This window comes from Lacicoccus kunmingensis DSM 17847, from assembly GCF_059568765.1.
The window spans coordinates 230,071-284,199 of the sequence record NZ_JCANUC010000002.1; the positions used below are offsets into that span (position 1 = coordinate 230,071).

Here is a 54,129-nt window from a genome sequence, read left to right on the forward strand (position 1 = left end):
GATATAGTAAATAATATACAGCCAGCTGAAAAGACCGTGGATGATCGCCCACAATATTGACTGATGAAGGCTCCAGGAGATTGTTATTGCTAAAACTGTACCGAATCCAACGCCTGTTTTAACGACTGATTTTCCACTTTCCATGAACTTTCACTCCTTTATATTTAAATTGTGTAAATTTATAAAATTAAATTGTGTTTTTATATTGAATTTTTCAAACCTAATTGGTACAATGATTAATGTTCGGTTGAAAAACAATAATGATATTCCACAGTAGCTCAGTGGTAGAGCTATCGGCTGTTAACCGATCGGTCGTAGGTTCGAATCCTACCTGTGGAGCCATATGGAGATGTACTCAAGTGGCTGAAGAGGTGCCCCTGCTAAGGGCATAGATCGCATTGTGCGGTGCGAGAGTTCGAATCTCTCCATCTCCGTTCTGAAAACTGCAACCTTAGGGTTGCAGTTTTTTTATTTTAATCTAAATATGATGAACAATAATCCATACGGAAACCATTTTTCTCATTGCAACAGACCGATTAAAATAATCAGCATCAATATTGATAATACAAATGGAAGTATTAAAAAGAACCAGCAGCCAAGCCCAGTCGTGGTCGAATCATCCACACTCCTTTTGAATGGCTCTCTTTTTCTTTTCTGAATTTCAGACCTACTCTTCTTATTTGTACGTCTCGTTAACCTATCAATAATATATTCCTGCTCATCAGTACTTTTTTTATTCGACATCATACGCATCCCCTTTACGTATACTTGCCCTACTTTTGTTACTTCATTTTACCATCTAATGCCTTCCGCATATAGTTTTTAAGATGGTAAAACCCCCAATAACCATTGTCATTGGGGGTTCTGAAATAATCATATTTACTTCATATCTTTTCCTGAATAAAAATCTTCAGATTTCATTTCTTCAAAAATGACACGTACTGTGTCTTTTGATGCGAAATCGGTGTTGTCCATCGTGTTGATAATTTCTTTCGCCAGTGCTTCTTTCTGTTCCGCACTGCGCCCTTCTTTTAACTGTATTCTTACAAACGGCATACCCATCACTCCTCTTGTTGTATTTCCCCTATTATAATTAAATTATGTAATCTAAGCCAAATCATTCATCTTGCCGCCGCTTATATACTGTAAATAGGCTTTGTAGGATACATCACTGACTTTATCATTTACACTCGTGATATCCGTCATATAAGTGCTTGACGGCGCACTGGTCTTATACTTGGCCATTTCACTGTACTCAAATTTTTCTTTTTCCAGGTTGAATTTGTAATGAAGTTTCAAAGCGTTTAAATATTGATTGTTAAAGGATGTAAATGAAATATCCACTTCAATCTCTTCATTATTATTGAAGCGCACTCTTGTATTCCCATTATAATTTCTGTAGGAATGGATATGTTTTATATTGAACCAATTATTTTCCATCACTCTGTCGGAATGCGTGCAAAAGAATATGATCGACCCGAATAAATCGATGATTACCGGTAGTTTTGCTGACAAGCCGGTCAATTTTTTCGTTAACTCTTTTCTTGCCGAATAACTCTGTGAATATTGCCTGCAGTTTCTTTCGAGAATTTTATTCGGTGATGTCAGGCAATGAAATCCGTTGCCGTACACTTCCCCCACCCTGCATTCAGTCAATCCCTTGTTTTCTACAGACAACATGTACATCGTATCATCGTTAATATTAAAATGCTGACGTTTCATAAATCTGCCCCTTTATGTTTGATAAATATAATATAACACATGTTAACTTTTCTGTTAACTATTATTAATATATATGTAATTTATAATAAACGGAGTATTTTTACATCTTTAAATTGTCAAATAATTCAAAACATATTTGACAATGTATTTACGAGCATTTATAATTTTATACAAGATAAATTAAGGGGGCCGAATATTATGAGTAAACAAGTCTATCCTGTTAACCAGTTAAGAGTATTCATTAATACGATTAACGATCTTTCTGCTGATATCTTGCTTCAAGAAGCTCTTGATGATTTTAATGCCAAACTTTACGAGCAAAAGATTGAAGAATCACTGGTAGAAAAAGATGAAGAAAAATTCAACACCTACACTACTTTGTTAAGAGAGATTACTGACGATGCGAAATAAAAACAACCTTATATACAAAAAGAGCTGACTCTACTTAGTAAATATATACATAGTAAAGTCAGCTTATTTTATTTATACTGCGAGATTTAAAAACTCTTCTCTTGTGATTCTGCCAAGGTAGTGGCTGATATCCACATCTTTCAGTGCATTATCAATCGCTTCGTAGCTGTGCTCGACACCTTCGAGCTTTTCTTCTATATCCACGACTTCCCCGACTCCGAAGAAATCTCCGAATATTTTCGCCTGTTCAATTCTGCCTTTACTCACTTCGAACCTGAGATCAAGCAGGCCTGCAGAAAATTTATGCGAAACGTTGAAGTTGTACTTCGGGTTTCTGCCGTAGTTCCACTCCCATGTCTGATACTTCTCTTCTGAAAGCTTGTCAATCTCTTTCCAGTCATCGTCTGTGAGTTTGTATTCTTCTATCTCTTCCAATGAACCGAAGATTTTGATCAGTATACGGCGTTTGAATTCCTCGATATCAATCTTTTCATCCAGGAAGTCATTGATGTTTCCGACTCTTGCACTGACCGATTTGATACCTTTCGATTCAATCTTTTTAGGATTTACCTTCAATGCATTCTGTACTTCACCGATATCACTGTCCAGCATCACTGTACCATGGGAGAACATTCTGCCTCTTTGGGTGAACATCGCATTGCCTGATACTTTTTTGCCATCCACTTCGATATCGTTTCTGCCTGACAGAGCTGCATTGACACCCATTTCCTGAAGTGCATCGACAATCGGCTGGGTGAAACGTTTAAAATTGTGGAAGCTGTCTCCGTCATCTTCTGTGATAAAGCTGAAATTCAGGTTGCCTTCATCATGGTAGACAGCACCGCCGCCGGATACGCGGCGTACAACTTTAATACCGTGTTCGCGAATATACGGTTCATTTATCTCTTCAATCGTATTCTGGTTTTTACCTATGATAATAGATGGCTGATTCACGTAAAATAAAAAGTATGAATCATCTGGAGGAATCTCTCTTAACACATATTCCTCCATCGCTAAATTTACCATGGGATCTGTAATGTTGTTGTTGGATATGAACTTCACGGTGTGACCTCCTATAAAATATGATTTGTTTCCATTATATATTAATCAACTATAATTACTATTGATTCTGAAGAATTTTATTTGCGGCTTCTTTCGCACCTTTAACACAGTCCGGCAGTCCGACTGCATAGTGGGATGCGCCGATCAGATGCACACCCGGATAAGTTTCTTCCATATAATTTTGAATACCGTCAATCATCTCTTTATGCCCCACATTATAGTTAGGCATGGAGTTTTTAAGTTTGGTCACAATCTGGAGTTCAGGGTCACCTTTGATATCCATGATTTTATTCAGATCTTTCAGAGCAAGTCTTACGATATCCTCTTCTGACTTCTCTTCGACGACAAAGTCTCCCGGACGGCCGACATATGCTCTTAACAGCACTTTGCCTTCCGGTGTGGAATGCTTCCACTTTTTATTCGTCCATGTACATGCTGTAATTGCTGTATCCATATTACGGCTGACAACAAAACCTGTACCATCGATATCATTGATCACCTGGCTCTTGTCAAAGCCCATGACGACAGTGGCAACACTTGTTGCAGGCATATGCTTAAAATACTCCAGTTCCTTATCATCGAACCAGCGTTTATATTGAAAGTGCGGTGTGGTGATAATGACTTCATCATAAGTCTTTTCAATACCGTCCACAGTCACTTTGTAGCCCGCTTCCATTTTTTCAATATTTTCTACATCGCTGTTGAATTTCAAGTTTACATTCTGACTCTCAACCTGTTCCTGCAGTTTCTCGATAAATGAAATCAGTCCATTTTTAAACTGGAAGAACTGTCCGATTTTTTTCGTGTTTTTTTTAGGCGGCTTCGATTTGATCATGCCTCTGATGAGGCTGCCGTATTTCTCTTCCTGATGTTTGAAATTTGGATATGTCGACATCAGGCTCAGACTGTCTATCGGCGTGCTGTAAACCCCGGATAACAGAGGTTCGATCAGGTTCTCCAATACTTCATCACCAAGGCGGCTTCTAAAGAAATAGCCTGCTGAAATATCAGTGTAAAGCGGCATCTTACTCTTTGTAAGATCAAGCAATGCACGTAACTTACCCATAGGTGAAATCAGACTCGTCGTTAAAAACGGTCTGATTTCTGTCGGTACACCAAGCATGGTGCCCGGCGGCACCGGATGCAGCTTATGATTTGCATAAATATATGCCTGCCCGGTCTCATTCCTGACCAGATCCTGCTCCATTCCGATGTCTTTCGCCAAATCCGTCAAAGCTTCCTTACGGCTTAAATACGATTCCGGTCCAAGCTCTATCACATAGCCGTCTTCACGGTATGTTTTGATCTTGCCGCCCGCATGTTCAGCCTTTTCAAATAAATCCACTTCTACATTTTGATTATCTTCAGTTAAATAATAACTCGCAGAAAGGCCTGTAATACCAGCGCCGATTATTGCAACTTTTGTCATTTTTAACCCTTCTTTACTAAAGTAACTCAAGCTGATTGATCATCGCCTGGATAAATCTCTCGTCCGTGTTCGGCATAGTCGGTCTGTGGTATGAAGCACCCACCTCGTCGCAGACCACTTTGCATTCGTAGTCGTTATCATAAAGCACTTCCAGATGTTCACACACAAATCCGAGCGGCAGATAAATAAAATGCTTGAACCCGTGTTCGTTGAACAGATCACGCGTCTGATCCTGTACATCCGGTCCAAGCCATGGCTCCGGTGTGTTTCCTTCTGACTGCCAGCCGACAAATACATTTTGCAGATTGGCCTGTTCCTTCAACAGCTGTGCTGTTTCTTCCAGCTGTTCCGGATACGGGTCATTGTGCTCTTTTATTTTCTCAGGAAGACTGTGGGCACTGACGATGATTGCCGTATCTTTATGCTCGTCTTCACTGATTTCACTCAATGATGATTTGACCGCTTCTGTCCAGAAATCTAAAAACGGCTGCTCTTTATAAAATGATTCCACTGAATTTATCGAAATACCATACTTATCACATTCTTCTTTGGCACGCTGGTTGTAAGTGCCGACTGAGAAATCTGAATAATGTGGTGTAAGTACAACAGTTTCCACTTCTTTGATGCCGTCTTCTGACATTTGCTTCACTGCATCTTCTATAAATGGATCGATATGCTTTAAACCGATATACAGTTGATATTCGTCTTCAGATGCAGAATTATATTGTTTTAATAGTGCCTCTGCCTGCCTTTTAGTTGTGTCAGCAAGCGGTGAAATGCCACCAATGGCTTCATAGCGGTCCTTCAGGTCCTGAAGTGCTTCTTCCGCTGGCGGTCTGCCGTGTCTGATATGAGTGTAATACGGCTCAATATCTTCCTCTTTATATGGCGTTCCGTAAGCCATTACCAATAATCCTTTTTTCTGTACCATTTAAAATCACAATCCTTTACTATAGTTATGAACAAATTCTGTTAGTCTTTTTAGTGTGTCCGGGTTCACTTCAGGGAACACACCGTGGCCCAGGTTGAATATATGGCCCGTTCGGTTGCCCTGTGTGACGATTTCCTTCGCTTTTGCCTCAATGATTTCCCAATCCGTAAGCAGTAAAGCAGGCTCAAGGTTACCCTGTAATGCTTTTGTCACACCGCTTTGTCTCGCTTCATCGATTGACATTCTCCAGTCCAGACCGATGACGTCCACATCAAGAGTATTCCATTCCGGCACAAGATGTGATGCACCGATTCCGAAGATGATGACAGGCACCCCTTTGGATTTAACATGGTTTACAATTCTGTTGATGTAAGGAGATATGTTCTCATGGTATACGCCTTTACTTAAAGCGCCGCCCCATGAATCGAATATTTGGATCATCCCTGCGCCTGAATCAATTTGAGCATTCAAGTAAGTGATGCTCATTTCAGTCAGTTTATCCATAAGCTTATGCCATGTTGCCGGTTCGTTATACATCATATGTTTCGTTTTGTGATAGTTTTTGGATGGGCCGCCTTCTATCATGTAGCTTGCCACTGTGAACGGCGCGCCGCAGAATCCGATTAACGGCACATTAAGCTTTTCTTTTGTTAAAATTTCTATTGTTTTATATATATAGCCCAAATCATTATAAGGGTCCAATTCTCCGAGCTTTTCAACATCTTGCATGCTTCTGATCGGATTATGGATGACCGGACCTACTCCGGCCTTTATTTCAACATCAATACCGATTGGTGCAAGCGGTGTAATGATGTCTTTGAATAAAACAGCTGCATCCACATTATAGTTTTCTACAGGTGTAGCGGTCAGATATGCAGTCAACTCAGGCTGTTTTGTAATTTCTATTAAAGAATATTTTTCTTTAATTTTGCGGTATTCAGGCTGGCTCCGTCCTACTTGGCGCATAAACCATACTGGTGTATGCTCCGTCTTTTCACCTTTTGCCGCTCGAATTATAGTATCATTAAACAATTCAGAACCCTCCGTCTCATAATTTCCCATACCATTTTATCATACCTTACTTACATGGACATAACGAAAGAAATAATGACAAAAATTCGATATATTTATAGCTGTAAGTTTATCGATATGAACAAACAGGTATAGAGTAAGAAGACATTATAAGAGGTGAACATAATGATTTTATACACAACGACTGGAACAATCAGATATTTAACAGATTTGCAGGACAGACATCCGGATTTGATGTTGAGCGCGATCGGTCAGGATGCATTGTTATACCGGGAAGGTGAAAAAGGGAATCCCGTCTTCGAATCCTCTTCCGAGTATGAAATTTCATACCAATATGGAGAGCTGAGTCAGGATAATGCGGTTTCCGTTTATTACATCCCGGTTTCCGGCAGTGGCGAAGCATCAATTCTCGGTCATTTTGCGGATTTGAACCAAAAGCTGCAAAATGTAAAAGGTTTGACTGCCTATCGTATCGGCCGTGCACTGCATAAAGATTCCTATATCGTCTTTACACAATGGGCAAACAGCTCAACCATTTCAGATTTTAAAGATACTGATATCTATAAGGAATATCTCGCGCCTGATGCTCTGAAGAAATTCAGGGATATCGGATCTGTATTCCAGAGTTCCGTATCCTCGAAAACTTATTTGCCGGTAGAAGAAAATGAAGAAAAATACAAAGATATACCTGAAGAAGAAAAAGAAGACTACTGAGTGGACTAATCGCTCAGCAGTCTTTCTTTTTTGTATACACTCTTACTGAAATAGCTGTTTAAAAGATATCCCCACAACGGGAAGATTACAGCGATATAAAAGTAGACAGGGTGTAATAATATAAATAATACAGCCAGTGCCATAGAGATAATAAATATGACTTTATGAGAGAACCTGATATAGCTTTCCTGAATATACTCTCTCTTGACCGGCCATACTTTCGGCCAGAGCAGGTATGCCTGGGCCGAGTACAGCTGTGACATCTGCAGCACAATGATGTAAAGTGCAAACAGAATGATGATCACGGACAGCATGAGCTGATCCACCCACACCATTGCCACTGCAAATATCAATAGCAGTCTCAATATGATCATCGGCAGGTCATTATCTCTCAGAAATGTTCTTTTAAATAAATACTCATACATATAACCTTTATTGAATTTGGCCGGTTTCGGCTGCTTAAGAAATGAATCAAAATATTTTCTTCTTTTATACTGTTTGGATATATGGTGCACGTTGGTAAACATCGAAACATACTGGTAATATTTCTGCATCAATGTCGCCTCGTAATTGACGAGCGTTGTCCAATCCAGATTTTTATACTGCTTTTTATTAATCCAGGCATACAAACCGAAAATCAATCCGAGCCCTGCAGCGGCGAGGAATAGATTTTGCAATAACAGCATCAGGGATACGAAATGGATGACAATCAACATGCCGATGACTGTGTTCTGGGTAATCGGTGAATTGATTGCATTTCTTCTGATTGTAAATGCCATAATATACAAGATGACGGACATAACAGCGAATGTCACTATCTCCAGCATCGAATGGCCAACACTCAGAAGCAGTACAGCAATCACGAGACCGACAATCGGCAATCCGATATTCAGCCAGAATGAGTACTGGCTCGTATAGGAGAAATATTTCTTCATATTCTTTTCATATGGTGGTAAAAACAGCACATCCGCTTCTTTCAGTAATGAGCGGTACTTTGGTAATAGCAATACACTCATTATTAATGCCGCAATGAGATCCAGATATATCGTCGGCTCCATTGTTGATAGAATGCCTAACAATGAGTAAAGGAATACACCTGCTGCAATCGTTAAAAAGATTAGAAAATGGCTGTTGAATATATACTTCCCATAGTAACTTCTTATTTTGATATCATCTTCAATTCTGCTTTTATACAGAGGAGCTTTCATTTGAGCCTGCGCCTCCAGTCAGGGATAAATAAAGATCATCCAATGATGCATCGGGCATATCCATTTTTTGACGCAGTTCTTCAATCGTGCCGGACACGAGCACTCTGCCGTTATCCAGGATGACATAACGGTTACAATAGCGTTCTGCTGTGGATAATATATGCGTACTCATCAAAATGGAACGGTTTTTATCTCTTTCTTCAACCATCAGATCAATCAATGACTCTATGCCGAGCGGGTCAAGACCGAGAAACGGTTCATCTATAATATATAAATCCGGTTCGACTATGAAAGCACAAATCAGCATCACTTTCTGCTTCATACCTTTGGAGAAATGTGTTGGGAACATGTTGACTTTATCATCCAGTCTGAATACTTTAAGCAATTTTTCTGCGCGTTCCCAAGCCACCTGTTCATCCAGACCGTATGCCATTGCGGTCATATTGATATGCTCTTTCAATGTCAGTTCTTCATACAAAATTGGAGATTCGGGAATATACGCCAAATCCCTTCTGTACTTTTCCGTCTCTTCATCTATTTGGATGCCGTTGACCTCAATGCTGCCTTTATGCGGATTCAATAATCCTAAAATATGTTTGATTGTCGTACTCTTTCCCGACCCGTTCAAACCGATCAGACCGACAATCTCGCCGTTTTTGATATCAAAGTTGATGTCATGTATAACTGCAGTCTTTGAATAGCCGCCAGTTAAGTTATCTATATTCAGAACCATATTCGACTTCCTTTAATTTAAATAAAATTATTTGTATACTAATACTAAGTTACAATATATCATAATAAAACTATGGAGGTACAATGAATGACTAAAACAATTTTCGAGAAGATTATTGATCGTGAAATACCTGCAAACATCGTTTATGAAGATAATGAGGTACTGGCTTTTATGGACGCCTTTCCTCTTTCAAAAGGCCATACTCTCGTAATTCCAAAAAGACCGATTGAAAACATTTATGAATTGGATGACGAAACGGGTGCCAAAGTGATGGCTGCCGTGACCAAAGTATCAAAAGCACTGCGCGATGCATTTAATCCAAAGGGATTGAACGTTGTACAAAACAACGGTTCTTTTGCATCACAGTCCGTCTTTCATTTACACTTCCACCTCATTCCGAGATATGACGATGAGTATGACGGTTTCAATTACAAATGGAATCCGGTGTCGGAACCCGGCTCTGATGATGAGCGTTTAGAAATAGAAAACCATATTAAATCGAAACTCGATGAGTAATGTACATCTTTAATGGGTAATGGTTTATATATACTTGCTAAAAGGACGTGTCGTAAATGAAGTTTAAAAATATAATGGTAGGATTTGCAGTTGGTGTTACAGGCGGCATGCTCGTTTCAATATTAAATGCCCCAAAATCAGGATCTGAACTGCAGCAATCCTTGAAAAATGAATCCGGGAACTTTAAATCACAGATGGATCAGCTGAAAGTCGAAGCTGATGAAGTAAAATCATCGTTTTTAAAAACCAAGCATGAATCACAGGAAGTATTCAGCAGCCTGGGCGATGAAATCAAAACGATGATCAATAACTTCCAGGCGGATATCAATCCGAATATCGAAAATATACAGGGCCACATTGAAAATGTTTCCAATCGTGGTGAAGAAATCAGCAAAGAAGTAGATAACATGATAAACAGAAAGAAAAAGTAATATTGTTATATTCAATCAGCGGGACACTTTACTATTTGTGTTCCGCTATTTTATTGTGATATATTAGCTCTTGTATGATGACTAAAGGAGAAGTGTTTATGAAGAAAAAAGTGATGCCTGTAGTAATCGGACTTAGTCTTCTCGGACTCGCAGGATGCGGTAATGGTGAAGAAGGAAGTTCAGACGGCGGAAATGGCTCTGGTGAAACAGAGTTTGGTGAAGTTTTAGCAACCAGTGACGCAGGAGACGTGACTGTTGATGATGTGTTAAATAATCTTGGAACCACTCAGGTGGCCAACCAGACTTTCCAATTAACTTTGGATCAGATATTACAGGATAAATACAGCGATGAAGTCGATCCTGCTGAAATTGAAGAAGAAGTAGATGCTGAGATTGAACAATATGGCGGTGAAGAGCAATTTGAAATGATAATGGCTCAACAACAGCCGGGTATGACTGCAGATAGTTATAAACAACAGCGTCTCTCAAGTACATATCATAATCTTTTCTTTACAGAAAAGTTCGATATTTCAGATGAAGAGGCTTTGGAAGGCACTGTTGAAGGTGCACATATTCTAATTGCAGTAGACGAAGAAGCCGAAGATGGTTTATCTGAAGAAGAAGCTTTGGAAAAAGCTGAAGAACTCACTGCAGAAATTGAAGACGGCGCAGACTTTGCAGAAGTCGCAGCTGAAGAATCAGATGACGGCAGTGCTGCAGATGGCGGCTCATTAGGCCTTGTAACTGAAGGACAGATGGTTGAGGAATTTGAAACTGCACTATTTGATCTGGAACAAGGTGAAATGACAAGCGAACCGGTAAAATCCGAGTTCGGTTATCACATCATCAAAAGAGGCGATGAAGAAGATGTAGATGAAGAATTAGAAACTGTTAAAAGTCAGTTGATCAACCAGAAAGTCCAGGAAAACCCTGAGCAGGTATTAACGTTCTATCAGGATTTACTTGAAGAATATAATGTTTCATTTGAAAATGAAGAAATTCAATCTTACATCGATGAAGCTTATCTCTCATCCGGATCTGAGGAAGAATCAGGTGAAGGCGAAGAATCCTCAGAAGAAGAAAATACTAAAGATGAAGCCGGCGACGAAGCGTCCTCAGAAGAAAATACCGAAGAAGAATCAACTGATGAAGAAACATCTGAAGAGAACACAGATTCAGAAGAATGATTTAATCAATATCTTTAATGACCTGTACAATTGTACAGGTCATTTTTTATTTTAAACTCCTGTATGGAGATGTGCTGCAGATCATCCTAAGCCTTGACTCTTGCCCCCTATGCCTTATCAATCACACCTGTAATCTGGATACTCATCCTCCGGCAGCGAACAACTCTCATATCTCTTTTTTTCTAAATATAGACCATTTATCAAAATTTATTTTTCAATTTTCAGTCTTTTGCTGTTATAATGAGAATTATAAAGTATTAGGTGCCCTGCTCTGACTTTGACCATTGTTTCTCAAGTTAATTTTGTAAGCGTTTCCATATATAAAGATAAGGGGGAATTTATTATGAAAGTAGGAAATCGTTTAACGATTTACATTGTCATTGGTTTAGTCGCAGGTATTATCATCGGTTCGATTTTCAGTCCTATGGCTGATCAGGCATGGGTACAATGGATTGACCAGTTCATCTTCAACGTTGTCGGTCAAATATTCCTTAACCTGATTTTCATGGTTGTTGTACCTGTCGTATTCATCTCTATCGTACTCGGTGTTGTGGGTGTCGGGGATCCTAAAACTTTGGGGAGTCTGGGAATAAAAACAATCGCATTTTACTTAACGACGACAGCGATAGCAATCACTGTGGCCATTATCATTGCCCTGGTACTGCAGCCCGGTGAGGGCCAGGCTGAACTGTTAAATTCTTCAGAAGTTGAAGAATACCGTGAGACAGAACTCGGCGGTGATACAGGGGAAGCAATCGATCAGTCAGTCGATGAAACGATTATCAATCTGATACCGTCGAACGTCATCGAAGCGATGGGTACTGCAAATATGCTGCAGATTATCGCATTCGCCATTTTCATTGGTATCGCACTGATTGCAGTGCAGGATAAAGCAAAAAATGTCATAAGACTATTCGAGGAAGCGAATGACGTCATTATGTGGATTGTGCTTGCAATCATGAAATATTTTGCACCGATCGGTGCATTCGGACTTGTTGCGACGGCCTTTACACAGGCTGGTTTCGGAGCGATCCAGCAGCTCGGCATGTACTTCGTCTGTGTGCTCCTCGGTTTATTCATCCATCTTCTTTTCGTATACGGGTCGGTCATCAAATTCATTGCCAGGAAACCGTTCATATGGTTTATCAAAGGCTTTGCGCCGGCGATGGGTGTCGCATTCAGTACATCTTCATCCAGTGCCACACTGCCGGTTTCAATGGAAACTGCACAAAATAATTTGAACGTTAAAAAGAGTGTATCCAGTTTCGTTCAGCCGCTTGGTGCGACGGTCAACATGGACGGGACAGCCATTATGCAAGGTGTAGCCACGGTCTTTATTGCTCAACTGACCGGTGTCGATTTAACCATCATGCAAATGGTAACCGTCGTAGTTATTGCAACGGTTGCGAGTATCGGCACGGCCGGAGTGCCCGGTGTCGGTCTTGTAATGCTTGCCATGGTGTTGACCGCAGTCGGTCTGGACCCTGCAGCAATCGGTATTATCCTGGGTATTGACCGTTTACTGGATATGACCCGTACCGCCGTCAATATTACCGGGGACGCCACCATTGCAGTTGTGCTCAATGAACAGCAGATCAGAAAAGAGGAAAAGGAGAAGAAAGCCGCACAGTCATAAAGGCCAATATTAAATAATTTACAAAATAAAAACGCCCGATCCTTAAAGTTTTGAGGACCGGGCGTTTGATTTCATTATTTAAAAGCTTTCTGGTTTATACAGATTTCTGTTTTCCAGAGGGAATATTCTGTCTGTAAACATTCCTTTATCCGTATTGTCCAGATGTTTATCCATCATCATCATTCTCGCATCGATATTATCGATGAAGTGCAAAATCTCCGCTTCTTTCAGCATCGGCACTTTTGGAGAACCATATTCAAGTTTACCATGATGTGAGAGGATCAGATGTTTAAGCAGCAAGACTTCTTCACCTTCGATTTCAAGCTCTGCTGCAACCATTGAAATCTCCTCTACTGCGATGACAATGTGACCGATCAAATTACCTTCAGTCGTGTAAGTCGTCCCGATCGGACCGGAAAGTTCTTTGACTTTACCAATGTCATGCAGGATGATCCCGCTGTACAATAAACTTCTGTTTAGAGATGGGTAAATATCACATAGTGCTTCAGCAGTTCTCAGCATATAATGCACATGATAAGCGAGGCCTGAAACAAAGTCGTGATGGTTCGTCATCGCAGCCGGATAAGTCAGAAATTCCGTCTTATACTTGGCAAGCATTTTACGTACGATGCGCTGCATCGCCCCATTCTCAATTTTAAGGGTGTAATCCATAATGCTTTCAAAAAGAGTGTCTTCATCAATCGGCGCTTTTTCAACAAAGTCTTTTGGATTCAGACCATCCTGCTCTGTGGCCAGACGGTACATAGCGATTTTCATCTGTTTTTTATTGCGGTAATCGATCACGTCGCCTTTAACTTTTATCAGTGCTTCCGGCAGGAGTACTTTCATATCTTCTTTTGAAACAGTCCAGAGTTTTGCTTCAATCTCGCCTGAACGGTCCTGCAGATACAGTGTCATATATGGTTTCCCCTGCTGTGTAACACCCTGCTGGCTTCTTTTAATCAAGTAAAAAGTTTCTACACTGTCTCCAGCTTTAAGATTTGCAATATTCGACACTAATTTCACCTCTATTTAACTTTCTCTTTTAATCTGATTGTCTGATTGGATGGTATAGAAGTATCCAGATTACATGTGAAATAAAGGACCTGGTCTTTTACTTCGCTTCTTAAATAATCCATGATTATCTTCTTACGTTCCTTATCGAAGTGAACAAATGCATCATCAATGATGAGCGGCAGTTTATAATAGCCCTGCAGTGCTTTGATCAGACTTAATCTCAAGCTGATATAGAGCATCTCTTTAGTCGATTGTGACAGCTCCAGCGGATGGAATATCTGGCCATTTGAATGTTTGACCGTGATGCCGTCATCATCATAGATGACATTGATATATCTGCCTTTGGTCACAAACTGGAATATACTTCTCGCCTCTTCGATAACGATTGGCAGACGCTCATCCTTGATCGCCTTAATATGAGTTTCTATAAGCAGACGGATATAATTGAGTGACAGATAATCTTCAGATAGGCCTTGGATCAGGCTCTTTTTCATCTCATATTGGTGATTGAGTTCACTCAGTTTACCGTCACTTTCCAGTATGTTGATTTCCTGGTTGATTTCAGCCAGCACTTTTTGTTCATCCTGGACCATTTCATTGAAATGGTCAACCTGCTTGTTGATGCCGTCTTCCTCTTCTTTCAAATCGGCAAGCATCAATGAAGCCAGATCATTTCTCAAATCATAATCAAACAATTCTTCATCGAGTTTGTCACTCAGATTTTTAAACTGCTCTAAATTATTCTGATACTCTTCAAATTTACGGGCATGGTAATAATATTCTTCTTCATCATCCGCATCGACATAATCGAAAAGCTCGTCGATTTCTTTACTGGCTGTACTTACGCGCTCTTCCATTACACTGATTTCATTTTCCAATAATTTAATCTGTTCATCGAGCTGCTTGCAGTTGGCAATGTTTTCATTGTATTCCGTGAGCTTTTGATTCACTTCATAGAAAATTGAAGCATCGTAATAAGTGATGCCGAGCTTTCTGACATCATCTTTCACTTCACGTTTAAAGTCCTGCAGACTTTTAATGACATTATCCTTTTCAACATTATGTCTGCTGATTTGATTACGTTTCTGTTTAATGTCGCGAATGGTATGAATCGCATCGACAATATATTTATTTTCAATATCGGGATTTATCTTCAATTTACGCTTCACATCGAACAGATCCGTATTCAATCGATCATGGTTCGTTTCTTTGATTGCTAAAGTTTCCTTCAGTTCCTCAATCTTAACATTGAATGAAATGCGTTTCGATTTTTGTGTACGTAAATCCATTTTTAAATCTCTCGCATCATTCAAATCAAAATTGACATCATTTTCATTTTTAAGTGTTTCTATTTCATCTTTCAGCTCTGCAACTTCATGTTCATAGTCACTCTTCAGGTTTTCCTCTTCTTCCCTGTTTGTCAGCAGCAGGAATATAGATGCGACCAGAGCTATGCCTACAAAGACTGAGCCGAGAGTGAATTCAGAATTGACCAGATAAAGTACACCGATGATCATCGTAATAATACTGATGCCTAAAATTAAAAAGGTCTGATTGCGTTTCGTACGATTACGATCTCTTTTTTCACGCTCATATTCCTTTTCAATCAGCTGGTACATCTTCCCTTTTTCTTTAAGCTCGACTTCCTTATCCAGCACTTCTTTTTTTACTCTGATTCTTGAATCACTGATTTGTGAATCTTCAAGATCTGCGATTTCCTGATCAAGTTGTCTGATATCAGACTTTATATGATCAATCTCCCGAACAAGATATTGTTCTTCCAGGGTGACTTCATCAAGTTTGGCAAGAAGCGTCTGTACGGATTCACGGATGATATTCGAATCATCCACTTCCATATGCTCCTCCTGCCAGCCGATATCCTTTTGAAGCAGTTCAATCTCATCTTCGAGGTTTTCAATCGAATGTTTCAAACGGTCAACTTCGAGATTCTTCTGCTTAATTTCCGGCTCCCTTGTTTTAAGGCCTTCCAAATATTCAATGTTTTTTTCGTCAGGCAGTTCAATCTGCCCTATCTCATGTTTCAGCACTTTCAATTTTTCCAGCCTGAGATCAATATCTTTTTTAGCCTGGTCATAACTGTTTTTTAAACTCTCATACCTCTCTATCCCCTTTTCGGGAAATACTAAAGGCTCGACGTTCAAAACGCCTTCAAGAGCTTTCCAGTCTTTTATATCTTTATGATACATAATTTCTTTTATTTTCTGTTTGCGTACGGTGTCCAGCTGGTTGAGCGCATCTCTTTTTGCATTGATGCTCTCTTCATACTTCAGCTGTTCTGTCGTCAGGTGATTGTAATTTGCCTCTTCCGCTTCGAGCTTCCGTATCTTTTCATTGATTTCCTGGAGTTCAACAAGTTCCTGGTTGATTTCCGGGTTAATCCCGTTCTTTTTATACAGATCTTTCAGTTCCTGGTCGATCGCGGACAACATTTCATCGTATTCATGAGAGCCAAGCGCCCCTGCTCTCAGCAAATATTCCTGGAGTTTATTTTCAGTCATGTTTTTATGAATATCCTGCAGGCCGAGAACATCGAAGGAAAATATCGATCGGTATGTCCGTTTGTCAATATAGTTCAGTTTCCTTACGAGCCAGTCCGCACTGCGTGAAGTCCCGTCATTCATATAGATCTTCACATCACCCTGGACTTTGTTCCCTTTGACTCTTTCTATTTCTACCGGGCCCTCACCATCTTCGAAATCGACGACCAGCTTCCCGCCGTACATATTGTGCATTCTCGGTTCACGCCTCGGTTCCTGCTCCTTGCGCGTAGGAAAACCGAAAAGAACGGAATGGATGAATGACTGCATCGTTGACTTGCCCGCTTCATTTTCACCAAAAATCTGAACAAAAGGCGTAGAAGTTTTTAACTCGGTTTCAGCAATCTTTCCGTAACCATATATATTCAATGATAAAATTTTCATCTTTTCACTACTTCCTCATTAACATTTTCAAGCGTTCTTCCCCGAGACTCAGATAATCTTCTTTTTTAAGGTCCTGCATCGGCGGCAGGTGACGGTTGATTTTTGGATCCATATACATGGTATTCAACGCCTCTTTGAAGATTTCCTCGTTATCAGAGTAACTTGCCTTAATATCGTTTAAAATCGCTGTCTGATTTTGATTCAAGTAGTTGATGGACAGATGATCAATCCAAATGAAATGCCTTACGTCCTGCTCATCTTCATGCAGCAGTTCCAGCAGCTCCTTATAATCCACTTCGGAAAGTTCGTCGTCTCCTTCATGGTTGATGGTCAGCTGGATGATTTTCTTGCCCGCTTCCCGCAGACGTTCTTTAAATTCAACAATACTTTGATAAATGTCTTGTTTGTTCAGGGTCTTCATGTCCAGTTCATATTCTGCAAAGGTAATTTCATGAGCCTTTATGAATGATGTACTCAAATAAACATCATCGCCCTCTACAAGCAGAAACCCTTTATCGCCGTATTCATTTTTATGTCTGCCCTGAATATTTCCGGGATAGTGAATCGGCGGCAGATCGGACAGCTGTTCTCTGACATGTATATGCCCGAGTGCCCAGTAGTGGTATAGCTTACTGTTCAGTGTCTCCATATTAAATTCTGTATAACGTGTCTGATTATACTGGGATTTGGAATATGTCCCATGTAATATACCGATATGGATGCCTTCATTCATATGATTGACCGGATAGTCATCCAGTTTGTTTTCATAAGAATCATCCATGAAATAGCTGAATCCATGCAAAAAGACGCGTTCACCCTTTTGGCTCACACTCTCAAAAGTCTCTACGTTCTCTTTAAATACACTGACGTTATCCGGCCATTTGGATTTGACGTTTTCACTCAGAGGGTCATGGTTCCCGTGAATCATGTACACAAAAATCCCATTATCTTTCAAGCGTTCAAAACCTTTCTTCAAAAAGGTCTCGGCTTTCAAAGTACGGTTTTCTCTGTCAAAAACGTCCCCTGCTATGATGATAAAGTCCACTTGTTCTTCTATGGCTTTATCAAACATTCTTGTCACACTTTTATATGTACTTGATGTCAGTTCTTCAAATATATTGGGCGGCATTTTCGTTCGGGATTTGAACGGACTGTCCAGATGTAAATCCGCACTATGTATAAATTTGACCACAAATCTCACCTACTTTATATAATCATATATATATACAATCATTATAACAAAAATAAAAACAAAAGAGGTCTAATAATAGACCTCTTCAAAGATTAATTTTCGTTGTTGATACCGTATAACTCTTCAATTGGTTTCATGATGACACGGTTTAAGTCCTGAATCAGCTGGCTCATGTTTTGTTCAGCTTCCATCAGTGCTTTAATATTTTCATCATCTTCGATTTCAGCTGCAGAACTTTGTGCTTTTTGAACATCTTCTTCCAAGATTTCTTCACCCTGCATCTGCTTTTGCTGAAGCTCCATCTGAACCTGTCTGAACTCTTCAAAAAGCGCCTTTGATTCAGCGTTGCTGTTCACTTTAGCATAAAGATCTTTCATGCTGTTGAATTCATCTGATTCTCTTAACGCACTTTCCAGTGCATTGGCTTGATCGTATACATTTACTGACATCATAAAACTCCTTATTTTGTGATGTTTCTACTGTACCATACAATAATAAGTTATAACAACACTACAACTATACCTTGGAAAAGACCGATTATCGCACCTAAGATGAATCCGAGAAGTGTGATCATCTTGAACTCTTTGTTCGCAACATCCATCACAAGATTTTCAATATGATCCAGCTGGAAACTGTCAATCTGTTTTTTAATCACTTCGGCAAGCTGGAGCTTGTCCATGATTCTTCCCATGTTGTAAGCAAGATAATTGATCGTGTTGTCTTTCAGTCTGAATTTACCGCGTTCCTTGAATGAATTGAACAGTGCTTCATTGAATTCTACGATGGGTTTATTCAACAGTCCGCGTATATTGATCCGTTCCTGCATCACATCGCCGATACTCTCGATAAGATCATTTTTGTCACTTTCTGATAAAAATTCATTTAAGGATTTGTCCTTTAATTTATCGTACTCCTCAATGATAAAGCTTTCCACGATGCCAAGCATTTTGGGATGATTCAATAACTTGACCACTTCTCTTTGAATATTCAGTGCGATATTCTCTTTTGTCATGAAGTATTTGATCGACCTTGCCATCCTGCCTCTTTTTTCAATAAATTCATCTGTCATCGTGTAGAGATCATCGAAGCCTTTATCCGACATGATATAGCTTTCGACTTTCTGAATGATCTGGGGTTGTACCTGCAGAACTTTCATATCAATTGTATGCATCGCATCGGTCGGTACCAGACTCTCAATTTTGGAAACATACAGTTTATCGCCTTCTTCAGCGATCTTTTTACTCACTTCATTATTGAAGCCTGTGATGACTTTTTCAGAAAGACCTTCATGAAGACGTTCAAGAAAATACCCGATGCTCAATTTTTCGCTCTCAACAGTATCTATCTGTTTATCAATAAAGTTCATGATGAAGCGCTCTGTTTCTGGACTTTTCACTTTATCGATGAAGACGTCAGGCGTCAGCAGATGCCCTGTAATGATCTTACCGAGCTTGGTCGATGCCTCACTGCGTCTCGAAGGTATCACACCCGGTGTAAACGGGAGTTTTATTCCAAATATATACTTTGCTTTATATGGTCTGAACAGCATTTTTATCGCCAGCATATTGGTAAAACCTGCTATCAGAGACCCTGTCACTATCATAAATATAATCAGACCAACGGCATTCATTCGGTCCCCCCTCACTCTTCAAAGCTTTTCGCACTTCTAAATAATACCATAAAACGACTGTTCTATAGAAAAAAAGAGCAAAGCATCTGATCGCTTTGCTCTTTATATGAAATTTATACAGGCTGAAGTTCCACTTGTTTGTTGAAGAATGTTCTGATTTCACGCTCGATATAAGAGGCATGGACCGGCTGATTCTGATCGTTCATCACTCTGTATATTTTGTTGCCTTTATTAAACTGAAGTGCGTATCCACTTCTTGTTTCAAGCGTTTCCCAGTAAACTTTCTCACTGTCATAAAGTGGATATACACAATGACCTCTTGAGATTACTTGAGCCAGCTCCATGGGATCACCGGAAAAAGTATTTGTCAATACTTCGCTGTTTCTGAATAATGCACATAAAGAAATACAAGTCGTCCAGTTCGGGAGGATTCTCTCCTTTTCGATCTGAACTAAAGTTTTCTTTGATAATCCTATAGTATGGCTCATCGAATCCTGAGTGTACCCGGCTTCGGTACGTACCATCTTGAATTTAGACTGTAGAGTCTCTATAAAAGCCTGTTTATCCATTAAATAACACCCTTTCAATAATACAACTACCAATAACTATTTATAGTAACGTTAAATTATACACTTAAAACATGATAATATAAAATTACCAAAAATAAAAGAGTATACAAGATAAGTTCAATAAGTGTTCACTTATTGAATTCCCATATACCCCTACATTATATAGCTTTTTGCATCAAAAGTGTAAAATTCAGCTTACACCCCTGTTTTTGCTTTTTGTTCCTTCCTGTTCTGCTGTTCATTCAGCACGGAAGCAATCGCGGCATCACCTGTAATATTGACGGCGGTACGGGTCATATCCAGCAAGCGGTCGATACCGATGATAATTCCGATTGCGGCAGGATCAAGCCCCACTGCAGTCAGCACCATAGCCAGCATTACAAGACCGACACCAGGCACCCCGGCTGTACCGATACTCGCAACCGTTGCAAGAACTACGACGGTTACCATTTGCATGATGGTTAAATCGACACCGGTCAGTTGAGCAATAAAGACCGTCGCCACACCTTGCATAATGGCTGTCCCGTCCATGTTGATCGTCGCACCGAGCGGCTGGACAAAACTCGATATGCTCTTTCTGACCTTTAGGTTCTTTTGCGCTGTTTCCATTGAAATCGGCAGCACAGCACTGGATGAGGATGTACTGAATGCAACACCCATCGCCGGTGCAAATCCTTTAATAAACCAGATGAACGGTTTTTTCGCAAGAAACTTGATGACTGACCCGTATATGAATACTAAATGGATCAGCAGTGCAAGGAGTACACAGACAAAGTACATACCGAGCTGTTGAATCGCTCCGAAACCGGCCTGCGTGAATGCTGTCGCTACAAGACCGAATGCGCCAATTGCTGCAAAGTATTTCATGATTGCAAGCACTATCCACATTACGACTTCGTTCGCTTCTTCAAAGAGTTTGAGCAGTCCTGGAATTTTATCCTTCACTGCAATCATCGCAATACCGATGAAAATGGCAAATGCGATAATTTGAAGCATGTTCGCCGTACTCATCGCTTCAACGACGTTTGTCGGGATAATATTAATCAGCGTCTGGTCAAACGTCTGATTGATTGCTTCTCCCGTCTCTCCGCCGAGTTCGGTTTCACGGTAATCCTCAACTTCTGTTGAGTCCAACAGTTCAGACTGGCCGACGCCCGGCTTCAGTACAAGTGCAACAATCATCGCAATCGAGATCGCGATTGCTGTCGTCATTAAGTAAAATAATAAAGTTTTGACGCCTAAACTCCCTAAGGTTTTAGGATCACCGACACCCACAACACCGAGTACGATTGAAATGAATACGACAGGTACAACCATCATGAATATCATGCTCAAGAATAATTGACCGACTACATTGAATATATATTGGTCAATCCATTGCACCCACGCCTGGTCGGCCATTGGGCTGAAAATCGAGCCAATAGTAATACCGGCAATCAAGCCGATTATAATATATATAGTTAAACGGTTACTTACTTTCACACTATTCCTCCTGACAATGAAATGAAAACACTTTCAGATTATACATCTATATTCATATTTAAACAACAATTATTTTATTTGATGTGTCATATAAAATGTTTCTGGAAAATTCCACATGAGTGATATATATAATCAGTAGGTTTCAGGAAAATTCATGCACATAAAAAACGTCTCATCAAAATTGATGAAACGTTATTTTAAGCCAACTGTCTTATCAAAGTTTGACCAGGTTATATTTGATTGCGTATATGACAGCCTGAGTGCGGTCGGACACTTCAAGCTTATTTAAAATATGGCTCACATGTGTTTTAACAGTCTTTTCACTGACATATAACGCTTCGCCAATCTCTTTATTGGACTTACCTTTGACAATTTCTTTCAATACATCTATTTCTCTTGCGGACAAGGCGTTCCTTTCATGCGGCAGGTCTCCTGTATTGTCCATGATTTTCAAAATGTTTGGATGGATGACCTTTTCACCCTGAATGACATCTTTGATCGATGTTACCAGTTCTTCCGCTTCCATTTCCTTGATGATATAACCGTCTGCCCTTGCCTGGAAGACCGGACGGATATATTCTTCGCTCGTATAGCTCGACAGCACCAGTACTTTCACTTTCGGATACTCGGTCTTTATTATACGGGTCAGTTCGATGCCGTCCATCTGCGGCATCACCAGATCGAGCAATATTAAATCCACTTCTTTATGGTGTGCTTCCAAATAATCCAGAGTTTCCCTGCCGCTGCCGAAGTCATCCACTACATTGATATTATCTGTCGTGGATAATAGAAACTTCATACCTTCTCTGACGATGTGATGGTCATCTGTAATTATGACATTATACATTCTCTCACTCCTCTATCGGAACTATAATTTTCACAGTTGTGCCTTTGCCGATCTGTGTATCTATATCCAGCTCTCCGCCAAGTGTTCTGATTCGTTCACGCATGTTGCTGAATCCGTAACTGGTTTCAGTGTCACTTTCCAGACCAAATCCGGTGCCTTTATCAGAAACCGTCGTTTCAAGTTTCTTATCACGCACGGTCATATTGACCTGGGCTCCCCTCACGCCTGAATGTTTCATCACGTTGTTCAGACTTTCCTGAATGATCCGGTACAGTTCTATTTCAACCGCATCACTCACATTATAGAAGCCGTCCAGTTCTATATTAACATCGACACCGATGAGACTGCTGTAGGATTCTATCGCGTGCACGATACCATTTTCCAGACCGATCGGTTTCAGCTGCCATATCAGGGCTTTCATTTCCTTCATGGCATGTTTAGAAGTATTCTCGATTGATACAAGTGCTTCATCGATCTTTTTGCCGTCTGAGAGGGCTTTAGCGGCATGGGAAGTGATGCCGATGGAAAACAACATCTGGTTGACCGAATCATGCAGGTCACGAGCCAGTCTCTGGCGTTCTTTGATGACGACACTCTCCTTCTCTTTTGCCGTCAGCTCGATACGCTTCAGTGTCGAACCAATCTGAAAAGCGACAGATTCAAGCAGTGCCAGTTCATCACGGTCGAATTCTACACGGCCGGGGCTCGCGACATTCAAAAGACCGAAAGACTCCTGTCCGGAAATGAGCGGCATGGTGGCGTGATGTGTAATACCGTTATTTTCGCCGGGGAATTCCAGTTGCGCTTTTTCCAGTCTCGAACAGACGAATATATTCGTCGCCGTCTGCAGCTGCTGTTTATGGTAGGCTCTGACACACCAGCAGCTCCCGTCCTTCAAATAATGACAGCCCCGCTTTTTCATTGAAGGCGGTAGCTGATAATCTGCAGCAAGCTCATGCTCCCCTTCTTTATTGATGAAGAACACCCAGCCGGTTTCAAACTCCGTATGGTTGACCAGTTCACGCAGTGCACCGTTCAACATCGTATGCAGATCGGTCTCTTCATTTAAAAACTCTGCGATATCTTTTAATAATTGTAATTTGCTCTTCATGTAAACACCCTAATTTATATCTGATGTAAGTAATTTATAATCACTTCAGTGACAAATGCTTTTAGACTATGCTTCTAATATTATAATCCAATTTTAGAGTATCATATAACTCAATAGGCTTATAATTAGTATTTTAAACCGATTTAATGATGGATGAGTCAAGTTTCTGCCATAGCTTAAAAATTCAGGCCACCTTTCTCCATTTCAATTTGGAGTACAGATGGCCTGACACTGGTGTTCTATTTAATCCGCTGCTCCCGGCATATCTGCGTCGAATACTTTATTCAGCCTTCCTTTAGAGAAGTTATACATCGACCGGGCAGATGGGAACATCGACTTCGCTTCATTTAAGCTGATATCTTCTTTTTCAAGATGTGTATCATCATCAAAAACGATGATGAGCTGATCCATCGTCGTGTTTTCATTATGCAGCTGAAATATTTCAACTTTGAATACTTCATCATAAATACTGTCTGTATCGGTTTCATCTTTTTCAATCGATAACGATTTGGATGACAAGGAAACTACCAGATTGCCGCTCACCGCTTCAAATTCCCCTGCAGGTCTGGCCGTTCTGCCTTCTTTGACCATTTGTGCCAATTCCAATATATTCAGCCGCTCAGTCTTTTTACTAAACATTTTAACAACTCCCAAATAATTCTTGATGGTGGATTTCATATTTGATTCAGAGACCTATAATACAAAACCAACATGTGAATATCATGTTATATTGAAGTGGATACCAACAAGCAATAAAAATGAAATCACATAAGACAACCTCATGATACCATTAATTTATCAAAGTATAACAACTGACCAAAGATGAACCCGGTCAGATGGGTTATTTAAAGCGGAGAAATCACCTTGAAATTATCTCACACAAAGTTCACAAAAAAGCCTGCCCGGACCATTCGGATGAAAGTAATTTATGATAAAGTTGAAAATATCGAATGGTATGAACACAGCTAAAGAAAGTAAGAGGATGGTTCGTTCTATGAAAAATAACAAATTATTTATGCAGTTAATCTTTTTAATATCATTGGTTGCAACGCTCGGTTCATTGTATTTCAGTGAAATAAGATTATATGTGCCTTGTGAGATGTGCTGGTATCAGCGGATAATCATGTACCCTCTTGTCATCATTTCACTGATCGGTCTTATTAAAGAAGATATAAATTCAAGAATTTATGTCAGAGTGTTCAGCGGTATCGGTATATTGGTTGCAATTTATCATTACAGCATGCAAAAGTTGACTTTTGTTGCTGACAGTCTGCCAGCTTGTACAGGCGTGGACTGTACTGTACAATATATTAATTGGTTCGGTTTTATTACCATCCCACTGCTGTCACTGATCGCATTTACACTTATTTTCACGCTTTCATTATTCATTAAAAAGTAAAAGGAGATTTTTCAATATGGGAAATAAAATATTTTACGCTATCATCGCTGTAATCGTTATTGCCTTTGTGGCAGTATTTTTAGTTTTAAATAACAGTTCATCAGATCCGGATCAGCTGAGTGATTCAGGTTACTATCCTTACACGGATAAGGAGCCGGAAGAATTAACAGGACCGACCATCGATGCACTGGACAACGAGGACTATCAGTTCAACAAGACACCTGATGAAGTCGCAAGCGCAATCGATGAAAACGACAGCCAGTATGTCTACTACTGGTCACCGACATGTTCACACTGTCAGGAAGCAACACCGCTTCTGGTCGATGCATTTGACCAGTCAGGCGAAGATCTGATTCAATTGAATATTCTTGAATACGAAGCGCCTTGGGCTGAATATGAAATAGAAGCAACACCGACTTTGATCTACTTTGAAGACGGCGAAGAAGTTGAGAGAATGACAGGGAATCCTGGAGATGTTGCATCTTATGAGTCATTTATCGCTGCAACTTCCGGAGAATAATATATGAAATTTACAGTACATGAAAATTTTAATGATATGTCACTTGAAAACATTTTAAAGACCCTTCATCTTCCGAAAAAGGAACTTCATCTTCTAAGAATGTCAAAAGACATAAAAATCAATGAAGATAACAAACCTTTGAATACTGTCGTTCAAACAGGAGATACAGTCATACTGCCTGATGATGGTGAGACAAGCCAGTACAAGCCGAGCTACAGAACATGTGAAGTACTATATGAAGATCGTTACCTTGCTCTGCTGTTCAAGCCGCGCGGCGTTAAGACTCACCCGAATCAGATGCATGAAACCAACACACTTTTAAACCATGCGCTGTACACATTGGATGTCGATTATCTGGAGCCTGTACACAGACTGGATCAGGAAACGAAAGGCGTCATACTCGTCGCCAAACATCCTTACGTAAAAAAGATGCTTGACCATATGCTGAGTGAACGTGAAATCCAGCGGGTTTACATCGCGAGAGTCGATACTAAAAAACGTGTTGAACCTCAAAGAATTTCAGCACCGATCGCTAAAAACCCTAAAGAGAGAAATAAATACCATGTTTCTCAAAAAGGTAAAGAAGCCGTCACAAATATCATCCACTCAAAAGTGACCAATGCATACTGTGAAATTGAACTCGAACTTGAAACAGGCAGAACCCACCAGATCAGAGTCCACCTTCTGCATATCGGCATGCCGATTATCGGAGACACTCTATACGGCGGTGCCACGCTTAGGGACCTGCAGCTGTTCAGTTACAAGATGAGCTTTATTCACCCGATACTTCAAAAAGAAGTGACAGTCGCACTGGATAAAGACACATTATAAAAAAGAGTCCCCCTGAAAACCTCAATTGACGAGATTTCAGGGGGATTTTTATTGAGATATGAGATGTCATCCGATCTGATGACTGTTTAATCACAGCTATGATCGGATTTAGACTGTGATTCCGATTTGAACATGGCTGATCCGAACCAGTAATCGAATTTCAATCCGATATCCGATTTGACACCGACTCAATCACAATTATAATCGTAATTCAGCACCGATTCCGATTTGAACATGGCTGAAAAATACTTGGAATCGGATACGGCGCCACATCTATCACTTTTTAAATCTGTTTTTGATTTTGGTCAGCAGGAAGTTCTCTTTCTCTTCTATCTGCTCTCTGTTCACTTTCAATGCCCGTCTCATCAATTCTTCCTGGGCACTGATCAGTTCATGGTCATTTCTCACATAAGCATAAGAGCCGTCCGGCTTCTGATAACGCGCTTTTTTATTATCAATCAAATAAAGTTCATTGATGGATTTCAATTCTTCTATAATTTTCGATTCATTCACCGGGAAGAGGATTTCCACACGCTTGATCATGTTTCTCGTCATCATATCCGCAGAGGATAAGAACATTTTATCTTCTCCGTTGTGGCGGAAGTAATAGATTCTTGTATGCTCCAGAAATCTGCCGACAACGCTGATTACACGAATGTTCTCACTGACGCCCGGAATACCTGCTTTCACACAGCAGATGCCGCGGATGACAAGATCGATTTTAACCCCTTCCTGAGAAGCGATTAATAATTTATCAATGATTTTCTTATCTGTCAGAGAATTCATCTTAGCAAAGATATAACCATTGCCGTGTTCTTTATGGTATTCAATCTCTTTATCGATATGATCATCAAAAAGATCACGGATTTCGAACGGTGCGACATGCAGTGAATTATATACAGGTTTCAATGAGTATCCGCTTAAATAGTTGAAAAAGTTTATCGCATCATCACCTATTTCAGGGTCGGTCGTTATGATTCCCATATCGGTATACTGCTTGGCTGTCGAATCGTTATAGTTACCGGTGCCCAGATGGACGAACCGCACGAGCTTGTTTTTCACACGTTTGATGACCAGGGTGATTTTACTGTGCGTCTTCAAGTAGTTCATACCGTAGATGACGTGGCACCCAGCGTCCTCCAGTTCCTTCGCCCAGTGAACGTTGTTCTCTTCATCAAATCTCGCTTTCAATTCAACAAGTACAGAAACCTGTTTGCCATTTTCCGACGCTTCTTTCAAAGCTGCGATGATCGGCGAGTCGCTCGATACACGGTAAAGGGTCTGCTTGATTGCAAGTACATCCGGATCTTCTGCCGCTTCTTTGACGAAATCCACAATCGGTTTGAAAGATTCGAACGGATGATGGAAGAATACGTCTTCTTTCAAAGAACGTTCATACACATCATCAGTACCGAGAAACTTCGGTGTCTGTGGTTCAAACGGTTTATAGATCAGCTTCGGATACTTCCTTTTCAGATTGGAAACAAACTCGAACAGGAACGTTAAATCCAATGGGCCGTCGAATTTATATACATCTTCTTCCCCAAGGCTCAGCTCTTCTCTCAAAAATGAACCGTTGATTGTCGGATTAGTGCTGATATCGATTTCCAGACGAACAGCAGCGCCTCTTGTACGCTCTTTTAAAAATCTTTCAATCTCGATTAAAAGATCCTGCGCACCTTCCTCATGAATCGTCAAATCCGCGTTCCTTGTAATTCTGAATGCGAATGTGCGGTCGATATTATAACCTTTGAATAACTTCTCAACATTTTTAACGATAATATCCTCGGACAGAACAACATAAGTATTCGGACCGTCATGGAATGTATAGAATCGTTTAATGATTGTCGGCAGCTGCACGATGGCCGTCTGCTCTCCGAGTTCATTGGACAGATTTACGAATATATTGACCTTTTTATTCATCAGTTTAGGGAATGGACGGTAGGCATCAATCCCCAAAGGTGTCAGTGACGGGAAAATTTCAGTGTCAAAAATTCTTTCAGTTTCATCCATGAGCTTTTCCGGCAGATCTTCAGCTCTTCTGAAATAAATGCCGTAATTTTCAAGTTCATCTTTCAAATCATGATAAATTCTATATTGAGCATCACAATTTTCCCTGTTCAGCCCGCTGATACTTTCGAGCTGTTCACCGGGTGTCATCTTAGTCTTGTTTTCCGGTTCATGGTAATTCATCTTGACCTGGTCTTTCAGACCGCCGACTCTGACCATGAAAAACTCATCCAGGTTGGAACTGGTGATTGCGAGGAATTTGAAGCGCTCGAGCAATGGATTATGTCCATCTATCGCTTCTTCTAACACTCTGTAATTAAACCTTAACCAACTGAGTTCCCGGTTATCATAGTATTCTTTATTATCGAGTTTGTATTCCATGGTATCCCTCCAATCACCTATTATAAATGACAAATATTAAACTTCTGTAAAGATTATCGATAAATCTTTGTTTAATATTTTCTCAATATGTTTTTTCTGGCGTATCGACTGATATTTTTCAGCAATCGAATCACCTTTGTATTCCACAGTCAGTACAAATTCATCCTCATGTTCTTCCAGGTACATATCCTGCACAATGTTTGTGTGGGATATGTTCAGGGCATTCGAGAACTTCAATATGCTGCCGAGTGAAAGCAGAAGGTTGATATCGTCATCGTCAAACCAGCCGACATCCTCTGCATAAAACTTCAGCAGCGTTTTATTTTTGAAACTGGCCATCAAGGCAAGTCTGACACGGTCCCGGTGGACTATGCCATTGATGTTGCTGTTGGCAATCAGATAGAACGTATGCTGACTTGTCGCATCCCGGTCGATGAATTCACCAAGATAAAATATTTTAGCCGCATTTTTCATCAAATATTTATCGTGTTTCGAGATATTGATGATATCATGCCGGTTTAATTCATGATACAGCCTCTCAGTAATCTCTATGCGTTTATCATACACTATTTTTTGAAGCTTGAAATCATTTGCCAGTTCATTCAGGGCATCTTCATAAATTCTGTACTTATTGAAGGCATACGGTTTGTCCTTTGAGATCAGGTGCATCGCGAGCCCTTCACGCAGACCTTTACGGCTGAATTTGAATTCTCTGGCGTCAACAATTTCATAAAGTTTTTGGAAGACGAGCAGACTCGGCAGGATGATATCACTGCGGTCTTTACTGAGTCCGTCAATATCATCAAGATTGTCTTCATCTGTTTTCGTCAATATCTTCATTACATCATCCAGGTCATTTTTCTCCATCGAATAACCATGGACACCCGCAATCGGATAATTGACCATCGACTGGTGTATGCGCGCAATGTTTCTGGCACTGCCGCCAATTGCTAAAATGTGCACCCGGCGTTTGGCCAGCCATCTGACATCGCTCAATTGTTTTTCAATAAACGCCATCGCTTCTTTGATGGCCTCTTTGTCATTATGCTCCCGGTCTTCAAAAAACATCTCCTGTAAAGTGACCACACCGAAAGGCAGGCTGGTTGAATAGATCAACTCTTTATCTTCAAAGAAAGTAAGTTCTGTACTCCCCCCGCCGATATCAATTGTGATCGCATCCTGGGTACTGATTGTATGCGTCACGGCATGGTAGCCGAAAAAAGCTTCTTCCTTGCCGGTAATCACTTTTATATCCAGGTCAATTTCCTCTTTAACCCTTTTGACAATATCATCTGAGTTGACCGAGTTTCTGATTGCCGCCGTTGCGACGGGATTTAAATCTGATACCTCATACTGGCCGGCTATTTCCTTGAAGCTTGTGAGTATATCGATCAGATTGTCTATCCCCTCTTCTTCCATGACATTGTCGTCATTCAAAAAGCTCGCAAGACGTGCAGGTGTTTTTATATTTTGAATCTCTTTCAATCCGGTTTCCTCTGTATATTCAAACAATACGAGACGTATGGTGTTTGAACCTATATCAATTAAACCGATTCTTTTCATAATACAATCACCTATTCTTTGGATTCAGTCATATCTTCAGGTTTGATCCACTCGTCAAACTGTTCTGCAGTCAAGTGACCGGACTCAACCGCCGACTCTTTCAAAGTGATTCCTTTTTCATGTGCATTTTTAGCAATCTGCGCCGCTTTTTCGTAACCGATATGCGGGTTGAGTGCAGTAACAAGCATCAATGAAGTATTCAGGAATCTGTCGATATTTTCTTCAATCGGCTTGATGCCCACCGCACATTTATCATTGAACGTTACCATACCGTCTGCAAGCAGGTAGATGGACTGCAGTGTATTATACAAAATAACCGGCTTGAATACGTTCAGTTCAAAGTTACCCTGTGATGCAGCGAAACCGACTGCAGCATCGTTACCGAACACCTGAGTTGAAACCATCGTCAGCATTTCTGACTGTGTCGGGTTGACTTTGCCCGGCATGATTGATGAACCCGGCTCGTTTGCAGGAATTTCAATCTCGGCAATGCCGGCACGCGGTCCGGAAGCAAGCCATCTGACGTCATTCGCAATCTTCATCAGGTCGGCTGCAAGTGCTTTAAGTGCACCGTGCAAATAAACGACTTCGTCATGTGCAGTGAGCGCATGGAATTTATTTGGACTGGAAATGAATTTGTAACCCGTCTGGACGGACAGTTCACTCGCAACACGTGAACCGAATTCAGGGTGTGCGTTTATTCCTGTACCGACTGCTGTACCGCCGATCGCAAGATTTCTTAACTGTCTTTTCGACTCTTCAATCAGCTCTTCACATTTTTCAAGCATGTATCTCCAGCCGCTGATTTCCTGGCCGAGTGTGAGCGGCGTTGCATCCTGAAGGTGTGTACGACCGATCTTAATGATGGATTTGAATTCTTCTTCCTGTGCTTCGAAAGTATTTTTCAATTTCATCAGTCCAGGCAGCAGCTGCTCTTCGACTGATACGAGCAATGCCACATGCATGGCAGTCGGATAAGTATCGTTTGAGCTCTGGGACATGTTCACGTCATCATTCGGGTGAACGGTCTCTTCAATGTCTTTTTCTTTCAAGTACTCGTTTGCGACGTAGCTGACCACTTCGTTGACGTTCATGTTGCTCTGTGTACCGCTTCCAGTCTGCCATACGACAAGCGGGAAGTGTTCATCGAGCTCCCGGTTGATCACGCGGTCACAAGCGTAGCTGATTGCTTCCTTCTTATTGTCAGAAAGCTTGCCCAGGCTGTTGTTCGCAACTGATGCCGCTTTTTTAAGTTCTGCAAAAGCAACAATCACTTCAATCGGCATTTTTTCCTTACCGACCGGGAAGTTTTGACGACTGCGCTCCGTCTGTGCCGCCCAGTATTTATCACTTGGTACTTTGATTTCTCCGATAGTATCTTTTTCAATTCTGTAAGACAATGAAAAAAACCTCCTGTAAATTAGTATTTATCAACATTTTATACTAATTTACTAGAGGATTCATCTGTTATTCATTATTTTCTTTTTGTTCTTCATGAGATTCGTCATTTGAAGTGTCAATCGGATAGTCCTCGTTCTGGGAAAGCTGCTCCATCTCCCTGCCGAGTTCACGCACATCCTCCATGTCATGGGTCATGGTGTTATCATCAGGCGCCACCATGTCTTTATAATCTTCATTTTCGGCATTTTCATAATAATCTTCTTTATATTCTTTCTTCTTCATCACATGCCACCTCTTCAAAGTTTACGCAAATTTGTAGCTGTAGTAATCCACTATGTCAGGATCCAGACTTGATGCCGCATCGCGGTCAAGTACAACCGTCACCATACGGTGAGATTTTAACTGGCTGAATGCATCCTTGTTATTCTCCTTGGCATTGTAAAGCTCTTTAACCGCTTCTGCCTTATCTGCACCTGTTGCAACGACAAATAATTCTCTCGCATCATATAATGATTCATTTTTGTCTTCATTATTGAAACCGACATTGCCTTTTGCATCGAGATATAAAAGTCCAAGACTGACCTGCTTTTTATCTTTTAAAATGTTTTCGAGGGATTCGCTTGAGCCATCTGTATGCAGCTGGTTTTCAGGAATCTGCAGTTTGTTCAGTATATCCGTCTGAGGCTTGCCGACAGTCGAAATGTGAACCTGTGAGAAATCTGCAGGATGCTGCTTCGTCTCACCGATGAACTTTTCATAAGCCCAGTCCAGATCTTCATTCATTTCAACAGCAAGTACGCTTGTAGGTTTATTGTGGACCTGTTTCCTTAAAATATCCGCAATATATACACTGAATGTTTCTTTGTTATCAAAAATTTTTAAATTCATAGCCATAATCGTTTCCTCCATAAATTGTGTTTTAACATATCATAGTTAGTTTACCCATTATTTTAACAAAAATAACACCGAACGCACTTAAAACCTTCTTTTAATAAAAATTCATCATTTTAATCGACGGCACTTCACGGGCTGACGGTCTTTATTTTCAATAAAAACATTTCACACTTAATATTTTAAATTATTTTAAATCCCTCTTTTTAATTATGTTATAATAATATATAATGTTAAATATATAAGTGAGTACGCTAGGAGGCAGACTGATGGATGCATTTTTAATCTTAATGGTATGTATTGCGTTTTTAACTGCAATTTTAACTGCTTGCCGTGAATCTGAGTGGGGTTACAAAGACGACGGCGAAGAAAGAATCAAATAATTTTTTCTGAAATTAAAACAACCAGTCCGTTTGGACTGGTTGTTTTTTGGTTTACTGGCCGAGATAGCCCTGCTTCTTGACGACTTCGTCTACATCAAGGCGCTGCTTTTTATTAAGCATGCCGATGACCTGGTCACTCCAAGTATCTTCTCTCTTGCCGCCTGTACGCTGTTTGTAGTATTCACTGATACGTTCGTCGTACTTCTCGATATCCTCTTTCGTTTCATCCAGATTCTGATATGTGTTTTCATGATAGACCGCTTCAAACGGCAGACGCTCTTTAATGCTGCCCTCATGTGCAGGCACACCTGCCACCATGCCGAATAACGGGATGGTGCCTTCCGGCAGTTCAAGAATCTCAATCACTTTTGCCATATCATTTCTGAGCGAACCGATAAAGCAGATGCCGAGCCCGATGCTCTCTGCTGCCACCGCAAGGTTCTGCGCTGCAAGTGTTGCATCGACTGTACCGACGATGAACTGCTCTGTCAGATGGAAGTTGATCGGTGCATCTTTCTCAATCGATAAATCTCTGTGCCTTCTGTAGTCGGCCACAAAGACGAAAAGATGTCCGTTGTTTTCAACATAAGGCTGCGTGCTGATTTCTTTCAGCGCCTGTTTCTTTTTTGGATCTGTTACTCCGATGATCGTATACGCCTGTACGTAACTGGATGTGCTCGCACTCTGTGCCGCTTCCACCAGCATCTTAATCGTTTCATCTGATAGTTTTTCTTCTGTAAATTTACGGATTGAACGGTGGTTCTTAAGTAAGTCTATAACTGCATACTGATCCATGTTGTAAAGTTCCTCCTAAATAAGTTCTGGATAATCCTGCTGTCTCAACGCTTCATATACCAATAACATTGCGGTGTTTGCCAGATTCAGCGATCTGACGTCCGATGTCATGGGCACCCTTAACAATGATTCATTATACTTATCTTTCACCCAGTCAGGCAAGCCGCTTGTTTCACGGCCGAAAACGAAGTAATGATCTTCGTCGGTCTTCGAATAGTCCATTTCGGAATGAAACTTCTTTCCGAATTTGGACAGCATATAATAATTCCCCGGGTTCTGATCGAAGAATTCTTCTATGGAATCATAATAATGAATGTCTACAAATTCCCAGTAATCAAGACCTGCGCGTCTGACCATCTTCTCTTCGACACTGAAACCGAGCGGTTTGATCAGATGCAGTGTTGTATCTGTTGCTGCACATGTGCGTGCAATATTCCCCGTATTCTGCGGGATTTCCGGTTGAAATAATACGATGTGATTTGGCATGACTGTTTCCTCTCTAACGACTGACTTCCTGAATGCCTTTCAGCATTTCCTCTTTTACTTCTGAATCCTGCTCCTCCGGATATCTCTCATTGATGTATCCGACGGCTTCGCTGCCTTGTATCTGACCGATTGCCCAGTAGGCTGTCCCTTTGATCATCGGTCTCGGGTCATTTTCTGCAACTCGTTTCAATGTATCCACTGATGATTCTTCCTTGAAATGTGCCAGGGCAATTATAGCATTTCTCTGAATCGGCTTCTTCCCTCTCCAGACACCTGCAAGGTGGCCGTACTTATCCTTGAAATCCCTGTTGGATATTTCAAGCAGCGGTTCCAGTTCCGGCTTTAATATTTCCGGCTCCAGCATAATGTCTTCATGATGGTCCGTGTTGATGCCTTTATTTCTCGGACAGACCTGCTGGCAAGTATCACAGCCGTACAGACGGTTGCCGATTTTGGAACGGTACTCGTCCGGCATCGAGCCTTTGATCTGAGTTAAAAATGAAATACATTTGTTCGAGTCGAGCTGTCCGTTGCCGACCAGCGCCCCTGTCGGGCATCTGTCGACGCATATATTGCAGTCTCCGCATGAGTCGATCAGCTCCTCATCCGGCGGAAACGGATAGCTGACAATCATCTCCCCCAAATATGAATACGTGCCGACATTCGGATTGATGACGAAACCATTTTTTCCGATAAATCCGAGTCCGCTTCTTCTCGCCACTTCCCGGTCACTGAGCACTCCTGTATCCACCATCGACTTCGTCTCAATGTCGGGGTTCAGTGACTTGATGTATGCTTCAAGCTTATTGAGCCTTTTATTTAACAAAGTATGGTAGTCCATGCCCCACGACGCCCGGGCGAATATACCGCGGCGGCTGCCCTTCCTACCCTTCGGTGCATCCGGCAGCTTATTCGGATAACCGACCGCAATCGCAATGATACTCTCGGCATTCGGCAGACTGGCCTTAGGGTTGGTGCGCTCTTCCACACTGCCCTTTTCAAAGCCGGATGCGAACCCTTTATCCAGGTAATCGATGAGCTTGGCCTTATATTCCACGAAAGGCTCAGCGTGTGTAAAGCCGATTTCATCTATGCCGATACTGTGTGCATAATCGATTACTTTCTGTTTGAATTCATGACGGTCCATGAAAATCCTCCTTTCATTGTAATTTATGTCGATAAAGTGTAATATTAAATTAATCATATTCGAAGGAGTGATCGAGGCCGATGGAGTAAATTATCCTTTTCAACTGACATATCCATGCTTATTTTTTGATGCAGAAAATGTCGGATCAGGATAATTCCATGCCTAACTCCACTCAACAATATGGATAATATTGTGCTTTATAATGCATATTATTATAACATATATAGGCTTGTTATCCCTGATTCGATTTATAAAATCGGGGGTTTTTTTATGCTTAAAATTCAAAATCTGACTATAGAAATCACTGGAGAAACACTGCTTGAGGCAGATGATCTGAACGTACAGGAACATAAGACCATCGGGCTGATCGGCATAAACGGCAGCGGCAAGACCACACTGTTCAACCATATTCTTTCCGAGCCTGAACGCTACACCGATGACACCATCCAGCTCATCCCGCAGATCAAAGACAGTGATATTGAAAAAAGCGGCGGCGAAACGACGAGGCTCTATCTGGACCGGACGTTAAACCGCGACGCCGGCATCCTGCTGCTCGATGAGCCGACGACCCATCTCGATGAACAGAATGTGGAGTCACTCATCAGCAAATTGAAGCACATCAATAATATTAAAATTATCGCTTCCCATGACCGCGGGTTCTTAAACCGCATCGTGGATGAAATCTGGTCGATTGAAGATCAGACAGTCAAAGTATATCCCGGCAACTACGATAAATATAAAGAGATGAGAGACCATCAGTTCGAGCGCGCTCAGGAAGAACATAAGCAGTACGAGAATAAAAAAGCACAGCTTGAAAACGCGGTGGAAAATAAAAAGAAGCAGGCTTATCAGGCAAATCGCGTAGACGGAAAGAAAATGGAGACACCCTACTACAACAAGCAGCAGAAAAGACTGCACCAAGTCGCTAAAGGCATGCAGTCGCGGCTTGATCAGCTGGAAAAGAAAGAGAAACCGCGCGTGAAGAAAGAAGTGAAGTTCCATACCCAGAATATGGATTCACTCGGACAGAAGACGATTATCAGAATCGAACACGAAAATATTAAACGCGATAATAGACATATCATTGAAGATGGGTCTTTATTCATAAAAGCCGGTGAAAAAATCGCAATTACGGGGTTGAACGGCAGCGGCAAAACCACACTGCTCAATCACATCCATGAAAAATATAAAGACTCGACATTGAAAATCGGATACTTCTATCAGCAGTTGGAATCGCTGGACAATAAAAAGACGATTATGGAAAACGTCTCTAAGACCAGTCTGTATGATGAAACGACGGTAAGGACGGTGCTCGCAAGGCTCGGCATCAAACGCGAAGCCGTCCATAAAAAAGTCCATGTCATCAGCGGCGGTGAACGTGTGAAAGTCCAGCTCGTCAAAATACTGCTGTCGGATATCCAGGTGCTGATGCTGGATGAACCGACGAATTTCCTCGATATTCATACACTTGAAGCTCTGGAGGAAATGCTTGAAAGCCATCCTGCCACCATCATCCTGGTCTCCCATGACAAAGTGCTGAGAGATAGTGTCACCGACATCGAATATGCAGTCAAAGACGGCAGACTGATCAGTGACCAGAAGGCATCGCCCATCGATGACACGGAGGAAGAATTGATGATTCTCGATAATAAAATCGCTGAAATCCTTGGAAAGTTATCCATCGAACCGAGTGAAGCGCTGGACCGGGAATTCCATCATTTAATTCAGGAAAAACGGGTATTGAAAGATAAGGCTAATGAAAGGAGACAGCAATAATGCTTAAAATTAAAAGAGTATATGATGATATTTCACAGCAGGACGGTAAACGTGTTCTCGTTGACGGCGTGTGGCCGAGAGGCATCAAGAAAGAAGATCTTGAACACGATGAATGGATGAAAGATATTGCACCGTCGACAGATCTCAGGAAGTGGTTCGATCACGATGCCGACAAATGGGATGAATTTAAGAAGAAATATAAAAAAGAACTGAAAGACCATAAAGAAGATCTGAAGCAGTTGAAAAAAGACTCTGACGGTCATAATGTGACACTGCTCTTTGCAGCAAAAGACGAGGAACACAATCAGGCAGTCGTAATCAAGGAATACGTTGAAAATATGTAAATGCAAAACACCCGATTTCAAAATGAAATCGGGTGTTTTTATGTTAGTTATTCAACGAGAAAACTGCCATCACCTGACTCACGGTTTTTTCTAAATTAAAGCTCGTCGTACTGCTTTTCATCGCTTCTTCTAAAGATACCGGGGAGTGCTGGATAGAAAAGATTGCGTTCAGATCATGGTTCACCAGTTCGTAGGCATCATTTGTCACACTGCCGCCAAAAGCAATGATGGGCACCCCATATTTTTCAGCTGACTTTGCAAGTCCCGCAGGCACTTTGCCCATCGAAGTCTGCACATCAAGCTTACCTTCGCCGGTTATAATCATATCCGCACGCTTCATTTCTTCCTCCATATCCAAAAGGTCGATAACAAGTCCGATACCTGACTCAAGACCCGCGTTCAAGTAACCGTAAAATGCTGCACCGAGTCCGCCGGCTGCACCGCCGCCCTCAACTTTTGATATATCGGCATTCATCTGTTTCTCAGTCACTTCAGCAAAGTTTTTAAGTCCGTCATCCAACTGTGACAGCATCTTATCCGTCACCCCTTTTTGAGGACCGAATACATAAGTCGCGCCTTCAGGGCCGTATAACAGATTATTAACATCGCACGCCACCCTGAAATGGCAGTCATCATATTTAGAGGCTTCCGAGGTTTTTATTATTTTATCGATTTTGGACAACGAACCGCCGCCCCGCTCAATCTCTTTACCCTCCGAGTCTATAAATTGATATCCAAGTGCCTGAAGCATCCCCGCGCCGCCGTCATTGGTCGCACTGCCGCCAAGCCCGATGATGAACTGTCTCGCACCCGCTTCATAGGCGTGTTCAATCATCTCACCGACACCATACGTCGTCGCTCTGTATGGATCCAGTTCGTCTTCTGCCAATAACGGAAGTCCGCATGCTTCAGCGACTTCAATGACGGCCAGATTTTCATCTTCGACGCATCCGTATTCAACCTCAATCATATTACCGAGCGGCCCGGTAACAGACACTTTCCTTATCTCCCCTTTCAGACCATCGATCAATGCCTCTGTCGTTCCTTCTCCGCCGTCCGCCATGACGTATGTCTTTATATCTGCATCTTCAAACACTGTTTTTATCCCTTTTGAAACCGCATGATTCGCATGCTGTGAAGAAAGACTCCCCTTAAAAGAATCCATGCCTACAATGATTTTCATAACCTTCTCCCCTATCTGACTTGAAACATTTAATTATGCCTTATCAGTAACAGGCGCAAGATTTTCAATAATTGCGTTTGTTACATCTTCAGTGTCATAATTCCCGCCAAGATCTCTAGTTAAGATTCCTTTTTTAGTAGTTGAACGAATTGCTTTGTGAAGTTCTGCCGCTTCATCTTCCAATCCGAAATGATCTAACATAAGTGAAGCACTTTCTATTGTGCCTATAGGGTTCGAGATACCCTGCCCTGCAATATCCGGTGCTGAGCCATGTACGGATTCAAACATACTCGGCGTACGGCGTTCCGGGTTGAGGTTCGCACTTGATGCAATTCCCAAACTTCCTGACATCGCACTGCCCAAATCTGAAAGAATATCTGCAAAAAGGTTGGAAGCGACAACAACTTCTAGATCTTCAGGATGCATGATAAATCTTGCAGCCATTGCATCTACCAGATACTGGTCCGTTTCAACATCAGGATATTCTTTGCTTACACGTTCAAATACTTCGTCCCATAAAACCATACCATATTGCTGCGCGTTGCTTTTAGTTACGCTTGTCACTTTCTTACGTTTTCTTGTACGTGCAAGATCAAATGCAAAACGGATGATTCTCTCAGTTCCCTTTTCAGTGAATAAAGAACTTTGAACTGCAACTTCCTGCCCGCCTTCACGTCCATCGAAGTTACGGCCGCCAATTCCTGAATATTCACCTTCAGAATTCTCTCTTACAAGTATCCAGTTTAAATCATCGGCATCTTTATGTGTGATTCTTCTAGGCACTCCGGGTAAAAAATCTACAGGTCTGATATTTGCCCACTGGTCCAATCCCTGACAAATCGCCAAACGCAGACCCCATAAACTTATATGGTCAGGCACTCCCGGATAACCGACAGCACCGAAGTAGATTGCATCATATTCACGCATCTTTTCTACACCGTCATCAGATATCATTTTACCGTGTTCTAAATAATATTCACAGCCCCAAGGGAAATAATCATATTCAAACTCAAACTTTCCATTTGATTCTTCCGCCAGATGATCAAGTACTTTAATACCTGCCTCTACCACTTCAATACCGACACCGTCACCTGGGATTACTGCTATCTTGAACTTTTTACTCATTATAAAAATCCTCCTCTGTTTTAATTAATTCCATATTACAATAACGTATTCATTAAAGTCAAATAAAATATTTATATAGCTATTTTTATAATATATTTGACAATAACGTATTCATTGTTTAATCTATTAGATATTAGTTCAGAAATTTATCAATAGTTTGTATTTTGGAAGCGTTAACAGAATAAGGGGGATTTAATATATGGAATTACTTAAAAGTATCTGGAATTTGATGTGGGCATGGGACAGACAGGTAAGGAATTTCTTTAAGTTTACAATCAGTTTATTTACACCAGGCAATAAGAATAATGTCGTTAAAGATTATGAAAACTTTAAGGTGCCGTCCAAGGCGAATCGTCCGCCGTCATATTCTATGCCGCAAAAAATAGGATTGGTTTTAGGACCTCTGCTTTTTGCGATGATAAAGATTTTACCGACACCCGATGCGATGCCGGAAGAAGCAAATACAGTATTAGCTGCTATTCTATGGGTGGCAACATGGTGGGTCACTGAAGCCATACCGATACCAGTGACATCTTTACTGCCGATAATACTCTTTCCACTCGGAGGTGTTATGGAGACAGGCGATGTTACTACAAATTACGGTGATTCTTTAATCTTCCTATTTGCAGGGAGTTTCATGATTGCTCTATCAATGGAGAAATGGGATCTGCACAGAAGAGTGGCATTATCGATTATCACTTTTATAGGAACAAATCCTAATATGATAATACTCGGTTTTATGATTGCGACTGCTTTTCTATCAATGTGGATATCAAATACAGCAACAACGATGCTGATGATACCGATAGCACTTGCAGTAACTAAACAATTTGCCGATCAATTAAAAGAAAGCGGCACTCTGGAAAATCCTGCAGACACAGCACCCGGCAATTTTAAATTTGGAACAGCATTGATGCTTGGTCTCGCCTACTCTGCCACCATAGGCGGCTTCGGGTCTCTGATCGGAGCACCTGCAAATATCATACTGGCAGGAACTTTAAATAACCTGTACGATTTAGAGATTACATTTGCCAACTGGCTGCTGTTTGGCTTGCCTTTAGTTTTAGTTCTTATTCCACTTTTATGGCTATATTTAACCAAAGTGGCATTCCGCATGAACATAAAAGGTATACCCGGAGGAAGAGATTTAATAAAAAAAGATCTTACTGCACTGGGTAAGATGTCTTACGAAGAAAAAGTTGTACTGACTGTTTTTGGTTTAACTGCATTAGCATGGATTACCAGAAGCAATATTTTGAATAATTTTATACCGCTTCTGGATGATGCACTGATTGCTGTAATTGGAGGGGTTTTATTATTTTTAATCCCTGCTAAAAACAGAGAAGGTAATATTATGGATTGGAACACCGCTTTAAAACTGCCATGGGGTATTTTATGGCTCTTCGGCGGCGGACTTGCTCTTGCTTCAGGCATAATGAACTCCGGATTGGATGAATGGATTGGCAGTTTACTGGGTGCGTTTGAAAATATGCCGACAATCATTGCGATTGCTCTAATAGTTGCAACTATAACTATAATGACGGAATTCACCTCCAATACCGCGACATCAACAATGGCTTATCCTATAGTTGCAGTCGTAGCAGTATCACTTGGAATGAATCCGATATTACTTATGGTGGCAGCAAATATGGGGGCGACATTCGCTTATATGTTCCCGGTAGCAGCACCGCCTAACGCAATCGTATTTGGGACCGGATATGTAAAAATGAGCAGTATGGCACTGACCGGAGTCTGGCTGAACTTAATTTCGATTATAATATCTGTACTGATAGTCTATTACTATGTGCCAATCGTCTTTAAAGGCTTGATAGAAGCATTTTAGACATCAGGTATTTCTAACGTTCGTAAAGTAATATATAATGAGTATATTAGTATGAGTTAAGGATTGATTATATGGCACAGCGTAAAAATAACTCACCTTTAGAGGAGATAACCAATGATAAGATTTTAAAAGATTTAAAAACTTTTGTTGATCGAATGAATAACCTGGATTCTCTCAGACTGCCTCAAAGGGCATACACCATCATCAGACATGCAATCAGAAATTTAGTATTGCCTCCGGGTAAAACTATTTTGGAAAGAGAAGTTGCCGAGACTTTGGGGATGAGCAGAACACCTGTCAGAGAGGCGTTAGTCAGGCTCGAAATGGATGATGCGCTTGAATTGATACCAAGACGCGGTTTTTATGTCGCAGAAATCGAAATAGATGATTTGAATGATATTTATCAAATGAACGCCGCATTGGACGGTCTTGCAATTGAAATTGCCGCATCAAATATCGATGATAAGGAAATAGACAGCCTGGAGGAAATAGTCAATCAGCAGGAGATAATGCTTGAAGAAGGAAAAATTAAGGAATGGGCAAAGTCAGATGATGAATTTCATTATCGTATAATAGAACTATCAGAAAATGACAGTCTGAATAAAGTGCTGGATATATATTCTGATAAACTTTTCAGAGCGAGATTGTATACGATTGATCACAGACCTAATCCAAGGCGATCTATCCTGGAACATAAAGCTATGATTTCATGTTTAAGAGCACAGGATGGAAAAGCTGCAAGAAATGTCATGGAATCTCACAGAAAACGTGCACACAAAGAAATTATAAAAGCTCTCGAAGTTATCAATCGGGGTGAATAAATATTAGAAAAACGGTCAAGATGAATTAATCACTCATTTTGACCGTTATTTTTTATACGATATTCACTTAGATACTTATCAAACTTTCTTTCTGCCCGTTGTCTTGAATTTAATCTCTATTACTTAAGCAATTCCACACCACGTTCATAGTCTTTCTGCCAGACGTCTTCAGGCACCATATTCCCGCCTGTACTCCAGACAAGATGCGTCCCCGTAGTCATATCCGGCCGTTCCTCCTGCAGCCTGTATCCGCCGGCCATACCGGCAAGTGCCGACGGCTCGAGTTTCATCTGCTCTGTATCCCATAACTTCGCGAGCATTTTATACAATACATCATCATGAACGGTATAAAATCCTTCAATCATCTCCTCCACGGTCTTGCCGATGAACTTTGACGGTCTGCCGACAGCAAGTCCGTCAGCAATCGTCACATTATCCAGCCCGATATCACGCACGGATATTTCATCATGCTTACCGCTCATCACCCCGAGCAGCATGCAGGGTGAATTCACCGGTTCAGCAAATACCGGATGGACATCACCCCCGAACACTTCTTTCAGTCCGAAAGTGATGCCGCCCGGTGCACCGCCGACCCCGCACGGGAGATATACATATAATGGATTGTCCGCACTGACTTCAATCCCTGCTTCTGCCAATTGATGTTCCAGTCTCAACGCACTGACCGCATAACCTAAAAACAGCGTTTCAGAGTCTTCATCATCTACAAAATAAAAATCTTCACGCTTCATGGCTTCATCTCTGCCGGCTTCTACCGCCTTGCTGTAATCATCTTCGTGCTCTATCACATTGACACCATAATCCCTGAGCAACGTCTTTTTCCACGCTTTCGCATCAACAGACATGTGAATGTCCACTTTAAAACCCAGCTCTGCGCTCATAATGCCTATGCTTAAGCCTAGGTTACCCGTTGAGGCACAAACGACCGTATACTGGCTGAACATCTCTCTGAAGCGCTCTAACGCGAATTGGGCATAATCCGCATCCTTATCGATCAGGTCGTGCGCTGCTGCCAGTTCTTCTGCATACTTCAGGATTTCATATATACCGCCGCGGGCTTTCACCGAGCCGGAAATCGGCAGTATGTCATCCCGTTTAATATACAGCTTACCTTTTAAGTCTTTTCCTTCAGCTTCATTTAAATCATCCTGCATATTTTCAATCCGCTCAACAGGAGATTCAATAATCCCGCCGCTGTTTTTCGTTTCCGGAAACACTTGTTTTATCAGCGGCGCAAACTTCACCAGTCTCTCTTCAGCCGCCTGAATATCTTCAATAGTAAATCCGCTGTTTCCGGCAGTATGATCATAAGCGTCATATTTGTCATTCAGCCAGAACACTTCAGTCATATCTGATAACCGATTTAAAATTACCTCGTTCATATTATCCCTCCGAATTAAAAAAAAGAGTAAGCTCAGCCTACTCTTAATCTTCTACATATTCAAACATCTACTTATTTACTTTCCATCGCATTCCTGATGCGTGATGGAATCATAACTACAGCTGCTGTCATATCCTCAGGGCGAAAAGTCTTATCGATGCATTCATCAAAAAACTCAAGATGCTTCTCATCAATCTTCTGATTGGTCACTTCATCTGTGCCGTTCATCTGATCTTCCTGCACGCTGTACCAATATAAATATTCAACATTGTTGAATTTCTCTCTGAATATAGTCTCGACGTACATCTTTTCCCCTTCCAGGTTCATCAGTACATCGTCCATATTTTCATGCATATACTCTATCCATGCATCCACGCGCTTGCCTTTACCTTCTTTAACACGAAATTTCGTGAGCTCCACTCTCATCGATTTCACCTCTCCAGTATTTGATACAACAAAACACCTTATCGCTCAATTAACGTCAACTGTTTCAACATTCGAATGTATCACTCGTGAGCTACCATTAAATATGTAATAATATATTAAAAAGGATGTTTATATGAAATTAATTTTAGCTTCATCTTCACCGCGCAGACAAGATTTACTGAACCAGGTCAACGTCGATTTTGAACTGCGAAAGCAATCGGCAGATGAATCAAGAGTAACCATAACAAAACCGGTGGAGAAAGTAAAGGCCCTTGCGAAAATAAAGTCCGATGTGACGGAAACATTCGAAGGAGAAGTTGTCTTAACCGCTGATACCGTTGTATCGAAAGACGGAGTCATTTATGAAAAACCACAGAACAAAGACCACGCCTACCAGATGATCAAAGAATTCAGCGGCGCGACACATCAAGTCCACACCGCCTGTATGCTCCGTTCATTACACGATGAAAAGATGATCGTTTCTAAAACTGAGGTGACTTTTTACGATTTAACTGAACAAGATATTGAAAATTACTTACAAACCGATGACTTTTCCGACAAAGCAGGCGGATATGGCATCCAAAGCCACGGTGCCGTACTCGTCAAAGAAATCAAAGGTGATTATAATACAGTCGTCGGACTGCCGCTTGCAGAAGTCGTCCGTGAATTAAAAAAATGGCGGGAGTGATTACTTCTCTCCCTGCCATTCTCCGTAAAATTGATTGAGATACTCTTCCATGAAACGATGACGCTCTTCAGCGAGCGCTTTAGCGGTGTCGGTGTGCATCAGATCTTTCAGTTTAAGCAGTTTCTCATAGAAATGATTGATCATCGTATTTTGATCCTGACGATACTCTTTTGCGGTCATATCTGATCTTGCATCCATTTCCGGGTCATGCATTTCATGATTTTTTGCGCCGCCGAATATAAATGTTCTTGCGATACCGATGGCACCGAGTGCATCCAGCCTGTCCGCATCCTGGACAACCTTATCTTCAATACTTCTGACTTTGAACTCATTATTCCCGCCTTTAAAAGATACAGCCTGCATCGCATACAGTATGCTTTCGACAACCGCTTCTTCAATGGCGAACTCCCTCAAATAATCTCTCGAATCTTCAACTGCATGCTCGCTTTTATTCAGCTTGTCATCAATTGTATCATGCAGCAGACTTGCGACCGCAATGATGAAATGGTCACCGCCTGCACTTTTCTGAATGTGCAGGGCATTTCTGTACACTCTCATCACATGGTGAAAATCATGTCCGGTTGAATCACCCGCATGAAAATCTTCAACATACTTCTTCACTGCACTGATAATTTTTTCTTCTTCCATATAGATTCCTCAACATTTCTCATGAAATTTATAAAGTCCTTTAAATTGAAAATACCACACCCAAAGGGTGTGGTAAAGGTTATATCACTATTACTGAGCTTCCTGGAACTGCAGCTCAAGGTTAACTTTAACGTCTTTACTTACAAGAACGCCGCCTGTTTCAAGTGAAGCGTTCCAAGTCAGGCCGTAGTCTTCACGGTCGATCTGGAATGAACCTTCGAAACCATGTACAGTTCCGCCGCCCATAGGGTCTTTGCCCTGGCCGTTATATTCCATTACGATTGTTTCTTCTTTAGTCACATCTCTGATCGTCAGGTCACCAGTCACTTTGTAAGAGTCACCTGATTTTTCGATTTTGTTTGAAGTGAAAGTGATTGTCGGGTACTTCTCAGTATCAAAGAAATCTTCTGACTGAAGGTGGCCGTCACGGTCACCTACTCCAGTGTTGATAGTTGCTGCGTTAGCTGAAGCTGTCAGCGTCGCATTTTCAAAGTCTTCCATTGAGTCTGTATCGATTTCGATTGAATACTCATTAAAAGTACCTTTTACTTTAGTCACCATCATGTGTTTTACTGAGAACTCTACTTCCGAGTGAACGTTATCTGCTACAAATTTAGTCATTATTAAGAAAACCTCCAAGTTTTAATGTAATCTCTTTTGCTCTATATTTATAATAGTACACTTGGTTACTAAAAGCAAGTAGGAAACTTAAAAAAACTCTAAACCGAAGTATTATTTTACACAGGAATAAGTAATCGCTCTTCATAACACCCGTTTAAGGGTTTTTGACATTATTATGGTCACTCAGCTTATTGAAGAATTTTATAATTTCTTCATTCATATCATCAACATTTTCCGTGTGTAAAAATTGATGCCCTTCATTTTCATAAGCGATAAACTCTACGTCTTTGCCATGCTGCCTCATCTTCTCATACATCTGCTCGGATTCGGTATATGGCACCCTGACGTCATGTTTCGAATGGAATATTCTTAACGGTGCCTGGATCGCCGCAGCATTCTCAAGCGGTGCGATACGCTTCATGAATTTATCATCTTCACCGATAAAGCCGTATTCATGGGAACGGAGTGCCCTCCGCCACTTCGAAGTATTTTTAAGCAGCGTCTTCAGATGCGAGATGCCGACGATATCCACCGCCCCTTTCCACAATTCAGGATACTGTGTAACAGATAATAGAGTGATGAAGCCGCCGTAGCTTCTCCCCATTATGAAAGTACGCCCATCATCAGCCCCCTGGGCATCGATTAAATGCTCCCTCAAATAAACAACATCCCTGACCGCATCCAGCCGCTTCTCCTTATCATCCAGACCGATATAAAATTTATGATAGCCGGTACTGCCACGGATGTTCGGCACCGCAATCTGATAACCTTCTTTATATAATTTATAATACAGTTCGTTAAATTCTGGCCTCGCCTGTGATTCCGGACCGCCATGAATATTGATGATGGTTTTGATGCCGCTTCCCTCCTGGTCGTATAAATAATACGGAACATCCAAATCATCAAATGATATATATGTGCCTGTTGATATGGAGAAACCGGTTTCAATGGACGGGTTGCCGAACAACTTTTCAAGTGATTCGTTATTCAGGTCATAGCGGTAGAAATGATGAGGCTCTGACATGCCTGAATATAAAAAGTAAAGATGGTCTTTATTTTTCTTGAATGAATGGATGACCCCTTCAAAAGGAAGTTGCACCTCCGTCAATAATCGCTCGTTTATCTCATATTTATAGAGGCGGGAAAAACCATTTTCATTCAATGTCAGGTAAGCCGTATTTTTTTCAGATGACAAAGTAAAATGTTCTATATTCCATTTAAAATCTGTGATTCTTTCATAAGCCATCGTTTCTTTATTCAACGAATAAAGGTTTAAATAGCCATTGGTATAGTCACTGATGAAGATTGCCCGGTTGTCATCGATTGAAGTATAGTTTTTAAACCGGCCTTCCGGAAAAGGAAGTGATTGGATTTCGTTCTGAGCCATATCGTATAGGTAGATCTGCTGGTTGATGTTTGTTACGTCCTGGCTGATCAATAGACGGCCCTCATCATACTTGGATAAAACTTTAGTCGGCCTGTCGAATGTCTTCAACAGCTCGCCCTCACCGTCAAATGTGGAGGCATAAAGTTCGAAAAATCCTTTATCCTGGTGATTTCTCAAGTAGATGATTCTGTCATTGATCGTTGTGCCGTAATAATGGTAATGTTCCGGTGAGTCAGTGAGAGATATATTTTTATCTGCCAGCTTGAATTGCTCCCTTTCATTACCGTTAAAGTCTGTCGATATTATCAAGTGGTTGTCTGCAAACCAGTATTTTCTGACATTCTGTTTTTCGTCTGTCACCTGCTCTGTGGAACCATCATTCAGATTATACTTATGAAGTTCTCTTTTCCCGGTCTCGTCACTGATAAAATATAAATGGTCACCCTTAATCTTCATGTTCAAATACTTTACAAAATCTGACACCGTTATCACTCCTTTTGTATCTATAATACAAAAATACCCCAAACCTCTTCTCTTTGAAAGGTTTAGGGTACAAGCATCAGAAACTTTCTACTTTTCCTTCTGTAATTCTACGTTCGAGGAGTCTGTCACCGACGTAGATATAAATAAGTCCTGTTTCGAAATCAGTGAAATTTGATTTATAATATACTGCTTCATAGTCATAATCATCATTAATATTATCCACTATCATATAAGCACCGTCGATTTTTTTAAGAAAAACTCTCTTACCTGATGCATAATCAAAGAAATCATTATCCACTGCAAGGTTGAACGGAATGAAAGTTAGGAAAGTCTGTGGCATTTTGGACAATATATAACTCGACAGTGAACCCTGGAGAATAAGATCCATCAATTGTTCTCTGTCTTCCCCGATAATCAAGTGGTCCGTTTTCTTTTTCTGGGCATATTGAACTGCTTTTTCAAATGCATATTTAGGTACAGTTTCAATAATATCGAGGTTACAACCTAATTCTTCAGCACTGTTTTTAATCAGCTGGAAGTCTACTTCCTTATTGTACTTTAACTCATTGGAACTGATGTCGACAACAAGAACATTCAGGTTATCATCATTTTGAACCAACTCCAGGGCGTGCTTGACCATGCTCTCACCTTGAATACCATATTCAATTACAATTGTAACGTTTTTACCCATAACAAGTCTCCTCTGATCACAGATATGATATAAGTATGATTATAACATCTTGTCATAGAATTGATATATTTTATATTAATTTATTTATGATAATTTACAGCAATCTGTGTGCCGATTTTTGCGTTATTCTTAACAAGTTTAATATTTGTTTCCAAACTCTTGCCTTCAGTGCTCTCTACAACTTTACTCAGTAGGAATGGCGTTGAGTCTTTTCCATGGATACCCTTTTCCTGAGCTTCTTTAACTGCATCACCGATGATGCCGTCAATATAATTTCTGTCCATTGCATCTTCTTTTGGAATCGGGTTTGCCACTACAATGCCGCCGTGCAGTTCCAACTCATATTTTGTCTTCGCAATCGATGCAATCTCTTCAGTTGTGTCACTTGAAGCATTGAGCCCAATGCCGCTTTCACGTGTGAAGAATGCCGGCAATTCATCCGTCTGGTAACCGATAACCGGCACACCTTTTGTTTCAAGGTATTCCATTGTCTTATCAAGGTCCAGGATTGATTTGGCACCTGCACAAATGACTACGACATCAGTCTGTGCAAGTTCTTCCAAATCTGCTGAAATATCCATCGTTTCTTCCACACCTCTGTGAACGCCGCCGATGCCGCCTGTAACGAAGAAACGGATGCCCGCCATCTCTGCACAGATCATCGTTGATGCCACTGTTGTTGCCCCCAGCTGTTTTGTTGCGATCACCTGAGCCATATCTCTTCTGGACACTTTGGCTATACCATCTGTGTTGCCCATGATTTCAAGTTCTTCATCGGTTAATCCGATTTTGATCATACCGTCTATAATTGCAATCGTTGCCGGTACCGCTCCATTATCTCTTACAATCTGTTCAACTTCTTTAGCCATTTCGACGTTTTGAGGATATGGCATACCGTGTGAAATAATTGTCGATTCCAATGCCACAACCGGCTTATTCTCATCTAAAGCTTTCTGTACTTCTTCTGTAATGCTTAAAAATTGTTTCATTTTATTTCCTCCAGGTTTTTTAATAATTGATGCTCATCCAGGTCTTGTCTGACTGTATAGCTTGTTTCTATCGTTTTTCTGCTGTTGATCATACCCAGTTTAATCGTGTCTTCTATATCTACACCCTTCAGCCATCCGTATACAACCGCTGCAGAGAAGGAGTCACCTGCGCCCGTAACATCTGTTACTTTATCCGATTTCTCTATCTTGTGGAGTGTAGCCTCCCGTTCACTGCTGTATACAAGCGAACTCGAGCCATTTGTCACAATGACATTTTCCACACCGGCATTGTTCCATTTACGCGCAGCTTCTATTAAATCGTCTTCCGTTTCTATCTTCATGGTGAAATACGCTTCAGTTTCATCCCTGTTTACAATCATCCAGTTCACAGCATGCAGATTGTGCGGCAGATTTTTCATCTTCGGTCCCGATACAGGGATGAGGACCACTTTAATATCATGCTTCTCGGCATATGCACATAAAAATTCGAGAGATGCTCTCGGGATATTCAAGTCGGCAATAATACATTTCGCACGTTTAAGTATGTAAGTATTTTGAATCAGCACTTCAGGAGTCAGTTCATCATATACTTCCATATCCGCAAATCCGTATTCCATATCCCCAGTCTCGCTGATCAGCGCCGTATATGAACCTGTACTCTTATTACCGATCTGATGTACATAATCCAGATTGATGAACGGCGATGTCAAAGTTCTGATCGTATCCCACTCACTATCCACCCCACAAGCAGTAATAAGCGTCACATCCTGTGACAGACGGCCAAGGTTTTCACCGATGTTCCTCGCTACTCCGCCGATGGATTTAGTTGACTGAATAGGATTGGAAGTACCATGAATAAGTTGGTCTGTCACATAAAACTTACGGTCTACATTCGCAGCGCCGATACATACAATCGGATACTCATCATTCAAAACATAAGCCTTACCCTGAACATACTCTTTTTTAATCAGTCCGGAAATGATATTTGCCACCGTCGAGCGTGATAACCCGACCTTATCAGAAAGTTCCTGCTGGGATATAAAAGGATTTGCCTTTATATTATCCAAAACCATCTGTTCCTTCTCGTTCACATCCACACCTCCACAAAACATTTGTTTTAAATATAAACATTTGTTTATAATATAACACAAAGTGAGGAGATAAACAGTGATTTACTAAAAATAAAATGAAAAAAATTTATCCTCATCGCGTTAAAAATATTTTTGAAATTATAAAGTTTAATGTTGACCAATCAGGACTCTGTAAGTTATAATATTATTGTTGTCTTAAAATATTCCACATGCCACCATGGCGGAATTGGCAGACGCGTCGGATTCAAAATCCGATGGCCGTAAAGGCCGTGTCGGTTCGATCCCGACTGGTGGTACTACTTACCCTTGAAGTTTATACTTCAGGGGATTTTTTATTTTACCAGGAAGTTTTCCTTCTATAGAAAATACGGTTGGTGACTATTAAGTCACCAACCGTATTTTTTTGTAAATTGATGTAAAAGGCCTTCTCTCTCTTCATAAGTACTCCCTGGTACGTCAATACGTATAAGAACAGCCGGCCGGCTTGTATCGTTCATATAAGACCATTGTATTCATCCTGGAGTCTGCTTATATCATTAATCAAACCGATCAGGTAAGTCGATTATGGCAGTCTTATACTTATCCACTAATCTTTCATTATTATGAAATAATATAGAACAATTCAAAAAACCAGCTGCATATGCAGCTGGTTTCTATATAACAATTAATTTTAATTAATGAAACAATATAAAATAAAATGGAGCGGAAGATAGGATTTGAACCTATGTCTTGCTTCAGGTAGAAGCATGTTCTAAACACTAAACTACTTCCGCATATTAAAAGGGTGCTAAAGGCGCCAACCGGATTTGAACCGGTGATAGAGGATTTGCAGTCCTCGGCCTTACCACTTGGCTATGGCGCCAAAAAACTGGGCTGAAAGGATTCGAACCTTTGCATGACGAGACCAAAACCCGTTGCCTTACCGCTTGGCTACAGCCCAAAAATGGGGCGACCGATGGGTTTCGAACCCACGCATGCCGGAACCACAATCCGGTGTGTTAACCACTTCACCACGATCGCCATGGCAGGGGTAGTAGGAATCGAACCCACACCAAAGGTTTTGGAGACCTCTATTCTACCATTGAACTATACCCCTAGAATGGAGAGGGGCAGATTCGAACTGCCGAACCCGAAGGAGCGGATTTACAGTCCGCCGCGTTTAGCCACTTCGCTACCTCTCCATAAATGGTGCCGGCCAGAGGACTTGAACCCCCAACCTACTGATTACAAGTCAGTTGCTCTACCAATTGAGCTAGGCCGGCTATTTATAAAGGTGGTCCAGGACGGAATCGAACCGCCGACACAAGGATTTTCAATCCTTTGCTCTACCGACTGAGCTACTGGACCACAACTGTATTTTAATAAGTAAAAAATGGCGGTCCTGACGGGAATTGAACCCGCGATCTCCTGCGTGACAGGCAGGCATGTTAACCGCTACACCACAGGACCTTAATTGAAATCAAATAATTGCGGGAGTTGGATTTGAACCAACGACCTCCGGGTTATGAGCCCGACGAGCTACCGAACTGCTCCATCCCGCGATAATAATATTAAAAAATAATGGCGGAGGAAGAGGGATTCGAACCCCCGCGAGCGGTTAAGCCCCTGTCGGTTTTCAAGACCGATCCCTTCAGCCGAACTTGGGTATTCCTCCGTATGAAAATAAGTTAAAACGATGGTGGACCTTGCAGGACTCGAACCTGCGACCCAACGGTTATGAGCCGTTTGCTCTGACCAACTGAGCTAAAGGTCCGTATGGCGGTGGAGGGGATCGAACCCCCGACCTCACGGGTATGAACCGTGCGCTCTAGCCAGCTGAGCTACACCGCCGTGTCAAACTCAATAAATAATAATGGTGGAGACTAGCGGGATCGAACCGCTGACCTCCTGCGTGCAAGGCAGGCGCTCTCCCAGCTGAGCTAAGCCCCCATTATAATAAATAAGTAATAGTGAATCAAGTCGGGAAGACAGGATTCGAACCTGCGACCCCTTGGTCCCAAACCAAGTGCTCTACCAAGCTGAGCTACTTCCCGCTATAAACGCGCCCGAGAGGAGTCGAACCCCTAGCCTTCTGATCCGTAGTCAGACGCTCTATCCAATTGAGCTACGGGCGCAAAAAATATATGGTGCCGAGAACCGGAATCGAACCGGTACGGTAATTACTTACCGCAGGATTTTAAGTCCTGTGCGTCTGCCAATTCCGCCACCCCGGCAAACAGGGTAATGTAATATTAGTTGGAGCGGAAGACGGGATTCGAACCCGCGACCCCCACCTTGGCAAGGTGGTGTTCTACCACTGAACTACTTCCGCTTACTAATTAGAATAAATAATGGTGCGGGTGAAGGGAGTCGAACCCCCACGCTGTGAAGCGCTAGATCCTAAGTCTAGTGCGTCTGCCAGTTCCGCCACACCCGCATGAAACATGAGCCATAGAGGACTCGAACCTCTGACCCTTTGATTAAAAGTCAAATGCTCTACCACCTGAGCTAATGGCTCATTCTAATAATGAATGGTGCCGGCCAGAGGACTTGAACCCCCAACCTACTGATTACAAGTCAGTTGCTCTACCAATTGAGCTAGGCCGGCATTAAATGGTGGAGAATGACGGGTTCGAACCGCCGACCCTCTGCTTGTAAGGCAGATGCTCTCCCAGCTGAGCTAATTCTCCAAAATAGAATGGTACTATAAAGTTTTAATTATGTAAAGCACTGCCTGGCAGCGTCCTACTCTAACGGGACGTCAGTCCAACTACCATCGGCGCTGGAGAGCTTAACGACTGTGTTCGGCATGGGAACAGGTGTGGCCTCTCCGCCATCACTACCAGACAATGGTGCACTTGACGAATGCGACGATGTCACACTCAAAACCGGATAGAAGCAAATCAAAACATTCAAGTGTATTAACCTACACGGTACAAATCTTTGAATAAGTCGTCGATCGATTAGTATTCGTCCGCTGAATATGTTGCCATACGTACACGCCGAACCTATCTACCTCATCATCT

Annotated in this window: 52 protein-coding genes, 25 tRNA genes and 1 rRNA gene (1 of these 78 only partly in view); 17 read left to right on the forward strand and 61 right to left on the reverse strand. The window is 41.3% G+C overall.

What is annotated here, in order from left to right; translation table 11 throughout:
• Positions 1–144, reverse strand: partial view of a hypothetical protein gene (locus BO48_RS03700; RefSeq protein WP_197272174.1) — the 5' portion only. 12 nt of this gene lie to the left of the window's left edge; only the first 144 of its 156 coding nucleotides appear in the window; the start codon lies at positions 142–144; its stop codon lies beyond the left edge, outside the window.
• 123 nt (positions 145–267) lie between these two features.
• On the opposite strand from BO48_RS03700, the gene BO48_RS03705 reads away from it, so the two are divergent.
• Positions 268–342: transfer RNA gene (locus BO48_RS03705), tRNA-Asn, on the forward strand.
• Between the two features lie 3 nt (positions 343–345).
• Positions 346–434 (forward strand) — tRNA-Ser (locus BO48_RS03710).
• A gap of 85 nt (positions 435–519) precedes the next feature.
• On the opposite strand, the gene BO48_RS03715 is transcribed toward BO48_RS03710, so the two are convergent.
• The 3 genes from BO48_RS03715 to BO48_RS03725 form a co-directional block, all read right to left on the reverse strand.
• Positions 520–744, reverse strand: a complete 225-nt coding sequence (locus BO48_RS03715; protein ID WP_496366089.1) for a hypothetical protein — start codon at positions 742–744, stop codon at positions 520–522.
• A gap of 135 nt (positions 745–879) precedes the next feature.
• On the reverse strand, positions 880–1,056 hold the full coding sequence (locus BO48_RS03720) for a tautomerase family protein (protein ID WP_496366090.1): 177 nt from the start codon (positions 1,054–1,056) through the stop codon (positions 880–882).
• Between the two features lie 51 nt (positions 1,057–1,107).
• Complete coding sequence (locus BO48_RS03725; RefSeq protein WP_496366091.1) at positions 1,108–1,722, reverse strand: competence protein ComK; 615 nt, start codon at positions 1,720–1,722, stop codon at positions 1,108–1,110.
• Positions 1,723–1,920: 198 nt separating this feature from the next.
• Between BO48_RS03725 and BO48_RS03730 the strand changes: the two genes are divergently transcribed.
• Positions 1,921–2,133 (forward strand): hypothetical protein, encoded by a 213-nt coding sequence (locus BO48_RS03730; protein ID WP_496366092.1) that lies wholly within the window; start codon positions 1,921–1,923, stop codon positions 2,131–2,133.
• A 72-nt stretch (positions 2,134–2,205) separates the two neighbouring features.
• Here the strand turns inward: BO48_RS03730 and lplA are convergent, their stop codons facing one another.
• From lplA to hemE, 4 genes are read right to left on the reverse strand one after another with little or no spacing between them, the layout of a single operon-like run.
• Positions 2,206–3,195, reverse strand: a complete 990-nt coding sequence (gene lplA / locus BO48_RS03735) for a lipoate--protein ligase (protein ID WP_496366093.1) — start codon at positions 3,193–3,195, stop codon at positions 2,206–2,208.
• 58 nt (positions 3,196–3,253) lie between these two features.
• Entirely contained in the window at positions 3,254–4,624 is a 1,371-nt protein-coding gene (hemY, locus tag BO48_RS03740; RefSeq protein WP_496366094.1) for a protoporphyrinogen oxidase, read from the reverse strand.
• 16 nt (positions 4,625–4,640) lie between these two features.
• Complete coding sequence (gene hemH / locus BO48_RS03745; RefSeq protein ID WP_496366096.1) at positions 4,641–5,555, reverse strand: ferrochelatase; 915 nt, start codon at positions 5,553–5,555, stop codon at positions 4,641–4,643.
• A 6-nt stretch (positions 5,556–5,561) separates the two neighbouring features.
• The gene (hemE, locus tag BO48_RS03750; RefSeq protein ID WP_496366097.1) at positions 5,562–6,587 is read right to left on the reverse strand and encodes a uroporphyrinogen decarboxylase; all 1,026 of its coding nucleotides are present in this window, start codon (positions 6,585–6,587) and stop codon (positions 5,562–5,564) included.
• A 165-nt stretch (positions 6,588–6,752) separates the two neighbouring features.
• Here hemE and BO48_RS03755 point away from each other — a divergent pair, with 165 nt between their 5' ends.
• Positions 6,753–7,301, forward strand: coding sequence for a hypothetical protein (locus BO48_RS03755; protein ID WP_496366098.1), 549 nt, complete (start codon positions 6,753–6,755; stop codon positions 7,299–7,301).
• A 5-nt stretch (positions 7,302–7,306) separates the two neighbouring features.
• On the opposite strand, the gene BO48_RS03760 is transcribed toward BO48_RS03755, so the two are convergent.
• Together BO48_RS03760 and BO48_RS03765 are read right to left on the reverse strand one after the other, a co-directional pair.
• Complete coding sequence (locus BO48_RS03760) at positions 7,307–8,509, reverse strand: ABC transporter permease (protein ID WP_496366099.1); 1,203 nt, start codon at positions 8,507–8,509, stop codon at positions 7,307–7,309.
• Positions 8,490–9,242, reverse strand: a complete 753-nt coding sequence (locus BO48_RS03765) for an ABC transporter ATP-binding protein (protein WP_496366100.1) — start codon at positions 9,240–9,242, stop codon at positions 8,490–8,492. The genes BO48_RS03760 and BO48_RS03765 overlap by 20 nt, the downstream gene beginning before the upstream one ends.
• 87 nt (positions 9,243–9,329) lie before the next feature.
• Here BO48_RS03765 and BO48_RS03770 point away from each other — a divergent pair, with 87 nt between their 5' ends.
• From BO48_RS03770 to BO48_RS03785, 4 genes are all read left to right on the forward strand, one after another.
• Positions 9,330–9,758, forward strand: a complete 429-nt coding sequence (locus tag BO48_RS03770; RefSeq protein WP_496366102.1) for an HIT family protein — start codon at positions 9,330–9,332, stop codon at positions 9,756–9,758.
• A 56-nt stretch (positions 9,759–9,814) separates the two neighbouring features.
• Positions 9,815–10,189 carry a YtxH domain-containing protein gene (locus BO48_RS03775; protein WP_496366103.1) on the forward strand — a complete coding sequence of 125 codons (375 nt, stop codon included), beginning with the start codon at positions 9,815–9,817 and terminating at the stop codon, positions 10,187–10,189.
• A 98-nt stretch (positions 10,190–10,287) separates the two neighbouring features.
• On the forward strand, positions 10,288–11,376 hold the full coding sequence (locus BO48_RS03780) for a peptidylprolyl isomerase (protein WP_496366104.1): 1,089 nt from the start codon (positions 10,288–10,290) through the stop codon (positions 11,374–11,376).
• A gap of 343 nt (positions 11,377–11,719) precedes the next feature.
• Positions 11,720–13,012 (forward strand): dicarboxylate/amino acid:cation symporter, encoded by a 1,293-nt coding sequence (locus BO48_RS03785; protein WP_496366105.1) that lies wholly within the window; start codon positions 11,720–11,722, stop codon positions 13,010–13,012.
• Between the two features lie 78 nt (positions 13,013–13,090).
• Here the strand turns inward: BO48_RS03785 and yhaM are convergent, their stop codons facing one another.
• The 10 genes from yhaM to BO48_RS03835 form a co-directional block, all read right to left on the reverse strand.
• Positions 13,091–14,029 (reverse strand): 3'-5' exoribonuclease YhaM, encoded by a 939-nt coding sequence (gene yhaM / locus BO48_RS03790; protein WP_496366106.1) that lies wholly within the window; start codon positions 14,027–14,029, stop codon positions 13,091–13,093.
• Between the two features lie 11 nt (positions 14,030–14,040).
• Positions 14,041–16,971 (reverse strand): ATP-binding protein, encoded by a 2,931-nt coding sequence (locus tag BO48_RS03795; RefSeq protein ID WP_496366107.1) that lies wholly within the window; start codon positions 16,969–16,971, stop codon positions 14,041–14,043.
• Between the two features lie 7 nt (positions 16,972–16,978).
• On the reverse strand, positions 16,979–18,163 hold the full coding sequence (locus BO48_RS03800) for a metallophosphoesterase family protein (protein WP_496366109.1): 1,185 nt from the start codon (positions 18,161–18,163) through the stop codon (positions 16,979–16,981).
• A 92-nt stretch (positions 18,164–18,255) separates the two neighbouring features.
• Positions 18,256–18,612, reverse strand: a complete 357-nt coding sequence (locus BO48_RS03805; RefSeq protein WP_496366110.1) for a YlbF/YmcA family competence regulator — start codon at positions 18,610–18,612, stop codon at positions 18,256–18,258.
• Positions 18,613–18,662: 50 nt separating this feature from the next.
• Positions 18,663–19,793 (reverse strand): DUF445 domain-containing protein, encoded by a 1,131-nt coding sequence (locus BO48_RS03810; RefSeq protein WP_496366111.1) that lies wholly within the window; start codon positions 19,791–19,793, stop codon positions 18,663–18,665.
• Positions 19,794–19,906: 113 nt separating this feature from the next.
• On the reverse strand, positions 19,907–20,362 hold the full coding sequence (locus tag BO48_RS03815) for a helix-turn-helix transcriptional regulator (protein WP_496366112.1): 456 nt from the start codon (positions 20,360–20,362) through the stop codon (positions 19,907–19,909).
• Positions 20,363–20,557: 195 nt separating this feature from the next.
• The gene (locus BO48_RS03820) at positions 20,558–21,844 is read right to left on the reverse strand and encodes a dicarboxylate/amino acid:cation symporter (RefSeq protein ID WP_496366113.1); all 1,287 of its coding nucleotides are present in this window, start codon (positions 21,842–21,844) and stop codon (positions 20,558–20,560) included.
• Between the two features lie 214 nt (positions 21,845–22,058).
• On the reverse strand, positions 22,059–22,691 hold the full coding sequence (locus tag BO48_RS03825) for a response regulator (RefSeq protein WP_496366114.1): 633 nt from the start codon (positions 22,689–22,691) through the stop codon (positions 22,059–22,061).
• Positions 22,692–22,695: 4 nt separating this feature from the next.
• Positions 22,696–23,802, reverse strand: coding sequence for a GAF domain-containing sensor histidine kinase (locus BO48_RS03830; protein ID WP_496366115.1), 1,107 nt, complete (start codon positions 23,800–23,802; stop codon positions 22,696–22,698).
• Between the two features lie 243 nt (positions 23,803–24,045).
• Complete coding sequence (locus BO48_RS03835) at positions 24,046–24,441, reverse strand: hypothetical protein (RefSeq protein WP_496366116.1); 396 nt, start codon at positions 24,439–24,441, stop codon at positions 24,046–24,048.
• Between the two features lie 355 nt (positions 24,442–24,796).
• Between BO48_RS03835 and BO48_RS03840 the strand changes: the two genes are divergently transcribed.
• Genes BO48_RS03840 through BO48_RS03850 form a run of 3 tightly spaced genes read left to right on the forward strand, consistent with a single transcriptional unit; the run spans position 24,797 to position 26,552 of the window.
• Positions 24,797–25,201, forward strand: coding sequence for a disulfide oxidoreductase (locus tag BO48_RS03840; protein ID WP_496366117.1), 405 nt, complete (start codon positions 24,797–24,799; stop codon positions 25,199–25,201).
• A 16-nt stretch (positions 25,202–25,217) separates the two neighbouring features.
• Positions 25,218–25,721 (forward strand): thioredoxin family protein, encoded by a 504-nt coding sequence (locus BO48_RS03845; RefSeq protein ID WP_496366118.1) that lies wholly within the window; start codon positions 25,218–25,220, stop codon positions 25,719–25,721.
• A gap of 3 nt (positions 25,722–25,724) precedes the next feature.
• Positions 25,725–26,552 carry an RluA family pseudouridine synthase gene (locus BO48_RS03850; RefSeq protein ID WP_496366119.1) on the forward strand — a complete coding sequence of 276 codons (828 nt, stop codon included), beginning with the start codon at positions 25,725–25,727 and terminating at the stop codon, positions 26,550–26,552.
• Positions 26,553–26,828: 276 nt separating this feature from the next.
• Here the strand turns inward: BO48_RS03850 and BO48_RS03855 are convergent, their stop codons facing one another.
• From BO48_RS03855 to queG, 8 genes are all read right to left on the reverse strand, one after another.
• Positions 26,829–28,943 (reverse strand): RNA degradosome polyphosphate kinase, encoded by a 2,115-nt coding sequence (locus BO48_RS03855; protein WP_496366120.1) that lies wholly within the window; start codon positions 28,941–28,943, stop codon positions 26,829–26,831.
• A gap of 36 nt (positions 28,944–28,979) precedes the next feature.
• Entirely contained in the window at positions 28,980–30,506 is a 1,527-nt protein-coding gene (gene ppx / locus BO48_RS03860; protein ID WP_496366121.1) for an exopolyphosphatase, read from the reverse strand.
• An 11-nt stretch (positions 30,507–30,517) separates the two neighbouring features.
• Complete coding sequence (gene fumC, locus BO48_RS03865; protein ID WP_496366122.1) at positions 30,518–31,906, reverse strand: class II fumarate hydratase; 1,389 nt, start codon at positions 31,904–31,906, stop codon at positions 30,518–30,520.
• A gap of 67 nt (positions 31,907–31,973) precedes the next feature.
• Positions 31,974–32,189 (reverse strand): hypothetical protein, encoded by a 216-nt coding sequence (locus tag BO48_RS03870; RefSeq protein WP_496366123.1) that lies wholly within the window; start codon positions 32,187–32,189, stop codon positions 31,974–31,976.
• Between the two features lie 21 nt (positions 32,190–32,210).
• Entirely contained in the window at positions 32,211–32,801 is a 591-nt protein-coding gene (locus BO48_RS03875; RefSeq protein WP_496366124.1) for a 6-phosphogluconolactonase, read from the reverse strand.
• Between the two features lie 431 nt (positions 32,802–33,232).
• Positions 33,233–33,976, reverse strand: coding sequence for an oxygen-insensitive NADPH nitroreductase (nfsA, locus tag BO48_RS03880; protein WP_496366125.1), 744 nt, complete (start codon positions 33,974–33,976; stop codon positions 33,233–33,235).
• A 15-nt stretch (positions 33,977–33,991) separates the two neighbouring features.
• Complete coding sequence (trmL, locus tag BO48_RS03885; RefSeq protein WP_496366126.1) at positions 33,992–34,462, reverse strand: tRNA (uridine(34)/cytosine(34)/5-carboxymethylaminomethyluridine(34)-2'-O)-methyltransferase TrmL; 471 nt, start codon at positions 34,460–34,462, stop codon at positions 33,992–33,994.
• Positions 34,463–34,475: 13 nt separating this feature from the next.
• Positions 34,476–35,609: a tRNA epoxyqueuosine(34) reductase QueG gene (queG, locus tag BO48_RS03890; protein WP_496366127.1), complete on the reverse strand. Its 1,134-nt coding sequence runs from the start codon at positions 35,607–35,609 to the stop codon at positions 34,476–34,478.
• Between the two features lie 270 nt (positions 35,610–35,879).
• Between queG and abc-f the strand changes: the two genes are divergently transcribed.
• Both abc-f and BO48_RS03900 read left to right on the forward strand, forming a co-directional pair.
• Positions 35,880–37,385 carry a ribosomal protection-like ABC-F family protein gene (abc-f, locus tag BO48_RS03895; protein ID WP_496366128.1) on the forward strand — a complete coding sequence of 502 codons (1,506 nt, stop codon included), beginning with the start codon at positions 35,880–35,882 and terminating at the stop codon, positions 37,383–37,385.
• Entirely contained in the window at positions 37,385–37,729 is a 345-nt protein-coding gene (locus BO48_RS03900; protein WP_496366129.1) for a DUF488 domain-containing protein, read from the forward strand. The genes abc-f and BO48_RS03900 overlap by 1 nt, the downstream gene beginning before the upstream one ends.
• Before the next feature lie 43 nt (positions 37,730–37,772).
• Here the strand turns inward: BO48_RS03900 and BO48_RS03905 are convergent, their stop codons facing one another.
• Both BO48_RS03905 and BO48_RS03910 read right to left on the reverse strand, forming a co-directional pair.
• A complete protein-coding gene (locus BO48_RS03905; RefSeq protein WP_496366130.1) occupies positions 37,773–38,912 on the reverse strand; it encodes a glycerate kinase in 1,140 nt (379 codons plus the stop codon).
• 33 nt (positions 38,913–38,945) lie between these two features.
• Complete coding sequence (locus BO48_RS03910; protein WP_496366131.1) at positions 38,946–40,037, reverse strand: tartrate dehydrogenase; 1,092 nt, start codon at positions 40,035–40,037, stop codon at positions 38,946–38,948.
• A 199-nt stretch (positions 40,038–40,236) separates the two neighbouring features.
• On the opposite strand from BO48_RS03910, the gene BO48_RS03915 reads away from it, so the two are divergent.
• Complete coding sequence (locus tag BO48_RS03915; protein ID WP_496366132.1) at positions 40,237–41,880, forward strand: SLC13 family permease; 1,644 nt, start codon at positions 40,237–40,239, stop codon at positions 41,878–41,880.
• Positions 41,881–41,951: 71 nt separating this feature from the next.
• The gene (locus BO48_RS03920) at positions 41,952–42,701 is read left to right on the forward strand and encodes a GntR family transcriptional regulator (RefSeq protein ID WP_496366133.1); all 750 of its coding nucleotides are present in this window, start codon (positions 41,952–41,954) and stop codon (positions 42,699–42,701) included.
• Between the two features lie 119 nt (positions 42,702–42,820).
• Here the strand turns inward: BO48_RS03920 and dsdA are convergent, their stop codons facing one another.
• The gene (gene dsdA, locus BO48_RS03925; protein WP_496366134.1) at positions 42,821–44,101 is read right to left on the reverse strand and encodes a D-serine ammonia-lyase; all 1,281 of its coding nucleotides are present in this window, start codon (positions 44,099–44,101) and stop codon (positions 42,821–42,823) included.
• Between the two features lie 71 nt (positions 44,102–44,172).
• On the reverse strand, positions 44,173–44,526 hold the full coding sequence (locus tag BO48_RS03930; protein WP_496366135.1) for a DUF6176 family protein: 354 nt from the start codon (positions 44,524–44,526) through the stop codon (positions 44,173–44,175).
• A gap of 133 nt (positions 44,527–44,659) precedes the next feature.
• On the opposite strand from BO48_RS03930, the gene BO48_RS03935 reads away from it, so the two are divergent.
• The gene (locus BO48_RS03935; RefSeq protein WP_496366136.1) at positions 44,660–45,214 is read left to right on the forward strand and encodes a Maf family protein; all 555 of its coding nucleotides are present in this window, start codon (positions 44,660–44,662) and stop codon (positions 45,212–45,214) included.
• On the opposite strand, the gene BO48_RS03940 is transcribed toward BO48_RS03935, so the two are convergent.
• The 6 genes from BO48_RS03940 to BO48_RS03965 all read right to left on the reverse strand — a co-directional run bounded on the left by BO48_RS03940 (position 45,215) and on the right by BO48_RS03965 (position 51,124).
• Positions 45,215–45,862 (reverse strand): HD domain-containing protein, encoded by a 648-nt coding sequence (locus BO48_RS03940; protein ID WP_496366137.1) that lies wholly within the window; start codon positions 45,860–45,862, stop codon positions 45,215–45,217. It abuts the gene before it with no gap.
• A 90-nt stretch (positions 45,863–45,952) separates the two neighbouring features.
• Positions 45,953–46,483 (reverse strand): YceI family protein, encoded by a 531-nt coding sequence (locus BO48_RS03945; protein WP_496366138.1) that lies wholly within the window; start codon positions 46,481–46,483, stop codon positions 45,953–45,955.
• A gap of 154 nt (positions 46,484–46,637) precedes the next feature.
• A complete protein-coding gene (locus BO48_RS03950; protein WP_496366139.1) occupies positions 46,638–48,353 on the reverse strand; it encodes a prolyl oligopeptidase family serine peptidase in 1,716 nt (571 codons plus the stop codon).
• Between the two features lie 76 nt (positions 48,354–48,429).
• Positions 48,430–49,044 carry a hypothetical protein gene (locus tag BO48_RS03955; protein WP_496366140.1) on the reverse strand — a complete coding sequence of 205 codons (615 nt, stop codon included), beginning with the start codon at positions 49,042–49,044 and terminating at the stop codon, positions 48,430–48,432.
• An 80-nt stretch (positions 49,045–49,124) separates the two neighbouring features.
• Complete coding sequence (locus tag BO48_RS03960; RefSeq protein WP_496366141.1) at positions 49,125–50,033, reverse strand: pseudouridine-5'-phosphate glycosidase; 909 nt, start codon at positions 50,031–50,033, stop codon at positions 49,125–49,127.
• Complete coding sequence (locus tag BO48_RS03965; protein ID WP_496366142.1) at positions 50,030–51,124, reverse strand: carbohydrate kinase; 1,095 nt, start codon at positions 51,122–51,124, stop codon at positions 50,030–50,032. The genes BO48_RS03960 and BO48_RS03965 overlap by 4 nt, the downstream gene beginning before the upstream one ends.
• A gap of 211 nt (positions 51,125–51,335) precedes the next feature.
• On the opposite strand from BO48_RS03965, the gene BO48_RS03970 reads away from it, so the two are divergent.
• Positions 51,336–51,420, forward strand: a tRNA-Leu gene (locus tag BO48_RS03970).
• A gap of 402 nt (positions 51,421–51,822) precedes the next feature.
• Here BO48_RS03970 and BO48_RS03975 read toward each other — a convergent pair.
• The 23 genes from BO48_RS03975 to rrf all read right to left on the reverse strand — a co-directional run bounded on the left by BO48_RS03975 (position 51,823) and on the right by rrf (position 53,950).
• A tRNA-OTHER gene (locus BO48_RS03975) sits at positions 51,823–51,897 on the reverse strand.
• Positions 51,898–51,915: 18 nt separating this feature from the next.
• Positions 51,916–51,986 (reverse strand) — tRNA-Cys (locus BO48_RS03980).
• 6 nt (positions 51,987–51,992) lie between these two features.
• Positions 51,993–52,064: transfer RNA gene (locus tag BO48_RS03985), tRNA-Gln, on the reverse strand.
• Between the two features lie 4 nt (positions 52,065–52,068).
• Positions 52,069–52,144: transfer RNA gene (locus BO48_RS03990), tRNA-His, on the reverse strand.
• Between the two features lie 2 nt (positions 52,145–52,146).
• Positions 52,147–52,220 (reverse strand) — tRNA-Trp (locus tag BO48_RS03995).
• A gap of 4 nt (positions 52,221–52,224) precedes the next feature.
• Positions 52,225–52,305, reverse strand: a tRNA-Tyr gene (locus tag BO48_RS04000).
• 5 nt (positions 52,306–52,310) lie between these two features.
• Positions 52,311–52,386 (reverse strand) — tRNA-Thr (locus BO48_RS04005).
• A 12-nt stretch (positions 52,387–52,398) separates the two neighbouring features.
• A tRNA-Phe gene (locus BO48_RS04010) sits at positions 52,399–52,471 on the reverse strand.
• A 26-nt stretch (positions 52,472–52,497) separates the two neighbouring features.
• Positions 52,498–52,573: transfer RNA gene (locus BO48_RS04015), tRNA-Asp, on the reverse strand.
• An 18-nt stretch (positions 52,574–52,591) separates the two neighbouring features.
• A tRNA-Met gene (locus tag BO48_RS04020) sits at positions 52,592–52,665 on the reverse strand.
• Between the two features lie 20 nt (positions 52,666–52,685).
• Positions 52,686–52,778, reverse strand: a tRNA-Ser gene (locus tag BO48_RS04025).
• Positions 52,779–52,800: 22 nt separating this feature from the next.
• A tRNA-Ile gene (locus BO48_RS04030) sits at positions 52,801–52,877 on the reverse strand.
• 3 nt (positions 52,878–52,880) lie between these two features.
• Positions 52,881–52,954 (reverse strand) — tRNA-Met (locus BO48_RS04035).
• A gap of 23 nt (positions 52,955–52,977) precedes the next feature.
• Positions 52,978–53,053: transfer RNA gene (locus BO48_RS04040), tRNA-Ala, on the reverse strand.
• A gap of 30 nt (positions 53,054–53,083) precedes the next feature.
• Positions 53,084–53,157 (reverse strand) — tRNA-Pro (locus BO48_RS04045).
• Positions 53,158–53,164: 7 nt separating this feature from the next.
• A tRNA-Arg gene (locus BO48_RS04050) sits at positions 53,165–53,238 on the reverse strand.
• Between the two features lie 10 nt (positions 53,239–53,248).
• Positions 53,249–53,337: transfer RNA gene (locus BO48_RS04055), tRNA-Leu, on the reverse strand.
• 23 nt (positions 53,338–53,360) lie between these two features.
• A tRNA-Gly gene (locus BO48_RS04060) sits at positions 53,361–53,435 on the reverse strand.
• A gap of 20 nt (positions 53,436–53,455) precedes the next feature.
• Positions 53,456–53,540, reverse strand: a tRNA-Leu gene (locus BO48_RS04065).
• Positions 53,541–53,548: 8 nt separating this feature from the next.
• A tRNA-Lys gene (locus tag BO48_RS04070) sits at positions 53,549–53,621 on the reverse strand.
• Positions 53,622–53,635: 14 nt separating this feature from the next.
• A tRNA-Thr gene (locus BO48_RS04075) sits at positions 53,636–53,711 on the reverse strand.
• A 6-nt stretch (positions 53,712–53,717) separates the two neighbouring features.
• A tRNA-Val gene (locus BO48_RS04080) sits at positions 53,718–53,793 on the reverse strand.
• A gap of 42 nt (positions 53,794–53,835) precedes the next feature.
• Positions 53,836–53,950, reverse strand: a 5S ribosomal RNA gene (gene rrf, locus BO48_RS04085).
• Between the last annotated feature and the right edge of the window lie 179 nt (positions 53,951–54,129).

Excerpts from the sequence above, each read along its gene's own strand:
- BO48_RS03960 (WP_496366141.1), bottom strand. The coding sequence starts at position 50,033 with ATGAAACAATTTTTAAGCATTACAGAAGAAGTACAGAAAGCTTTAGAT.
- BO48_RS03810 (WP_496366111.1), bottom strand. The coding sequence starts at position 19,793 with ATGAATGCCGTTGGTCTGATTATATTTATGATAGTGACAGGGTCTCTG.
- BO48_RS03830 (WP_496366115.1), bottom strand. The coding sequence starts at position 23,802 with ATGAAGAGCAAATTACAATTATTAAAAGATATCGCAGAGTTTTTAAAT.
- BO48_RS03785 (WP_496366105.1), top strand. The coding sequence starts at position 11,720 with ATGAAAGTAGGAAATCGTTTAACGATTTACATTGTCATTGGTTTAGTC.
- BO48_RS03920 (WP_496366133.1), top strand. The coding sequence starts at position 41,952 with ATGGCACAGCGTAAAAATAACTCACCTTTAGAGGAGATAACCAATGAT.
- BO48_RS03755 (WP_496366098.1), top strand. The coding sequence starts at position 6,753 with ATGATTTTATACACAACGACTGGAACAATCAGATATTTAACAGATTTG.
- BO48_RS03760 (WP_496366099.1), bottom strand. The coding sequence starts at position 8,509 with ATGAAAGCTCCTCTGTATAAAAGCAGAATTGAAGATGATATCAAAATA.
- abc-f (WP_496366128.1), top strand. The coding sequence starts at position 35,880 with ATGCTTAAAATTCAAAATCTGACTATAGAAATCACTGGAGAAACACTG.
- BO48_RS03765 (WP_496366100.1), bottom strand. The coding sequence starts at position 9,242 with ATGGTTCTGAATATAGATAACTTAACTGGCGGCTATTCAAAGACTGCA.
- BO48_RS03940 (WP_496366137.1), bottom strand. The coding sequence starts at position 45,862 with ATGGAAGAAGAAAAAATTATCAGTGCAGTGAAGAAGTATGTTGAAGAT.
- BO48_RS03770 (WP_496366102.1), top strand. The coding sequence starts at position 9,330 with ATGACTAAAACAATTTTCGAGAAGATTATTGATCGTGAAATACCTGCA.
- BO48_RS03910 (WP_496366131.1), bottom strand. The coding sequence starts at position 40,037 with ATGAGTAAAAAGTTCAAGATAGCAGTAATCCCAGGTGACGGTGTCGGT.
- BO48_RS03805 (WP_496366110.1), bottom strand. The coding sequence starts at position 18,612 with ATGTCAGTAAATGTATACGATCAAGCCAATGCACTGGAAAGTGCGTTA.
- BO48_RS03945 (WP_496366138.1), bottom strand. The coding sequence starts at position 46,483 with ATGACTAAATTTGTAGCAGATAACGTTCACTCGGAAGTAGAGTTCTCA.
- BO48_RS03855 (WP_496366120.1), bottom strand. The coding sequence starts at position 28,943 with ATGGAATACAAACTCGATAATAAAGAATACTATGATAACCGGGAACTC.
- trmL (WP_496366126.1), bottom strand. The coding sequence starts at position 34,462 with ATGCCAAATCACATCGTATTATTTCAACCGGAAATCCCGCAGAATACG.
- BO48_RS03935 (WP_496366136.1), top strand. The coding sequence starts at position 44,660 with ATGAAATTAATTTTAGCTTCATCTTCACCGCGCAGACAAGATTTACTG.
- BO48_RS03905 (WP_496366130.1), bottom strand. The coding sequence starts at position 38,912 with ATGAAAATCATTGTAGGCATGGATTCTTTTAAGGGGAGTCTTTCTTCA.
- queG (WP_496366127.1), bottom strand. The coding sequence starts at position 35,609 with ATGGACCGTCATGAATTCAAACAGAAAGTAATCGATTATGCACACAGT.
- BO48_RS03775 (WP_496366103.1), top strand. The coding sequence starts at position 9,815 with ATGAAGTTTAAAAATATAATGGTAGGATTTGCAGTTGGTGTTACAGGC.
- ppx (WP_496366121.1), bottom strand. The coding sequence starts at position 30,506 with ATGAAAAGAATCGGTTTAATTGATATAGGTTCAAACACCATACGTCTC.
- BO48_RS03840 (WP_496366117.1), top strand. The coding sequence starts at position 24,797 with ATGAAAAATAACAAATTATTTATGCAGTTAATCTTTTTAATATCATTG.
- BO48_RS03795 (WP_496366107.1), bottom strand. The coding sequence starts at position 16,971 with ATGAAAATTTTATCATTGAATATATATGGTTACGGAAAGATTGCTGAA.
- BO48_RS03915 (WP_496366132.1), top strand. The coding sequence starts at position 40,237 with ATGGAATTACTTAAAAGTATCTGGAATTTGATGTGGGCATGGGACAGA.
- BO48_RS03845 (WP_496366118.1), top strand. The coding sequence starts at position 25,218 with ATGGGAAATAAAATATTTTACGCTATCATCGCTGTAATCGTTATTGCC.
- hemH (WP_496366096.1), bottom strand. The coding sequence starts at position 5,555 with ATGGTACAGAAAAAAGGATTATTGGTAATGGCTTACGGAACGCCATAT.
- BO48_RS03730 (WP_496366092.1), top strand. The coding sequence starts at position 1,921 with ATGAGTAAACAAGTCTATCCTGTTAACCAGTTAAGAGTATTCATTAAT.
- BO48_RS03900 (WP_496366129.1), top strand. The coding sequence starts at position 37,385 with ATGCTTAAAATTAAAAGAGTATATGATGATATTTCACAGCAGGACGGT.
- BO48_RS03870 (WP_496366123.1), bottom strand. The coding sequence starts at position 32,189 with ATGAAGAAGAAAGAATATAAAGAAGATTATTATGAAAATGCCGAAAAT.
- BO48_RS03715 (WP_496366089.1), bottom strand. The coding sequence starts at position 744 with ATGTCGAATAAAAAAAGTACTGATGAGCAGGAATATATTATTGATAGG.
- BO48_RS03875 (WP_496366124.1), bottom strand. The coding sequence starts at position 32,801 with ATGGCTATGAATTTAAAAATTTTTGATAACAAAGAAACATTCAGTGTA.
- BO48_RS03955 (WP_496366140.1), bottom strand. The coding sequence starts at position 49,044 with ATGGGTAAAAACGTTACAATTGTAATTGAATATGGTATTCAAGGTGAG.
- BO48_RS03930 (WP_496366135.1), bottom strand. The coding sequence starts at position 44,526 with ATGAGAGTGGAGCTCACGAAATTTCGTGTTAAAGAAGGTAAAGGCAAG.
- dsdA (WP_496366134.1), bottom strand. The coding sequence starts at position 44,101 with ATGAACGAGGTAATTTTAAATCGGTTATCAGATATGACTGAAGTGTTC.
- BO48_RS03815 (WP_496366112.1), bottom strand. The coding sequence starts at position 20,362 with ATGGATAAACAGGCTTTTATAGAGACTCTACAGTCTAAATTCAAGATG.
- BO48_RS03835 (WP_496366116.1), bottom strand. The coding sequence starts at position 24,441 with ATGTTTAGTAAAAAGACTGAGCGGCTGAATATATTGGAATTGGCACAA.
- BO48_RS03725 (WP_496366091.1), bottom strand. The coding sequence starts at position 1,722 with ATGAAACGTCAGCATTTTAATATTAACGATGATACGATGTACATGTTG.
- hemY (WP_496366094.1), bottom strand. The coding sequence starts at position 4,624 with ATGACAAAAGTTGCAATAATCGGCGCTGGTATTACAGGCCTTTCTGCG.
- nfsA (WP_496366125.1), bottom strand. The coding sequence starts at position 33,976 with ATGGATCAGTATGCAGTTATAGACTTACTTAAGAACCACCGTTCAATC.
- BO48_RS03825 (WP_496366114.1), bottom strand. The coding sequence starts at position 22,691 with ATGTATAATGTCATAATTACAGATGACCATCACATCGTCAGAGAAGGT.
- BO48_RS03720 (WP_496366090.1), bottom strand. The coding sequence starts at position 1,056 with ATGCCGTTTGTAAGAATACAGTTAAAAGAAGGGCGCAGTGCGGAACAG.
- BO48_RS03780 (WP_496366104.1), top strand. The coding sequence starts at position 10,288 with ATGAAGAAAAAAGTGATGCCTGTAGTAATCGGACTTAGTCTTCTCGGA.
- BO48_RS03850 (WP_496366119.1), top strand. The coding sequence starts at position 25,725 with ATGAAATTTACAGTACATGAAAATTTTAATGATATGTCACTTGAAAAC.